Origin of the sequence: Bacteroides sp. B1-V-101, assembly GCF_023656585.1 — a bacterium.
In the GTDB taxonomy this organism is placed as follows: domain Bacteria; phylum Bacteroidota; class Bacteroidia; order Bacteroidales; family Bacteroidaceae; genus Bacteroides; species Bacteroides thetaiotaomicron.
The window spans coordinates 57,672-101,742 of sequence record NZ_JAMOKH010000020.1 but is presented as its reverse complement, the minus strand read 5'-3'; the positions used below and the strand labels follow the sequence as shown (position 1 = coordinate 101,742).

The following is a 44,071-nucleotide window of genomic DNA, read 5'->3' as shown; positions in this document are numbered from 1 at the left end:
CGCTGTTGACGAGACAGGATTTCAATGAATTCTTCTTTACTCATTTTTTGCATAGTCTTTTTTCTGGCAAAGATCGAGACTTAAAGATACAAAGACAACGGGTACTTTATCGGGGGCTTACATAATTTTGGGAATCGTCCTCATTTAGATATGTGGTATGTAAAGCAACAAGTAGATAAGTATTGGAATACAATAGAGTACTTTATAAATGAAACGAATAATTAAACAAATGAACTATGGAAAATGAGAATTATGCAACTAGAGAATTTCCTCTAAAAATAGAAACAATGTGTGTTCGTAATCCCTTTGACGCTCACAATCCAATATATCACCCTTATCATAACACTAGTAATTTTGTATCAGTAGAGGAATTTTATGAGAGATATAAAAAAGATAATCCTTCTTATGAGCTAACTAAAGATTATAGTAGTAGGAAATATGCAGAGTATACAGATGAAATGGTTTTTAAATCTGCAATACATATATTAAGAGAGGAAAATAATGGCAAACCATTTAATTTTTTGCAAGAGATTGAAGAGATTTTATTTTCATTTAATCTTTGGGATGATTGGGATGTACTTGATTGCCCTAGAAAGATATATTATGGAATCATTAAAGATAAAGAAATATTTAGACAATTGCTCAATAAATACTATTGGAAGCCTACGCTAGTGATAAATGCTAATCCAAGATATAAGTAAGAAATGACAAAGGCAAGTAAACTTAAGAAATATCTAATCACACATTGGGAAATATGGGATATGAAATCTCACTATCAACCCCCACAAGTTGATTTGTCAGAATTAAATATGTTCTCATATTATTTGCAAATACTTGCTAATCGAAGTGAGAGAGGAATATATTCTATTAATCTGTACAACTCATTAGAGGAAATAGAAGAGGATATATATGGAGTGTGTGTATTCAAGCATCAACAATGGAGAAGCAAAGATTTCAAAGAAATATACAATAGCTTAAACAAGCAAGAGTTTTTAAGGAAAATAAATGCATTGATAAAAGAGTATGGAAATAAATAGGGAACAAACTTTATCAATATTTTGTGAATTGGTAGATAGATTGCGTAGTAAACGAGAGTTTGAAATAATAGAAGCAACATATAGTAGATTACGCAAACATGGTTTTATATCTTCCGTCGAAGATTTTATAGACGGAAAACTTGTTGAAGGTAGTATAGAAGAGGCTCTTTTATTTAGATTTCATCTTGCATTTATGAAGAGTAGAACCGTAGATAATCTTCCAGTGCCCGATGATGTGAAAGATACTCCTTGTATTTTAGAGGAGCTAAGTAAACTATTTTAAATGAACCAATAAGACTAAAAGATTGGTATGATAAAATGAGTTATGGAAATAATAAATAGGACTGATGAATTTTGGATGGAGTTTTTTGACCCAACTGATGCCTACGAGGATTTATATGTTGATGAAAAAATGATTATCAAAGGAATATTTGATAATATGGGAATACATCATAAATACGTATTCAAATTTGAGTCTTTAGAGGAAATTTATCCGTATATACATGGTCGTATTTATGCATATAAAAATTTGAAAGAGGTAGATTTCAAGAGTATATTTTATGAGAAATACAACACAGATTCATTTTTGCAATATATCAACAGTTACATACAAAATTATGGAAATCTTTATTTGATAAAGGGAGATACATATTCTATCAAATTAGATACAAATGAAGAATAAAATTATCAAGATTGTTAAATGGTATCTAATAATACATTTAGCTATATCGAGTATGCTTCTAATAGACTACGCTTTCTTTGTTAAAGAATCTACCAAAATTACATGGGAAGGTAGAGGTTATACTGTAACTAAGATGATATTATTAGGACCATTAAATATATTATACTTTAAATAGAATGAATTATTGGTGAATATTAAGCAAAACAGCATTTGAAGAAATTCATTTGCTGTTTTTTATTGTTCTATTAATTATTACAACACATCTTTTACAACAAGGCTTGTTAGAGAATATATATAATAAAATCTGATTAATTAATTTGTTTTTTGTACATTTGAACACAAAAATACATCATACTAATAGTAAGCTTCAAGTCAACATGAAAAAGATTATTTTTATAATGTTATTAGGATTAGTCTGTAATACAATTAATGCCCAAATTGTAACTAAACAAGAATTAGAAGAATATACTAATATAGGGGATATGTCTTGGTCAGCTAAAGCTAAGGAGCTATCCAATGAATATAAGTTGAATGAATTGGGTGAACTATCATTATCGGTTATAAAAGAGTATAAAGGTCAGTCCAAATCTCAATTATATCGCAAAATTATAGATTGGGTCATATCTATGTCTTCTGATGCAAAGTCAGCTATACAAGTTTCAAATGAGGAAGAAGGAACAATCATAGCACGTTGTTATTTGCCTAATATTGCCAAACGGACTATGGGAGATAACTCATATAGAGTAAGCATTCGACCACTTATTAAATTTGATTTTAAAGAAGAACGTATTCGAATGACATATACCTTACAGAATTATGAGGTATTGAAGATAAATGACGATAGTGGATATGTCATAATGTTTGGTGGTGGTTTTGGGGTAACAGGTAATGGCGTTACTAAAGATACCCAAATATGGGCACTTTCTGATTGCTTTCCATTTGCAGAAAACAGACAACATCCTAAAGTGACCTCATCACGAGCTTTTGTTTATTCACTATCATGTTATAAAATCCTTGTAGACAAAATTGATACAGTTCTAAAGAAGCCATTGCAAACAAGTGATGATGATTGGTAATTACCCTATAAATGTAACTTTGACATTTTGAATTAAATATCTCTTTGGTATGGTGGAAACTAACATGGTTATCACCATTTGAAGAAATTCATTTGCTATTTTTATTTTTACAGAAATTCAATACTAATACATCAATCAGTATTAATATGGTCACTAATAAGTTGGCTATTATTACAGTTATATTTTATACTATAATAATAGATATACTAGTTCTAGTATTAATAGGATTAGTATAATAATGTTGGGTATTAATATGGAGGGCTTTTTCTTAAAAAGCTATACTATCATAGCTTTTTTTACATAGAGTGTTCAAATTTTGTTGGAATTTGTTTGTGTTATTATAATAATATACTACATTTGTGGCGGAATTTGTAGATAGCACTATCTTCTGAATAGCCAGTAATAGTGCTGGCATAATTAAAATTATAATAATTATGGAATTAACAAATTCAACAAATGTATTGGAAGCATTAGTGTCTAACAACCGTAGTGAACTGGGCAAAACTTTTGGTGTCGGTATGTTTGTTTCAGAAACAGATACTCCCGAGCAAGTTAAAGCTAAATGTAAGAGCTTTGTCGCAAGATTTGAGACTTATATAGCTAACTTGAATGTAATCATTAATTCGGGGGATGAACTTGCTTCTGAAATGAGAAAAGCTAGGGTTAAACGTCTATATTCAGCTCTTGATGAGAATGAAAAAGAAGATATAAAGGCACTATTGAACTAATGCATTAAATTTAGGCTAGCTTCGGCTAGCCTTTTTTATTCCAATTATACTATGGGTAGACCTATTATTAAATTTTCAAAACGGTATGGTAAAGTATTAGGTAGTATTAATCCAGACAATCACTATCCTTTATATATGTTTATGTATATCATTATAATGTATGCTTTAGAGAATAATTCGGCTTTTAATGCTTTATCAAAACATAAATTATCTGCTATACACTTTATTAGGATGCAGGTAGATTGCTGTTTGGAAGTTTATGCTTGTCTCTTATATAGAGATAAAGAACGTTTCTTTAAATATTTCATGGACGGCAAACCTACTAATAAACTTTGTATAGGTAAACAATATCTTACTGCCGGCTATCTTTGCGGAGAATTAAATAAGAGATATTCCGGAATATCAGAAATATACAAAGAGGGCTGCAAGTGGGTTCATCCTAGTAAAGTTATGTTTAGATTTACAGCTCCTCAATATGACCAGACTAAGTCTGATATGTTTTTTATAGGTTATAAAGATAAGCACTATTATGACGATGAAGAACAATTAAGGGATATATATAAAGATATGTTATTAGTAAATCAAATACTATATGAATTACTAAAGGAGTTAGTGGCACCTTATAAAATGGCACATAGTAAAGAACTAAAAATAGGGAAGTTTTTTAAGTCGAAGAAGAAAATGAGATTTCAGTTTTATGAATAGTGAGATAGAATCTACTATGTTTTTATAAGCGGTATTATTATAATAAAGCTGATTATCAGAAATGGTAATTAGCTATTTTATTGTAAATTAATATTAAAACGCGATATGGTAGTATTATGTGTAAGTGAAAATAGGACCGGCAGCATGCGAACAGTACTTCCCCTTTGCTGGTAGGTGCGCAGGGGACACGCAAGTCTACCTTTTGCCGGGATCTGATACCGCCGGGACTTCGCGGATATTATACGGATAGTATTGATTTCAGCCGGAAGCGGGATGCGGAAATGTATCTGAATCGCTTTGCGCTGATCAATATTGACGAGTTCGATCAGATTACTTTGACGCAGCAGGGCTTTTTGAAGCATATTCTGCAAAAGCCGGTAGTCAATCTTCGTAAATCGTACAGTAATTCGGTGCAGGAGTTGCGGCGTTATGCTTCGTTTATCGCGACCAGCAATCAGAAGGATTTGCTGACTGATCCGTCCGGTAGCCGTCGTTTTATGTGCGTTGAGGTGACGGGTACGATTGATACGGCACGCCCGATTGACTATGAGCAGTTGTATGCACAGGCTATGTACGAGATTTGTCATGGCGAGCGGTATTGGTTTGACGATAAGGATGAGGCTATCCTGGCACAGGGGAATCGGGAGTTTGAACAGACTCCGCCGGCTATTCAGTTATTCTATCGTTATTTCAAGGTTGCAGGGGATGATAAGGAAGGAGAATACTTATCTCCGGTAGAAATATTGGATTATCTGCAAAAAAGAACGACCATTACGCTGTCTTCCGGCAAGGCGCATCACTTTGGACGGCTGCTTCAGAAAGAGGGGATTCCTTGCAAACATACGAATAAAGGGACTGTGTATCTGGTGGTTAAGATATAAAAGAGGAAAAAGTAAAAGTGACAATAGAAAGCTTTATTATTTCTATTGTCACTCTATTGTCACTGTCTATTGTCACTCTTATTACTTTGATAATCAATTGTTTAAGTTGTAAAAGTGACAAGTGACAATAAGAATGGCAAAATAATCTTTATAGTTCTTGATTGTACTTCGCAAACATGAATTTGTGTTTATCGCATATATTTTTAATTTGTCAACTTCTTTGTCGACACAATTATATTTGAAAAGTTTGCCATATTGCTTTTATATATGGTTATTCTTGTTTCAAGAAAAACCGGAATAAATTGTATTATCTACACTCTTTCTTATTTAAAAAACGCGTTCAGAGCATGTATTTTCGTTCAAAAGGCGGTATTTTCCATGTTTATGTACGATTCTTCATTGCTATTTCTTATATAAGTCGTTAAGTTTGCAACAGTTTTTCACAGGTATTATGATAAAGTGCCCGAAGAAAAACAGAATCTAACTTTTGTTTAATTAAAAAATAGATAAAATAGATTTATATTGTTACTTAACAGATTTTAATATTATGAGAAATGTGATGAATCGTAAGCGGCATTGGCTGCTATTATTGCTCCTCTCACCTTTTTTTCTCTCTTGTGAGGACAAGATGGATGAGCATTATGAAAAACCCGAATGGCTGAAAGGTACAGCTTGGGAAGTTCTTTCTAATGAATATGGAGGTAAGTTCTCCATGTTTCTAGAAGCGGCAGAGTTATCAGGCTTTAAGCCTATTCTTGATGGTAAGAGTGTCGCAACTGTCATGGCTCCGGACAATGATGCGTTTGCTGCTTATCTGGAAGAACACGGTTATGTTTCAGTGAAGGATATACCGACAGATGATTTGAAGAAACTGATTGGTTATCATTTAATCTACTACTCTTATAGCAAGAGTGATCTTGAAAACTTCCGCCCGGAAGACAGTGCAACAAGCAAAGACGATGATGACGATGATGAATTGGGAGTTTTACAACCGGGAATGTATTACAAGTTTCGTACACACAGCACCAGTCCTATTACAAAGGAAGTGGATCCATCAACAAACAATACTGTAACCGTCTATCATTTAGAGCGGTTCTTGCCTGTATTCTCTCACCACATCTTTGCCTCTAAAGGTATAGATGCCAAGAAGAATTATGAATTTTTCTATCCTAACTCTACGTGGACGGGAGATAACGGGTTCAATGTGTCGAATGCAAGTGTTAAAGAATACCAAATCATAACCAATAACGGCTATATATATAATGTAGACAGGGTGTTGGAACCATTGGAAACTATTTATGATGTTTTAAAGAAAAAATCAGATTATTCCGATTTCCTCGACTTTTATAGCCAGTACAGTACTTATGCCTATGATAAGGACTTGTCTGCCGATTATGGAAAAGCAGTAGGAGTAGATAGTCTTTTTCTGCATGCACATTCACCAAACGGGCTTCCGAATATCGCGTTGGAATGGCCGACACCTAACTTCCGTCTTTATCCGGAATTAGCTTCTATCTCCTATAGTATCTTTGCACCGTCCAACCAGGCACTCAACACTTTCTTCAATAGATATTGGAAAGCTGGAGGATATTCTTCTTTAACTGATTTGGACCCGTTGATTACTAAGATATTGCTTTATCAATCAGTATATGGAGGTTCTATCGTTTTCCCTGACGAAATTAGCGGAATTACCAACTCTTTGGGTTCGCATTATGATTTCCAGTTGAGCGATGTGAAAGATAAGAGTATCTGTGTGAACGGTAGTTTTTATGGATTAAGCAATTTCCCGATGCCTGAAATATTCAGTACCGTGATGGGACCGTCTTTCCTTAAAAGAGATTACCTGCTTTCGTTGTATGCTATCTTTCAGAGTAATCAGATGGCTGCGTACACTACCACTGCTACAAACTATACGATGTTGATCACTAAAAATAGCGGATATGAAATCAGCGACATGCGTCTGATGTCTGATGGAGTCGGTAATACACTGGCAACATCCGGAGAAGATGGTGATGTGGCTGTTTCAACTTCGGACCTGAAAAGAATCGTCAGTGGTGGAACTGTAGTAGGAGATGTTAACTTTAATACGCCTTGGGCTGTTTATGCTACTCAGGATGGTGGAACATATTGGTTTGTGAAAGATGGGAAAATGACAACGAACTATGTGTTTAACAGTGTATTAGGTCAAGATCCGCAAACTGTTATTCCTACACTTTTCACCGAAGTAAAAGAGGTGACCAATGATGCCGGAGGATCTTGGACAAACGGTAAAGTATATGAATATGAAAGTGACTTCGGTGTATTCGGAAAATTGGATGGATTGGAATATACAAGCCTGAGGACAATGTTGACCTCTATTGGAGAAACGAAATATCCGAATTTTGTATTCGCCTATTTAATGAGACAAGCCGAACTGTTTGCTACTATAGACGGTGTACTTGCTTGGGATTACAGATTGGCAGGACGTCTTATCGGGTTCATTCCGACAAATGAAGCATTAAAAGAGGCTTTGGATAATGATCGTATTCCGGGAGTGAAAGGTACGATAGATTTAAGTCTGCCATCACCAACTCTTCAAGGAGAGATTACAAATCAATACTTATTACGAGAATATCTGCTCAATTATTTCTTTACGCCTACCAATGCTCCGGTTGCATCAGGCTGTCCGTATCTCGGATCACCTGATTGGCTATCGGGAGAATATCGTAACAGCAATAATATTCCTGTGAAGTATACTGATAACGGCGCTTTCATCACCTTGCAGTTGCAGAACCAGACCACCGGTCAGTACGGAAATGCATGTAAGATAGTATCATACGAGAATTTCCCATTTGCTTTTATGGACGGTGCTTTCCACCTGATAGACGCTGTTTTTAATTAACTGAATATCTAATTAATCATGAATCAGACAAATAAAGTCTTTTATACATTGGTAGCCATTTTTCTGTCCTGTTCTATAGAAATGGCAGGGCAGGTACAGAAGGTTATATCCGGTACGGTTACCGAATTGTTTGGAAAAACTGCTGAACCATTGGTTGGTGTAAATGTCAATCTAGTAAACAACCAGAACCGTTCGTTGGGTGGTGGTATCACAAACCTGAACGGGCAATATAATGTGAAAATCCCAGAGGGAGAGAAAGATCTGACAATTGTTTATTCCTATATCGGAATGAAAACAAAGCGTATAAAGTATACAGGGCAAACTCTGCTCAATGTGACTCTGGAGTCAGAATCAATGGCGGTGGATGAAGTAGTAGTTTCGGCCCGTCGGTTAAATAGAAATGATTTGGGTATTTCGGATAAAGAAATGGTTTCGGCTACTCAGAAAGTTGATATGGAAAAGTTGATTGCCGCTGCACCTGTTGTATCTATAGAGGAAGCGCTGCAAGGACAATTGGGTGGTGTGGATATTGTATTGGGTGGAGACCCCGGTAGCCGTAGTGCTATCAGAATCCGTGGTACAAGTACGTTAAATGCATCTTCCGATCCGTTGATTGTTATTGATGGTGTGCCTTATCCGACTGAAATCAGTGATGATTTCAATTTCAGCACAGCTACGGAAGAAGATTTGGGTGCTCTTTTAAATATCTCACCTAATGATATTGCTTCAGTTGAAGTATTAAAAGATGCATCAGCTACTGCTATTTGGGGTACTCAGGGTGCCAATGGCGTATTGGTTATTAAGACAAAACAAGGTACGGTTGGTAAAACTCGTTTCTCATTCTCCTCCAAATGGACAATGAAGGAAGATCCGAGTACTATCCCGATGTTGAATGGTAAGGAATATACTTCTCTTATGCAGGAATCTATCTGGAATTCTGCCAAATACATCGGTCTGAATAATCCGGGAAATAAATACCTCAATATGTTGTCTGATGCTCCTGCAATCGGTGACAATCCGGACTGGAGATACTATGATGAGTATAACCAAAATACCAATTGGTTGGATTATGTGCGCCAAAAGGCGTTGGTTTCAGATAACAGTTTTTCAATGAATGGTGGTGGTGAAAAAGCAACTTATCGTTTTTCATTGGGATATATGAGTGATATAGGTACTACCATTGGTACGTCTATGAACCGTTTGAATACTTCAATGGTTATTAACTACCAATTTTCTAATAAGTTAAAATTCGGTGCTGACTTTTCTTATTCGCAGACCAATACGGATGCGAACTGGACAAACACTATTCGCTCGGAAGCATTGAGTAAAATGCCGAACAAATCGCCATTTACCGTAAATGACTTGACAGGTGCATTGACTGATGAATACTTTACTTACCACGATCCTAATTTTGAAGGTTCGTTTAATGGAAAAAGTAATTATAATCCTGTTGCTATGGCACATGAAGCTATCAACAGAACTGTGCAGCGTGAAGGTAAGATAACATTCCGTGCCGATTATGAGATTTTACCGGGATTTTATTATAAAGGTTGGGCTTCTATCAATATGCGTGCAATTAAAACACGTCGCTTTCTGCCACAAGTTGTAACAGGAGTGGAACAAGTCAACAAATATGCCAATCAGAGTGCGGACGCTTATTCCGATCAATTGGCTTTGCAGACAGAGAATAAGTTGATGTATATCAAGAACTGGAATGACAAACATAATATTATTGCGAATGTATTGGTTCGTACCGGTCAGTATATCAATTCAGGCTATAATAGCGAAGTATACGGTAATGCTTCTTCCGATCTCTCCGATCCGGTAGTCGGAACTACTATTAGTGACATGAATTCAAGCGAATCGGAAACACGTAATGTATCTTTTGTAGGGGTATTGAACTATACATTGCTGAATCGTTATGTGGTACACGGATCTCTTAATGCTGAAGGTAACTCTGCTATGGGACGTAATGAAAGAATGGGTTATTTCCCTGCTGTAGGTCTTGCATGGAACTTCCAGAACGAGCCTTTTATGGAAAAAGCAAGAGATAAATGGCTGGACGAAGCGAAATTCCGTTTCAGTATCGGGCAGAGTGGACGTGCTCCCAGCGGTGCTTCTGTTTATCTGGGCGCCTACGTGAAAGGAACAGACTATATGAACATGTCGGCTACAAAGCAGGCTCGTATGCAGTTGGATAATTTGAAATGGGAAACCTCTACCGAATATAATTATGGTCTGGATGCTTCCGTATTAAAAGGTCGTTTAAGATTTACATTCGATTATTATTATAAGACGGTGAAAGATTTGCTGCAAAAGAACTACAAACTACCTTCAACCACTAGTTTCGGATCGATTAGTTATTTTAATTCAGGTAAAATGGAGAACAAAGGTTGGGAGTTCCGTACAGATGTCGTAATCTTTGAGAATAAAGACTGGCGTATCAACGGTTATGTGAACTTTAGCCGCAACGAAAATAAGATTACTGAGCTACCTGCTAATATGGTACAGGAGAATTATTCACCAAAGAATGGGGCATATGCTGCCCGTGCGGAAGTTGGACGCCCTATCGGTTCGTTCTATGGATACCGTTACAAGGGAGTATATCAAAACACCGATGCAACATATGCACGTGATGCTGAAGGAAATGTAATGAATGATGCAAAAGGTAGACCAATCGTAATGAAAAATCTGACAGCTACCTGTCAGCCGGGAGATGCGATGTACGAAGATATCAATCATGACGGTGTTATCAATCAATATGATATTGTCTATTTGGGTAATGCCAATCCGACATTGACTGGTGGTGCGGGATTGACTGTCAAGTATAAACAATTTTCTATCAATACTTTCTTCCACGGACGTTTCGGACAGTCAGTCGTGAATACGGCTCGTATGAATAATGAGTCCATGCACGGTAACGCCAATCAGAGTACGGCTGTGTTGAGAAGATGGAAGAACGAAGGTGATATTACAGATATACCGCGTGCATTGTATGGCGAAGGATTCAACTATTTAGGTTCTGATCGTTTTGTGGAAGATACTTCCTTCCTTCGTTTGAAACAGTTGACACTGAATTATGCATTTCCGAAAAGCATTTGCAATAAATTGGGTATCACTTCACTGACATGTTTCGTTACAGGATACAACCTGTTTACTTGGTCTTCTTACACCGGTCAGGATCCGGAAGTAAACCTACCGTCGAGACCGACAGACCTGGCTACGGACGGTGCAACGACACCTGTGTCCAGACGATATACTTTTGGTTTTAACTTAAGTTTCTAATACGATAACAAAATGAAGAAATTATTAATATACATAGCAATGGCCGGAGCAACTTTGCTGACTTCCAGTTGTAATGATTGGCTAGACGTACTGCCTAAGAACGAACAGGTATCTCCGGAATACTGGAAAACAAAAGAGCAGGTGGAAGAGGTACTAGCACAAGGATATCAAAACATGCGTCTGACGGTTCCTACATTAATTTATTGGGGCGAACTTCGCGGGGCATCCATTTATGCTTATTCAGGTAAATCGAAACAGGAATTACAGAATTTTCAGTTGAATTCTTCATCCGGCGAATGCAAATGGGGAGGTTTCTATTCTATATTGAATGTGGCGAACTCCATAATTAAATATGCACCGGAAGTAAAGAGGCAGGATGAAACATATCATGAGGCAGTAATGAATTCAAATATGGCGGAAGCATATTTTATGCGCGCTTGGACATACTTTACGCTGGTACGTAACTTTAAAGAAGTGCCGTTGATTCTGGAACCCTATATGACAGACGAGTATGCTGTCGATATACCCAAATCTTCGGAAGAGACGATTATCGCACAAATCAAGCTGGATATCGAGAATGCACTTTCCACAGGAGCAGCTAAAGAAATGTATGATGATGAAGACTGGACCGGCATGAGTAAAGGACGCGTCACTGTATGGGCACTGTATGCATTGATGGCAGACGTGTGTTTGTGGAGCGAAGATTACGATGGTTGTGTAAGATATGCAGATATGCTGATTAATTCAACTTCCGCTTTCCGTCCGGCATTTGTGGAAGACCCCGAACAATGGTACAATATCTTCTTCCCGGGCAACAGCAACGGTTCTATATTTGAACTAAACTTTGATCAGTCACGCAATCAATCTCCTGACGATGATGCTACAGCGAGTACATATCCTTCGCCATCTAACGTTTATCCTTGGACACAATCGACAGTTGCCAGTCTTCAATTCTCGAACGCAATGTGTAAGCGTTTGTTTGACGAACAAACTGATCAATGGGTGACTTCCAACACTGTTCGTGGCTATGGCAATACGTTTGTTCTTTCTTCGGGAACCGTTATTGGTAACTCCAATACAGAAGGCTATCTTCCCTTTAAGTTCAGAATCGGCGGAAAGGATGGATTGTCTACGACTCGTTCTTATAAAGATGCCAACTGGATTCTCTATCGCATGGCAGATGTATTGCTGATGAAAGCTGAGGCATTGATCTGGAAAGGCGGCGAAGCAAATTTCGCACAAGCTTTGGAACTTATCAATAAAATACGTACCCGTGCCAACGTCACTACATTAAGTGTTCAGACGAATGCTGTATCACAAGAAAATATGCTCGGATACTTGTTGCAGGAACGTGATCTTGAATTTGCTGCGGAAGGAAAACGCTGGTATGATCTTTTACGCTTCGGCAGGTCACAGAACTTTAAATATAAAGATCAGTTTATCAATATGATCATTGAGAACAATTCTACGGTTAGCGCCAGTTGGATACGTTCGGTACTGAAGAATACCGATGCTTGGTATTTGCCTATTAGTCAGGGTGAGATCGACAGTAACCCGAATTTAATACAGAATCCTTATTATGATGTAACTGCAAATTAATATATACTATGAAGAATATTGTAAGATTTTGCTTAATGATTTTGTGCATCACTTGTTATTCCTGTGATGATCCGTACAAGGATACGGTATTTAAAGTATATGATGTACAACCTGCGGCAACCTATCTCCAGAACCGTCCTGACGATTTCTCCGAATGGGTGAAAGTGTTGAAATATGGAGATTTGTTCAACGCTGTAAATCGTGCAGAGGATGCTTTCACTGTGTTGGCACCTACTAACGATGCAGTTCTCCGCTTTTATGAAAAGAAGGGAGTCACTTCTATCGAAGATTTGGGATATGAATATGCCCGCACTCTTGTTACATATCATGTCATCAATGACTCCATTGATCGGGAGGATTTTGTGAAAAGCGGTGAACTGCCTGGCAGAACACTTTCGGGAGATGCATTGAAAGTATCTTTCGGTAACGAAGGTGGCGATAAATCTGTTTACATTAACAAAGAAGCTCATGTTAGCGAATTAGCTATACGCACAGCCAATGGGCGTATATATGTGCTTGATGATGTGTTGAGTCCGGCAGTAGAGACTATCTACGCACGTCTTTCAGACAAGGGTAATTATAAGATATTCTGTGAAGCGTTGGAGAAAACAGCATGGAGCGATTCGCTGAGTGTTGTGAATTCCGTACTCGAAGGTCCGTTAGGCATGAGAGTAGAATTGCGTAAATATTTCACAGTATTTGCCGTATCCGATGCTGTATTTGCACAGGAAGGTATCACCAGCTTTAGTGCTTTGGCTGCCAAGGTTGGAGCATTGACCGACGATTATGAACTTCCCAATAATGAGTTGAACAGGTTTATAGCTTACCATATAATGGATGGAGAACATACTCTTGAATCTCTTCGCACATTCTCCAAACCTTTTGACAGAGAAACATGGGAATATAGAAAGATGTTGAATACCAGAGCTACAAACGACTTGATCTTGATTTCTGAAAACGGATTAAATAATGGAGTTAAATTCATAGAGGAACAAGCTGACGAGATTGTGAAAAACGGATATATCCAACCAATTGACGGATATCTGCCAGTGAAAACCGATTTTGAACCAATACCTGTTATTTTTGATTTCTGTGATTATCCCGAAGTATCTTCATACATTGCTGCTAAAGGAAAAGGACAACTTTATCAGCAGGTTTCACGTGACGATGATGATACGTACACTGCATTAACGAAATTCATCGGCAGACAAGAGATCGTTCCACAAGTTTCATCCTACAAAATAGAAATGGGACCTAGCGGTACGTTGGCAAGCGACTGGAGTTATTTGTCATATTGCACCAAAGGTGCTAACACTTCGGGCAACTGGACTAAGTTGATGAACAATGATGCCTTGGTGGTCAATATAGGATACAACGGTACATTAGATTTGACTATTCCTCCCATTTTAGCCGGAAAGTATAGAATTACTTTGTATTACGCATACGATCCGTCTATGAAGTTTATCGGTGAAAGAGGAGAAGGGAGTCAAGCTGGTTTGACCAATTTTAGATTAGATTCTAAACGACTGGCAGGTGGTGATAACAAACGTATTTACGATGGAAAGACGGGAGATGTACAAGATTGTTTCAATACACCGTTAACATCCAATTTGAGCGGAGAGGAAACTGCGTTTGAATTTACAACGACTGCTTCTCACACATTGAATGTAGTTGTGGTAGATCCTGCAGCCAGCTCGCATAATAAATTCCGTATGTATTTTGATTATATATTGTTTGAACCTGTAATAGAATAACAACCATGAAGAAAATTAGATATATCATAGCATCAGCTTTGGTTTCGATTGGACTCTGCGCCTGTACGGATACTTGGGATTCGCATTATTCCAAGTGGGAAACGGTGATTGACAACACGGAGATTCAAGCGGTGGATGAGCCGGCAGCCGACTTTTTAAAGACTGCTCAGGATTATAGTAAAATGTATGAACTGTTTGATAAAACAGGCGTGATTAAAACTTGGCAGGAGAAAAACCTGATGTATACTATTATGGTGGTGGGTAATGAATCTACCGCTAATGCCAACCAACCTGTTACAAAAGCAGAAGGTAGCGAAGGACAAGCAACCGCTGAAGAGATATTTAAGGCGGAAGCACACATTACTGATGCTCTTCTTTCACCCAGTAATCTGGAAGATGGACAGCGTCTGTTGATGTGGAACGGTAAGTATGTGACTGTAAGAATCTACGATGAGCCTGTGGATGGCATGGAACCGGGAATTTATTTCAATGGTTCGAAGGTGAAAAAGGTGATTAAAACTAACAATGCCTACATTTATGATTTGGAAGATTATATCAATACTCCTAAGGCATTAATGGAATATCTGAAAGATTTGCCGGATGAAGAATACTCTATTTTTAAGGAAATGGTATTGAGCCGTACACAAAGAGTATTTGATAAAGCTGCAAGTACACCTATAGGAATTGATAAAACAGGAAATACGGTATATGACTCTGTATTCACAGAAAAGAGTCAGTATTTTGCAGATAAGAAGTTAGATCTTTATTCAGAGAACATTACCGCTACATTGCTGGTACCATCTAATGACTTGATAGAAAATGCGTTGAAAGAAGCAAAAGAGAAGTTGAAATCGTGGAATATGGAACGTGAAGACTCTATTTTGAACAACTGGATATTCCAGACAGCTTTCTTTAGTAAAAAGTATGTAAAACAAGACTTTATTTATAATGAGAGTGATCCGGCTTCAACGCAGGACTTCTATTCTGTTTTTGATCAACAATGGCGTACAACAGTTAATAAGGTAGATCTTGATAATCCGGTAGAGTTGAGTAACGGCGTTGCTTACAAGATAACTTCATTGAAAATACCGACCAACAAGATATTGATTTGGAGAATCAAGGAACGTTTTGAGACGTTTGACCAATTGACGGATGAAGATAAAAAGTACTATTATCCCGGATATAATTACATCAGTACTTATCTGAAAGATATCGGCGAGAATGTGCAAATGAATCGTGTAAAACAATATGTAGGTGCCAATCAGCCCAAACCGTGGCTACCGGCTGTTTATTGTAAATCTATGATGTTGTGGGTTGTGGATACCGACAGACCAGGTATTTTTAAGTTCAAATGCTATCGACTGGTTGAAGACAAGGCTTCTACTACAGGCTTTACGGCTGTGCCTTATAAAATACCTGCCGGACCATACAATTTCTATATGGGATTCAACGGCTCTCGTTCGCAAGTAAATGCAACCTTTTATTTGAATGGCAAGAAGATTCCTAAATGTGAAAGCGGCCCTATTCCATCCTCTACCATGAAAGGTTCCAATCATGACCGTAGTGGCGGTGGATATAGCGAACTTTACAAAGATAGCAGGTACGACCGTGACGGATCTACGGATCTTGGGGTTGTCATATTTGACAAAACGGAAGAACTTGAAGTAACGATTGAATTTACGAAAGGTGCAAAAAGTGACATGGAACCCACCACTTGGTGTTTCCGTCCAACAGTAGATTTGTATTAACCTTGATAAACAGGATATGAAAAAGATAAAAAGAATACTTAGTATTTCTGCGCTACTCGTATGTGGGGTGGCAAATACATGGGGACAAGGAGGCCAGAAACTAACAGGTAAGATTTTGTCAGCGACAAATCAGCCGGTTGAAGGCGCCATTGTCACAGTACTGGATACGATGAATGTAACTACAAACAAAGAAGGTGCATTCCAGTTTGAAGTGAAGGATCTTTCTAAAGCTGGCGAGATTTCTGTATGGGCTCCGGGGTATTTCTCCGTGAAACAGCTAATCAGAGAACGTTCGAATATTGTGATTACTTTGATTCCGGAAAATCAATATAAATATAATGAAACTATGATTCTCCCCTTCCGTCGGGAAGGGGAAATGCAGTTGGAAGACTATACGGCTGCTACTAATATCGCTAAGAAAGATTTTATGCCGGGAACTACGAAGATTGATCGCGCATTGACAGGACAAGTTGCCGGTTTACAAGTGAAACGCAGTAGTGGTATGCCGGGAGAAGGCAGTTATTATAACTTGCGAGGGATCCGCACATTGACTGGTGATAACGCTCCTTTGATTGTGATAAACGGTGTGCCCCACATGCCCGATAAAACACCTTCGGCACTGATTGATGGCTTTACACGCGATATCTTCCAGTTTTATCATTTGCAGGATATACAGAATATCACTATATTGAAAGGTGCTGAGGCGGCCATGTATGGTTCTATGGGCTCCAATGGTGTAATCTTGATCGAAACAGACGGTACGGCATCCAATGACTTGGAGACGCGAGTAAGCTATTATGGATCATACGGAATCAACTGGAATGATAAGCGGATGCCGGTGATGGGACTGGATGACTACAAACAGTATCTGGCAGATATGGGAATGACTATTTCTAAGGACCCGCAGAACTTTTATAACAATTTTCCTTTCATGCAGAATCCGAACGATCCACGTTACAACTATCTGTATAACAATAATACAGATTGGCAGGATTTGATTTACAAGAACACCGCTTCCACCGATCATCTTTTCAGAGTAGAAGGTGGTGATAATATTGCTAAGTACGACCTATCATTAGGGTATTACCGCGAGAATGGCCTGATGGATAACACAAGTATGGAACGTTTTCATACATTATTGAATGCTAATGTATTGGTCAATAAACAACTGAATATTTTTGCAACGGTAGGTTTGGCTTATATGAACGGACATTATCAGATGCAGGGCATGGATATTACGACGAATCCTATATTGGCAGCTTACGCAAGATCTCCTTTCCTGAGTCCATATGAAAAAGACCGCGAGGGAAATACGTTAAAGACTTACGCATCGCATTTCTATGGACGGAGCAAGAGCCGAGATTACAGTGTCAGCAATCCTTTAGCTATCGTTAACACGTTGGATTCTCGCAATCGCCAATATGATCTGAATATGAAAGCCGGTATCGCATACAACCCTTTCCGTGAACTGACACTGACCGGAACAGTAGGTCTGTATTATAATTACGATAACGAACATCTCTTTATCCCCGGAGCAAGCGAAGCCACTATAGTGCCGCTAAGCGATAAATATGGTTTGCGAAATAATGCGGTAAGCGACGGAGTAGCTGTAACAACAAACTTTTTCGCCAACTTGAATGCAAGTTATAAGAAAACATTCAATTATGTTCATCAGTTGAATGCAATAGCCGGATGGCAGTTGATGACTACTAAAAACGAATATGATGCAGGAGAAGGGCGCAACACTGGCAATGACTTTTACCAGACATTAGGCAGCACGATTGACGGAAGACGCTTCTTGGGTTATATCAATAGCTGGAACTGGACAAACTTTTACGGACACGCCGACTATACTTACAATAATATGGTACAGGCATCTGTGAATATAGCTGTTGATGCAGCTTCTTCTACCGGTACGGATGTAGCTCGTTTCTATACATATCCGTCAGTAGGAGTAACCTTGCTGGGAAAAGGATGGAAACCGCTTCTTGATGCTACATGGCTCAATAAGTTGAATGTACGTGCCGAATACGGACTGACAGGTAACTCACGCTTCTCTTCACAGATGGGTGGATACTATTATTCTACAGTGCCTTACATGCAGTTGTCAACCATCGTTCGTTCTAATATTCCGAACGTATCATTGAAACCGGAGAAGAATGCTTCTTTGAATCTCGGATTGGATTTGTCTGTATTAAACAATCGCCTGAACGTATCTTTTGATTATTACAACAATCAAATCAGCGATATGATCTCAGCCATGCCTCTTTCATCCGTTTATGGATCGGTTCCTTATTATGCGAATGTAGGTAAGTTGGAGAATACAGGTATAGAGTTGTCAGTGCAGGCTTCATTGGTGCGCACTCGTAATTTCGAGTGGATCGTAGGTGGAAACATCACTCGCTCCAGAGATAAGATCAAGTCATTGGGTGGTGAAGAACAAATTGTGTTGAGTTACGATAATGGTGTGCAGATGGTCAACCGTGTGGGAGAATCTCCTTACCAATTCTACGGTTATCAGGCTGACGGAGTATATTCCACACAAGCTGAAGCTGACGCTGCAAATCTCAGTAACCGTACCGGACGTCGTTATAATGCCGGAGATGTACGTTTTGTAGATCAGAATGGCGATAACCGTATTGACGATAAAGACCGTATTCTTCTTGGCAGTGCTGCTCCCTCGTACTTTGGAGGTTTCTATACACAATTGAAATATAAAGGATTTGCTCTTTCTGCAGAGTTCTCATATTCAAAAGACAACATCGCATACAATGCTGTCAGACAACAATTGGAGGCTGTGTCTACTACCAACAACCAAAGTATTGCAGCCGTAAACCGTTGGACAGTAGAAGGACAGAAGACCGATATGCCGAAGGCAACATGGAAAGATCCTGTGGGCAACAGCTATTTCTCTTCTCGCTGGATGGAAGATGCATCTTACCTGAGAATGAAGAATGTGACATTAAGCTATACTTTCTCTAAAACACTTTGGAATTTCTTCCGTTCGGGAACAATATATGTGACAGGCGAGAACCTGTTGACCTTCACCGATTATTTGGGAATGGACCCTGAATTCTCTTATTCTTATGCTGAGAATATGCAAGGTTTTGATAATGCAAAGCTAATGCAACCCAAAACAGTGAAAATGGGCGTTAATTTAAAATTCTAATGAAAATGAAAAAGTTTAAGATAGAAATAATACTTATGGGGGTGTTGGCGATGATATTCGCTTCGTGTAGTGACTTCTTTGAGCCAAACAATGATACGACCTTGAATGGTGACAGATATATCAAGGAAGGCAGCGAGCTTTATTCCGGTTTTCTGGGTATCATCACAAAGATACAAGCTATCGGAGACAAAGCTATTTATCTGACCGATATGCGTGGAGAGCTGTTGGAACCTACCGAAAATACACCGGCAGACCTTTACAGCATCTATAATTATGATGATGATTTGAGCGGTAACACATACGCTGACCCTGCTAAGTATTATGATGTAATTATTGCTTGCAATGATTATTTGCAGAAAGCAAAAGAATACAGGGATACACATGTTACTACCGTAGATGACGATGATTATAGAGGTCTGATTAGTAGTACGGTGAGATTGAAAACATGGACTTATCTCATGTTGGCAAAGATATATGGACAAGCTATATGGTTCGACGATCCGATGCAAAGCATGAAAGATATCGTCAGCCAGACTCCTAAGAACCTGAGTGAGCTTGTCGATGAATGCGACAAACTGTTGAATACAGGCTTTGATGGAATAAACGGTACATACAATATGTCATGGAATGAGTGGCTTGATCCAGCTAACGGAGCTACTTCCACAAACGATGAATATAAAAGATGGAATATGATGGTTCCCGGATACTTCGTATTACAGGCAGAAATCGCACTTTGGAAAGGGGATTATCAGAAAGCGGCTACAACGATTCTTGGAGAAATGAGCAGAACTTTTGCGTTGGCTGAGTATCAAGGAAATGTTGCTAATATCAAGTATATGCGTTCGGGAAGTTACGGTAGCAATTACGGTCAGCAATATGATTCTGAGATGCCGGTGTTGACAGCAGCTGAATCTGTTATTATGTATGATTACAAATACAATCAGCAGAATTCGTTATTGAATCATTTCGACCGTAGCGGAAGCTATATGATGCGTGCTTCTGTGCCAGGATCAAAACGTTTTGAAGATATTACTTTCAATCCGTCTGCCGATGCAACGGCTATTAAAACATCTGATGCGCGTTTCAGAGCCATTCAGGAAATCGAAAAAGATGTGGAATATGCGATACGCAAATACCGTGGATTTAGAAAGAGCGGACATTCTGTTGCTCATGACGATACATATATAATGATTTATCACACTTCTGATCTTTATTTCATGGCGATTGAAGCGCTGAATAATATGGGACGTTTTGAGCCGGTATCCGTCTTGATGAATACTGGTGTGGATCCCTTCTACGGAGCCGGTGTAGTATTGGGCGAACAATGGCAAGGACTGAATTGCAACTGGGGATTGTGGACAACACTTTATGCGGGATTCCGCCGCACGTATGCCGATAACGGTGTTCGCGGTATTTTAGGACTTGGCAAGCGCGATATGTGGCAGACCCCGGAAGACATCAAAGAGGAGATTGTAGCAGAACAAAAATTAGACGGTTTGAGTGACGAGGACAAGATCAAAAAGCATAATGATATTGAATTGGTGAAAGAAGCCTTCTTGGAATTCCCTTGTGAAGGAAAAACTTATCCGCTTATGATTCGTGTGGCAAAACGTTGGAATGACTATTCATTCATAGCAGATTTTGTCGGGCAGAAATATGAATCCGATCAGGCTAAACAAGCAGAAGTAAAAGCCAAGATTATGAATGGTGCTTATTTCGTACCTTGGGACTTGCAAGGTAAGTCTTCTTCTCATTAAATAGCATGTTTTTCAATCAAAAAAAGATAATTATGAAAGATATAACAAAAATAACGTACTTACTTTTGGGACTGATGTTATCAGTCCCTCTAGCCGCACAAAAGACATATTATATGGATCCTGAGGGAAGTGATTCTAATCCGGGAACTTCAGATAAACCTTTTGCCACTTTAGTAAAAGTGCAGGAAGTGGTAGTTGCGGGAGATGTAGTTTATATCAATCCGGGAACATATGTGGTTCCCGCCAATCAAGTGCCGATGACAACTACCAATAGCGGACTTTATCATTGTGTATTTCATATGAATAAAAGTGGTGAAGCAGGTAAACCTATTTCTTATTTGGCTAATCCGAATAAACAGGGGAGGCCCATTTTTGATCTTTCGCAGGTAAAACCGAAAGATCAGCGTATTACGGTGTTTTATGTTACAGGTTCCAATCTTTATCTAAAGGGATTTGATGTCATCGGTACGCAAGTGACTATTACCGGTCATACGCAATCAGAGTGTTTCCGTATTGTAAAAGGAGCCAATAATAACAAATTTGAAGATTTGAGAACGCATGATGGTATGGCAATTGGTTTCTATTTGCTTGGAGGAAGCAATAATCACATCTTGAACTGTGATGCTTACAACAATTATGATTCGGTTTCCGAAGGTGGTAAGGGGGGCAATGTTGATGGTTTTGGCGGTCACATTAACTCATCTTCAGTTGGCGAAGGCAAAGGCACGGGAAATGTGTTTGAAGGATGTCGCGCATGGTACAATAGTGATGATGGTTTCGATTTGATCAATTGCTTCGAGGCTGTGAAGATAATTAATTGTTGGTCTTTCTTGAATGGGTATAAACCCGGAACCAAAGAAGTTGCTGGTGACGGTACCGGTTTTAAAGCCGGAGGCTATGGAATGGCTGCCGACAAACTGCCTGCCATACCCAGTGTGATCCCTCAACATGAGGTACGGAATAGTTTGGCTTATTACAATAGATTGAGAGGATTTTATGCCAATCATCATTTAGGTGGAATTATATTTGAGAGCAATACGGCTGTCAATAGCGGAGAAAACTATAATATGACAAACCGTGAGTCACCTCTGGCGCTTCCTCCGACTGATGTCAACGGATATGATCATATGGTTAAGAACAACTTATCATTGGTTACAAGATCGGGTAGTAAGCATATTGTAATGGTGAACAGGGCGAAGAGCGAAGTATCCAACAATTCGTTTGATGGTAGCGAGGAAGTGATAGAAACCGATTTTATTAGTTTGGAAGAAGCGGAATTGATGAGAGACCGCAAGCCTAACGGAGATTTGCCTGATGTTAATTTCGGAAAGCTGACTACTGATGCGGAATTACGTTTTTGGGGAATGGGATGTTTTGCTACAGGTGAACCTACTGATCTTGATTTTGGTTGGTTGAAGAAGCCGACAATTGTTGTAGTTGGAAGTAAAGCCAGTGTAGTGGGACCCGAAGCTGCATCGTTCACGAAGATGTATGTGATTGTAGATGGCGAAGAAACGACGGAGTTTGATAAGAACTCAATAGACTTGTCTGATTTTAGCGGCGTGCTTGAAGTGAAGGCAGTCATTGAAGATGCAAACGGAAACATTACAAAATCTATTGCGCTTAAATTTAAAAGATAAAACGGATAAACTTAGAATAATATGAAACAGTTTATTAATATTTATATAATATCTTTTGTCTTGATATTATCTCAACTCAGCCTCTTTTCGTCTTGCAAAGACGAAGATACGGTTGCTGAACTGAAGCTTGATCGTACAGCTATTCAAATCAAAGAAGGAAGTGAAGGTATACTAAAGATTGAAAGCGGAAGCGGTGGATACCAGTTTTCTTTTTCTGAAGAAGGTTATGCTACCGCCAAGTATCGTGAAAATCTGATATACATTCAGGGAGTGAAATACGGCAAAGTCGTCTTGAATGTAACAGATTTGGAAGGACACAGCGTATCACTTGATGTAGTGGTTGTATCAAGTGTATTGAGCACCGATAATCAGCGTTTTGTATGGGGAAACATGATTGAATTAAATAAAGCCAATAATTGGAGTTTGTTCACCGACGTCAATAGTGTTGCTATTACCAACGTAATGGAAGGAAGACAATATGTGTTATCCTGCGACGGTGATTTGTCGGTTGGTGTGAAGTCGAATGCCACGTTAGAGATCTTGAGTAGTAAAACCGGAGCTGAACCGGAGATCGTTCAACTGGCTGGAATGGAAGTGTTGCAAATAAAAGATGGCCTTTGTTCCATAGTCTTTAGTACGGCAGACCGTATGGGTGAGCTTGTGTTTCAAAAATAGATATATACGCTGAAGATAAATGAATCGATCTGATATCAAGTTAGGCTTGGTTATCAGATCGTTTTTTTTGTATTTGTCACTTTTAATACAATCAATGATATTGCTGTTTGCTGGAAGAAGACCGTTTGTTGAACAAATATCCATTTAAATGAATGATATTCTATTTATCATTCGGGTGGTATTTTCTAATTTTGTGATGTGAAACCATTGAGAATGTTCCTTATAATGGAACTCCTTATCCTAAATTAGCATATGAAAAGCATATCTATTTTTTTGTTCTTGCTTATTACTTTGGCATCGAACGCCCAAGATAATAAAACCTCCGGACTCAACGCCCGCCAGTTTCATAAATACTGGAAAGTAGAGTCCGAATCTCCGGATTATAAAGTAACCTTTCGTGGTGATACCGCTGAAATTCTTTCTCCCAAAGGCTTAACTCTTTGGCGAAAAGAAAAGATGAGTGGCAAGGTAACCATTGAGTACGATGCGTGTGTCGTTGTTGAGGCAGAAGGCGATCGCTTGAGTGACTTGAATTGTTTTTGGATGGCTTCGGACCCTCAATACCCCGATAATATCTGGAAACGTGAGAAATGGCGTAATGGCATCTTTCTGAACTGTTATTCCCTGCAACTTTACTATATGGGATACGGTGGGAATCATAATTCTACTACACGTTTTCGCCGTTATGACGGCAACGAAGCGGCTGTTACAAATGCAAAAGCCCGTCCCGCAATCTTGAAAGAATATACAGATGCCGACCATTTGTTGGAGGCAAACAAGTGGTATCATATCAAGATAACGAATGAAAATAATAGGGTTAGTTATTATATAAATGGAGTGCGATTGGTGGATTTCCGCGATGCCGAACCCCTTACGGAAGGTTGGTTCGGCTTTCGTACCACCTTGTCCCGAACTCGTATCGCCAATTTTCATTATGAATGTTCGTCGCAGGAAACTTCTGAAATACCATTACACTGGATCGGTAATACTCCGCAGCAAAACAAAGCGGTAAGTCTGGGAGTTCCCTTCAATGAAGGAGAATTATACCCGGAGCACACTTTGCAGCTGATGACCGATAAAGGTGAAATGCTTCCGACAGATACTTGGGCATTGGCCTACTGGCCCGATGGTTCTGTGAAATGGAAAGGGATAGCCGGAGTTATTCCGAAAAATACGGAGAAACTGCTACTCAAAAAGACCGGAAAAAAGTCAAAAGAAAAAGCATCTTCAAGGACTGCCGATGATCGTAGCAATAAATTATCCCTATCTGTTGTTGAAACACCTCAAAGTATCCGCATAGAGACAGGAATTATTTCCGCTTACATCCCTCGTCAGGGAGATTTTCTGATCGACAGTCTATTCCGTGAAGGAGTGAAGGTCGGTGAAAAAGCACGCCTTGTATGTAACACTCAAAGCGAACCGGTACTTGAAAATACTTCTCAAATCGCTTTTACCAACTATACCGGAACATTGACATCGGCCACAGTAGAACGTACCGGTAAGGTGCGGACACTCGTCAAACTGGAAGGCACCCACAGAAGTGAAACCGGACGGGAGTGGCTTCCGTTCGTAGTCCGTCTCTACTTCTACGCCGGAAGTGAGCAGATCAAGATCGTACATAGCTTTGTGTACGACGGAGATCAAAATAAGGATTTTATTCGTTCCTTGGGCATTCGTATGGATGCTCCTATGCGTGAAGCCCTTTATAACCGTCATGTCGCTTTCTCCTGTGCCGATGGAGGCGTTTGGAGTGAACCGGTACAACCGCTGGCAGGACGGCGTAAACTGACACTCGGCAAAGAGGATACACTTTCTCTGCAACAGCAACAAATGGATGGCAAACGCATCCCGCCTTACGAGGCTTTTGACGGGAAGAATCGTGACCTTCTTGATAACTGGGCTTCATGGAACGATTATCGCTTGTCTCAACTCTCTGCTGATGCTTTCTCCATTCGCAAACGTGCCAATGACAATAATCCTTGGATAGGAACTTTCTCCGGCACCCGTAGCGGAGGCTATGCTTTTGTCGGTGATATTACGGGAGGTTTGGGACTCTGCCTGCATGATTTTTGGCAGTCATATCCTTCATCCCTCGAAATATCGGGTGCCAAAACTTCATCTGCAACGATCACGGCATGGTTATGGAGCCCCGAAGGAGAACCGATGGACTTACGTCACTACGATAATGTCGCTCATGATCTGAATGCCAGCTACGAAGATGTTCAGGAGGGAATGAGTACTCCTTATGGCATTGCCCGCACCACTACACTCACACTTATTCCACAGAAAGGGTATGCAGGAAAAGAAGCTTTTGCCGATGTTGCTGAATCACTCTCAGAACCGGGAATATTGCTGCCCACGCCGGACTATCTTCATGCACAGCAGGCTTTCGGCGTATGGAGCCTTCCGGACCGGAGTACTTCTTTTCGTGCGCGGGTAGAAGATCGCCTGGATGCATATATTGATTTTTATCGTAAAGCCATAGAGCAGAATAAATGGTATGGCTTTTGGAATTATGGAGATGTGATGCATGCTTATGACCCGGTCCGTCATATTTGGCGTTATGATATAGGTGGATTTGCCTGGGACAATACGGAACTGGCTTCTAATATGTGGTTGTGGTACAACTTCCTGCGTACAGGTCGTGAAGATATCTGGCGTATGGCAGAAGCTATGACCCGTCATACAGCCGAAGTGGACGTTTACCATATCGGACCGAACGCGGGATTAGGCAGCCGACATAATGTCAGCCATTGGGGATGCGGTGCCAAAGAAGCCCGGATCAGTCAGGCTGCATGGAACCGTTTCTATTATTATCTCACTACCGATGAACGTTGCGGTGACTTGATGACTGAAGTAAAGGATGCCGATCAGAAACTATATGAATTAGACCCTATGCGGCTGGCACAGCCTCGCAGTGAATATCCCTGTACGGCGCCTGCCCGACTGCGTATCGGTCCGGACTGGCTGGCGTATGCCGGAAACTGGATGACGGAGTGGGAGCGTACAGGCAACACTGTTTACCGGGATAAGATCGTAGCCGGAATGAAAAGTATAGCAGCCCTGCCCAACCGTATCTTTACGGGACCCAAAGCGCTGGGTTTCGATCCGGCAACGGGAATCATCACCAGTGAATGTGATCCCAAGCTGGAATCTTCGAATCATTTAATGACTATTATGGGTGGTTTTGAGGTAATGAACGAAATGATACGTATGATTGACCTTCCCGAATGGAAAGACGCGTGGCTGGACCATGCGGCACGTTATAAGCAAAAGGCGTGGGAATTGAATCATAGCCGTTTCCGAATTTCCCGTCTGATGGCATACGCTGCTTACCACAAGCGGGATGCACTAATGGCAAAAGAAGCATGGGAGGATTTATTCACCCGACTGGAACATACACCTGCGCCTCCTTTCCGGATCACTAAACTGTTTCCACCCGAAGTTCCGGCCCCTTTGGATGAATGCGTCAGCATCAGTACAAATGATGCGGCACTTTGGAGCCTTGATGCTATCTATATGCAAGAGGTCATTCCGATGGATGAATAATAGTTAGAAGAAAGCGGTTAATGCATTGTCAGTGAAATGCATTAACCGCTTTATGAATATATCAGATGAGTCTGTCTCTTATTTCAAGTACTGTTTCAACGGGCAATCAGCCATTTTCAGTCCATCTGCGATGCTTTTGGCATTCATGTGCGCTCCTTTCAAAGAAGTATGCGTATGGTCATTGTTATAATAATCTACCGCTTTCTTGATACCTTTCTTTTCGAGCTTGTCAGCACTTATTTTATTCAGGTCGATAAAATAGGCTCCGGTAGCTTCGGCAGCTTCGCGTGTCCATTTGCCGAAGGAGGCAGTGTTGCGTTCTATCTTTCCGTCTTTCCATTTATTGCGTGGGGTATGGCTTAAAACGATAGGTATCGCACCCTTTTCCTGAACGTCCATGATAAACTTCCTGAGATACCAGCCGAAAGTATAAATGACTTGATATTTACCTGTTTTCTCCATTAAAAAGACTTTGCTTTCTTCTCCGGAGCCGGGCAATTCGGCACGGGCTTTTCCGGTATTTATCTCTCCAGCGTCATTGTGTCCGAACTGGATAAGAACAAAGTCTCCCGGTTGGAGTGCATGATATACTTTATCCCAGCGACCTTCGTCAAGGAATGTACGGGCGCTGCGTCCTGCCATAGCACAATTCTCAACAGATATCTTATTCAGATCAAACTCATCTGCTATCACGCTGCCCCATCCCCACATACCGTTTTTATCGTTATCTTTATTTTTAACCGTACTGTCACCGATGGTAAACAATACCGGGCGTCCTTCTTTGCGGCTCGAACCGGTAGCCTCATCCTTTTCAACAGGTTTCAGATACTTTGCCAATTCCAGCCCTTCGCAGGCGCGTATTCCGTCAGCGGCAGATTCGGCATTCACTTTGGCACCAAAAGCGCTGGTATGAATGCGGTCGATATAGAACATATATTTCACTTTATTCTTGCCGAATTTCTCAAACTTGCGGGCGCTGATATCATTCAAATCAATGAAAGGAACATTCTGTTCTTCCGCTACTTGCTTTGCCCACAAACCGAATGTTTTGTTGACACGGGTAATGATGGTGCTGTCTTTGTCTGCCCATGCATTGCGGGGAGTCAGGGAGAATAAAATCGGGTGTGCTCCTTTGGCTTTTACATCGTTGATGAAACGGCGCATATATTCGCCGTATGTGTATACGGTCTCTTGTGCTCCGGTTTCTTTGATTGTCACATTCAGACTGTCCTTGCCGATTCCCGGAATGGAGGCGCGGGCACGTCCGCTGTCATAGGGGCCGTTATCATTGTGTCCCAGTTCGATGATTACCCAGTCTCCGGCTTGCACGCCTTTGATTACATCCGGCCAGAGGCGGTTGTAGAAGGTGCGGCTGCTAGTTCCTCCCAAAGCATGATTCTCAACGGTGATTCGGTTGGAGTCGAAATAATCTCCTGCGTAATATCCCCAGCCCCATTGGCCGTTGTTGCCGTTTCCTAAAGTACCGGTGCGCATGGTAGAGTTGCCGATCAGGAATAAGACCGGATTGTTACCTTTACGGCTTGCTCCGGCAACGGGGCGTGCCGTGCGTGCTTTATTCAGACTGTCCAGTGTGTTGTCTACCACCTGATTCACATCTTTCATTGGAGAAGCAATGTTGTTTTGTGCCTGCATCTGCAAGCTGCATATGATGGCTGTGAGCCAGCATAAGCAGTGAAATACCTTGTTTTTCATTTACCTGATAAATAATGCTCTTATTTTAACTTGTAAACTTCTGTACCTGCTAATAGGAAACATCCTACACCATAATCTTCAAAATCGGGAACACTTTTGTAAGTTACCGGCTGCCCGTCTTTCGGTTCTTTGCCTGTTCCTTGTACATAGCCCAAGAAACCATTCGGATGAACTGCCTCTTTTACCATTGCATTCCATGCTTTCAGTGCAACAGGGAGATATTCTTTACGGTCGAGTAATCCGTTGCGGATTCCCCATGCCATTCCGTATACAAACAAGGCTGTGCCCGAAGTTTCTTTACCTCCGAAATTGCTTTCATCGTGGAGGCTTACGTTCCAGAAGCCGTCTGTACGCTGACATTGCTTCAAGGCTTTGCTCATGGTCAGGAAGTCATTGATATAGTCCTGACGATGTGTTTCGTCAGCGGGGATTTCATCCAATACACGCACAAGGGCTGCATATACCCAACCGTTTCCTCTGGACCAGTAGCAGTTCTTGCCGTTCGGCTCTTTGTAAGGAGGATCAAAATCCTGATCGCGCCACCATAATCCTTCTTTGGCATTGTACATACCGGCTTCTCCTTCTGTGTTGCGGGTATAGGAATACAGATCCCACATTTTGTCATAGTACTTTTGTTCGCCGGTCATCTTGCCAAACTTGGCATAAATCGGCATTGCCATTTGTATAGCGTCAATCCAGTCCCAATCATTTACTTGCGGAGTATTTACGACCATATCGATGCTGGCTTTTATATTCCGGATCATGTTAGGGTCGGAGGGACACATATTATATAGGTCAATGTAAACTTGTCCGCAGCATTGGTCATCCGCATTGCGGGTCGTGTTTCCATTACGCATTCCCCATTTGTGGAAATTCGCCCAATCGTATGTATAGCTATAATAATCTTCGCGCGGGTAAATGCTATATAAAGCTATCAGCCCTTCATAATATACTCCGCGAGTCCAGATATTGCTGGGGCGAACTCTGCCAAAAAACGAGGGTAGGGTATAATCGGCATACTTTTTCATAAAGTAGTCGTTTACTTTTATGATGGTTGCCAAAGTCTCCTTTTGTTCGGGCAACTCTTGCGCACCGGCTGAACCGGCAGACATGCTACTCAGGAGAGTTGCTGTAATAAATGAGAGGAGTAATTTCTTCATGGTATAAAAACTGTTTATAAATAAAATTAGCTACTATAATTGATTTCACGGGCAAAGATAGGGGAATCTTTTTTCCTCTTCAATGGAATATTGTCCACAAGTATTTAAATTTGTCCATAATGCCTTCGGAAAGGGAGTGCGATGGTTAAAAAGGCAATTTATACATAGATTTGTACGATATTCTATTTTATGGGTAGACCATATCGCTTACTTTTGCACGACGTTATTCTAAATATGATAAGAACACTTTGATTAATGATAAAACTATGAAATGTACAAGCATCTTTTTTAGTTTGTTGGTAATAGCGACTTTTGTAGTTGCCCAGCCAAACTATGATTTTACTAAACTGAAACGAGAACATTTAGGACGTGGCGTAATTGCCATTCGTGAGAATCCGTCAACCGTAGTCGTTTCTTGGCGCTATCTTTCTTCTGATCCGATGGACGAATCCTTTGATATATACCGGGATGGTAAAAAGGTGAATAAACATCCGCTGAAAAATGCAACTTTCTTCCAGGATTCTTATCAGGGAACAGAACCTGCACTCTATACGGTAAAAGCTATAAAAGGTAAAACAGAAAGCAATTATCAACTGCCGGCAGATGCTCCGACAGGATATTTAAATATTCCTTTGGTACGCCCCGAGGGAGGTACTACTCCGTCCGGACAAGCATACACTTATGCTCCGAATGATGCCAGTATCGGTGATGTAGACGGGGATGGTGAATATGAGATTATTTTGAAATGGGATCCGTCCAATGCACATGATAACGCTCATGACGGTTATACGGGACCGGTGATTTTTGACTGTTATAAGTTGAACGGGCAGCAGTTGTGGCGTATCAATATGGGACGCAATGTACGCGCCGGTGCACATTATACACAGTTTATGGTCTTCGATCTGGACGGTGACGGCCGTGCGGAAGTGGTAATGAAGACCGGAGACGGAACAGTGGACGGAACGGGAAAGGTGATCGGTGATGCGAATGCGGATTATCGGAATGAGCGAGGACGTATCTTGACAGGCCCGGAGTATCTGACCATCTTTAACGGACTGACCGGAGAAGCAATGCAAACGATTGATTATGTGCCCGAACGTGGCAATCTGATGGACTGGGGCGACGGACGTGCCAATCGTAGCGACCGTTATCTGGCTTGTATTGCGTATTTGGATGGAGTACATCCGAGTGTGGTGATGTGCCGTGGATATTATACACGTACTGTATTGGCTGCCTATGACTGGGATGGTAAGAATTTGAAGAACCGCTGGGTATTCGACAGTAATAATCCCGGTTGCAGAGCTTATGCCGGACAAGGAAACCATAATCTTCGTGTAGGTGATGTAGATGGTGACGGCTGCGATGAGATTGTATATGGACAATGTACGATCAATAACGATGGAACCGGACTTTATTCTACCCGCATGGGGCATGGTGATGCTATGCATCTGACTCACTTTGATCCTTCCCGTCCGGGATTGCAGGTTTGGAGTTGCCACGAGAACAGAAGAGATGGCTCAACTTTCCGGGATGCAGCTACGGGAGAAATTATTTTCCAGATAAAGAGTAATACTGATGTAGGTCGTTGTATGGCTGCTGATATTGATCCTAATCATCCCGGAGTTGAAATGTGGTCTTTAGATTCTAAAGGTGTCAGAAATGTGAAAGGGGAAGTGATTGCTTCCAGAGTCAGAGGATTGTCTACGAATATGGCTGTCTGGTGGGATGGTGATCTCTTGCGTGAGTTGCTGGATCGTAATGTAGTCAGTAAATATAATTGGGAGAAAGGACTTTGTGAACGTATCGCTGTTTTTGAAGGTGCTCTTTCTAATAACGGAACAAAGTCAACTCCTTGTCTGCAAGGAGATATTGTAGGAGACTGGCGAGAAGAAGTATTGTTACGTACAGCCGATAATACAGCTTTGAGGCTTTATGTCTCTACCATTCCTACGGACTACCGTTTCCATACTTTCCTGGAAGATCCGGTTTACCGTATCAGTATTGCGACTCAAAATGTGGCTTATAATCAGCCTACTCAGCCCGGATTCTATTTTGGTCCGGAGTTGCGTGGCACTATATTCAGAGGATGTAAAATACCTAAAAAGTAAATTATGAATTATCGTATGATGACCGTTGCTGCGTTATTGGTAGCACTACCTGCCTGTGCGCAGAAAAAGAAAGCAGTAATCAATGATTCAAATACCCCCTTGCATTTACTGCAGCCTGCTTATCAGGGTACTTATGGTGATTTGACCCCCGAACAGGTTAAAAAAGACATCGATCGTGTTTTTGCGTATATAGATAAGGAGACACCGGCTCGTGTAGTGGATAAGAATACCGGTAAGGTGATTACGGATTATACTGCAATGGGGGATGAGGCGCAGCTGGAACGCGGGGCTTTTCGTCTGGCAAGTTATGAATGGGGTGTCACTTATTCCGCTCTGATAGCGGCTGCCGAAACAACAGGTGATAAGCGTTATACTGACTATGTTCAGAATCGTTTCCGCTTTTTGGCGGAAGTCGCTCCGCATTTCAAACGTGTCTATGAAGAAAAAGGGAAGACTGATTCGCAATTGTTGCAAATCCTGACTCCTCATGCGTTGGATGATGCGGGAGCCGTATGTACTGCCATGATTAAATTACGGTTGAAAGACGAGTCTCTTCCGGTTGACGGATTAATTCAGAATTACTTTGATTTTATCATCAACAAAGAATATCGTCTGGCAGACGGAACGTTTGCCCGTAATCGTCCTCAGCGGAATACTCTTTGGCTGGATGATATGTTTATGGGCATTCCGGCGGTAGCGCAGATGAGTCGTTATGATAAGGAAGCGAAGAATAAATATCTGGCAGAAGCCGTGAAGCAATTCCTGCAATTTGCAGACCGTATGTTTATCCCCGAAAAGGGATTGTACAGACACGGATGGGTGGAAAGCAGTACGGATCATCCGGCTTTTTGCTGGGCACGTGCCAATGGATGGGCGCTGCTGACAGCTTGTGAACTGCTCGATGTATTGCCGGAAGATTATCCCCAACGTCCGAAGGTGATGGATTATTTCCGTGCTCATGTGCGTGGAGTGACGGCGTTGCAAAGTGGAGAAGGACTTTGGCACCAGTTGCTCGACCGTAATGATTCTTATCTGGAAACTTCTGCAACTGCTATCTATGTATATTGTCTGGCACACGCCATTAATAAAGGTTGGATTGATGCGATAGCGTATGGTCCTGTTGCCCAGTTGGGATGGCATGCCGTCGCCGGAAAGATAAATGAAGAAGGACAGGTGGAAGGCACTTGCGTAGGCACCGGTATGGCTTTCGATCCGGCTTTCTATTATTATCGTCCGGTCAATGTATATGCGGCGCATGGATACGGACCGGTGCTTTGGGCAGGTGCGGAAATGATTCGTTTGCTCAACACCCAGCATCCTCAGATGAATGACAGTGCCGTGCAATATTATCAGGAAAAGCAGAAGACGACAGCTCCTATCTTTGCGGTAGATAGTGAATAAATAAAAGATTAACTTTAAAATATAGGAACCATGAAACGAGAAGCATTCAAAATGTATCTGAAACCGGGCTATGAAGCAGAATACGAAAAAAGGCATGCCGCTATCTGGCCTGAATTAAAAGCACTGCTTTCAAAAAATGGGGTGTCGGATTATTCTATATATTGGGATAAAGAAACCAATATTCTATTTGCTTTCCAGAAAACAGAAGGAGAAGGAGGTTCGCAGGACTTGGGCAACACAGAGATTGTACAGAAATGGTGGGATTATATGGCAGATATCATGGAAGTGAATCCGGACAATTCACCGGTTTCAATACCATTGCCGGAAGTCTTTCATATGGACTAGAACCCTTAGACAGAATTGATATCAGGGGGATGTTTGATTAAAAAACAAGCATCCTCCTGATACTATTTATGGATTGTTTCTTTATTATTTCAACTATCTTGACTATTTTTGTCTGGCATTTATCATTAATCTTAGAATCTATATGACACAGAGGCGCATATTACTTTTCACATTGTTCATGACTCTTGTTTTCAATGCGGCTTACGGCGGCATTGAACTCCGTTCCAAACAAATGAGAACAAGTGACGGACTTCCGAATAACTCAGTTCGGTACCTGTATCAGGATAGCAAAGGCTTCTTGTGGTTGGCTACCCTAAATGGGTTAAGCCGCTATGATGGCAACTCTTTTCTGACTTTCCGTCCGGAAATCGGTGATAAAGTCTCTTTGGCTGATAATCGGATTTATGACCTTACCGAAGACAAAAATGGTTTTTTATGGATCTCTACAACTCCGGAATTGTTCAGTTGTTATGACTTGCAACGTGCCTGTTTTGTAGACTATACGGGGACTGGTGCGCTGGAAAAGAATTATTCGTCTATATTTGTTGCTGCTAATGGGGATGTATGGCTCAGACATTCCGGCAATGGTTGTCTCAGAATGGTCCATCAGAAAGACAGACAGATGGTGTCTACGGAATTTAAGACGGAGCGTGGAAATCTTCCGGATAACCGGGTACAGTTTGTAAATGAAGATGCCGGCGGACGAATCTGGATCGGGACACAGCGTGGCTTAGTTTCCGTATCCGATGGACAGTATAAGGTAGAAGACAGATTACTCCATTTTACTTCTTCTCTGGCATTCAAGAATGATATGTATTTTCTGACAGTGGACGGAGACATCTACTGCTATCAGACTACAAAGCAAAAACTGACAAAAGTCGGTTCGCTTTCTGCTGTTGCGGGTAAGACGTCACCTACGGGAAACTTCCTGTTGAACGATAAATGGGTCATCCTTACCAATACCGGGGTTTTTAACTATGATTTCAATACACGCAAGATCAGTGTGGACTCTGGTCTGAACATCAGAAATGGTGAAGTGATTTGTGATAATCATGGTGACTTCTGGATATATAATCATACGGGATGTGTCACTTATATTTTGGCCAAGAATGGAGCAAGAAAAGAATTTCAGTTGATACCTGAAGATAAACTGGGATACATTGATTATGAACGTTATCATATTGTCCATGATTCCCGGGGAATCATTTGGATTTCTACTTATGGTAACGGATTGTTTGCCTATGACACGACAGAGGATAAGTTAGAACATTTTCTGGCTAATATAAATGATCAGAGTCATATAAGTTCGGATTTTCTGTTATATGTGATGGAGGATCGTGCCGGAGGTATTTGGGTAAGTTCAGAGTATTCCGGTTTATCCCGTATTTCAGTTCTGAATGAAGGAACCTCGCGTATTTATCCCGAATCCCGTGAATTATTTGACCGCTCGAATACGATTCGTATGTTGACTAAAATGCCGGATGGGGATATTTGGGTCGGAACACGTAAAGGCGGATTATATACGTTTGACTCGAATCTTCATTCCAAAATGTCCAATCAGTATTTCCATTCCAATATTTATGCGATAGCAGAAGATAATCAAGGCGAAATGTGGGTGGGAACCCGTGGAAATGGATTGAAGATCGGAGATTCATGGTATCGCAATGAAGTCTCGGATCCGGCTTCGTTATCAGAAAATAATGTCTTTTCTCTTTTTCGTGACCGGAAAGACCGTATGTGGATAGGTACCTTTGGCGGTGGGCTTGAACTGGCAGAACCGACGACTGATGGCAAGTATAAATTCCGTCATTTTTTACAGCAGAAGTTTGGTCTGCGTATGGTGCGAGTAATAGAAGAAGACGATAATGGAATGATCTGGGTGGGCACCAGTGAGGGTGTGTGCATCTTTCATCCGGATTCATTGATAGCTGACAGTGACGATTATCATCTGTTCAATTATACAAACGGTACATTTTGCAGCAATGAAATCAGATGTATCTACCGTGATACGAAAGGACGTATGTGGGTGGGGACATCTGGCTCCGGCTTGAATCTTTGTGAGCCGGAAGATAATTACCGTTCATTGAAATATGAACATTACGGAACCTCTGAAGGATTGGTTAATGATGTGATTCAATCAATTTTGGGGGACAATAACGGAAACTTATGGGTAGCTACGGAATATGGTATTTCTAAGTTTAACCCGACTAATCATTCTTTTGAAAATTATTTCTTTTCTTCCTATACTTTGGGTAATGTTTATAGTGAGAATAGTGCTTGTGTGGGAGTAGACGGAAAATTGCTTTTCGGTACAAATTACGGTCTGCTTGTCATTGATCCTGATAAAATTCAGGATAGCGAAACTTTTTCTCCGGTGGTCTTTACAGATTTGCATGTGAATGGTACCCAGATAAATCCTACTATGGAGGATTCTCCATTGAAACAATCGCTTGCTTATTCGGATGAAATTACTTTGAAGTATTTTCAGAATTCATTCTTGATAGATTTCTCTACTTTTGACTATTCGGACAGCGGACGTACAAAGTATATGTACTGGCTGGAAAACTATGATAAGGGATGGAGCACACCTTCTCCGTTGAATTTTGCTTCTTTTAAATATTTGAACCCAGGTACATATGTACTTCATGTGAAGTCATGTAATGGAGCAGGTGTTTGGAATGAAAGTGAAACAACCTTGAAGATTGTCATTGTGCCTCCTTTCTGGAAGACGAACTGGGCTATGTTGGGATATGTGCTGTTGCTGATTGTAACTTTATATTTTACTTTCCGTATTGTGCGTAACTTTAACAGTCTGCGTAATCGTATTAATGTGGAAAAACAGTTGACAGAATATAAGCTGGTTTTCTTTACTAATATTTCCCATGAATTTCGTACTCCGTTAACTTTGATTCAAGGAGCGTTGGAAAAGATTCAACGGGTTGCTGATATTCCCCGTGATCTGATACACCCGCTCAAAACGATGGATAAAAGTACTCAGCGAATGTTGAGGCTGATCAATCAGTTATTGGAGTTCCGCAAGATGCAGAATAATAAGTTGGCGCTCTCTTTGGAAGAAACGGATGTGATTGCTTTCCTTTATGAAATCTTCCTGAGTTTCGGTGATGTAGCGGAGCAAAAGAATATGAATTTCCGTTTTATTCCGTCTATACCGTCTTACAAGATGTTTCTTGATAAGGGTAATCTGGATAAAGTGACTTATAACCTGTTGTCTAACGCTTTTAAATATACCCCTTCGAACGGTACGATTATACTTTCTGTTACGGTAGATGAAGTGAAGAAGACATTGCAGATTCAAGTAGCTGATACAGGTGTTGGTATTCCAAAAGAGAAGCAAAATGAGTTGTTCAAGAGATTTATGCAGAGTAGTTTTTCCGGTGATAGTATCGGAGTTGGTTTGCATCTGAGTTATGAATTGGTACAGGTGCATAAAGGTACGATTGAATATAAAGACAATGACGGCGGAGGTTCTGTCTTTACCGTTTGTATCCCGACGGACAAAAGTGTTTATTCGGAGAAAGATTTCCTTATTCCCGGTAATGTCTTGTTGAAAGAGGCAGGTGGGCAGGCACATCATTTACTGGAACTTTCGGAAGAACTACCGGAACCGGAGAAAATAGCAGAACCTTTGAATAAGCGTAAAGTATTGATTATAGAAGATGATAATGATATCCGTGAATTTTTGAAAGAAGAAGTAGGAGTTTATTTTGAAGTTGAAGTAGCTGCTGACGGAACTTCCGGATTTGAGAAGGCTCGTACCTATGATGCTGATTTGATTATTTGTGACGTACTGATGCCCGGAATGACCGGATTTGAAGTGACAAAGAAATTGAAATCTGATTTTGCGACAAGTCATATCCCGATTATCTTGCTGACAGCATTGAATTCTCCGGAAAAACATCTGGAAGGAATTGAAGCCGGTGCTGATGCCTATATTGCGAAGCCGTTCAGTATAAAACTTCTGTTGGCACGCGTATTCCGCTTGATAGAACAGCGTGATAAGTTGCGGGAGAAATTCTCCAGTGAGCCGGGAATTGTTCGTGCTGCCGTATGCTCTACTGACCGTGATAAGGAATTTGCCGACCGATTGGCTGTTGTACTGGAACAGAATCTTTCTCGTCCGGAATTCTCTATTGATGAGTTTGCTCAATTGATGAAATTAGGACGAACGGTATTTTATAGAAAACTGCGCGGAGTGACGGGGTATTCTCCCAATGAATATTTGCGGGTTGTACGAATGAAAAAAGCGGCTGAGTTGTTATTGTCTGGTGAGAATCTGACTGTTGCGGAAGTTGCATACAAGGTTGGCATCAGCGATCCGTTCTATTTTAGCAAGTGCTTTAAGACTCAGTTTGGGGTAGCGCCGTCCGTATATCAACGCGGTGAAATGAAAGAACAGGGAGAAAATGAGACGGCAGAAGCCTGAGTAACCAAGCTATTCTAAATGGTAGTTTAAATCTTCTCTGTAGTGCCCGATGTGAATGATCGACCTTGTATTTGTGTACAATAGTCTATGGTCGAATAGTAAAAGTACCCTTATTTTTGCAGGAGAATATTACTATAAAATTAAAGGATCATTGATCATGAGAACACTCTTTTTTATCTTGTTTTTTGTATTAGGCTTTTGTTATATTCAGGCGAGAGGGCAGAAGCCTGCACATGTTATAATAACAGCTGGTCAGTCAAACACGGATGGACGAGTACCTAACAATCGTTTACCGGATTATATAAAGGCAATGGCTGTGGATAGTACGTATACTGCGGGAGCCTACAAATATTGCCATATTGCCCATAATCGTACAGATGGTATGTTTGTTCCATTTTGGCCATTGAGTCATCCTAAAAGTAAGCCTTATACGTGGGGATATGATGCGATTGCTTATTATTGGTTGGAACAGTTGTTTCAGGAAGATTTTTATGTTATCAAGTGGGCTATCGGTGGCACTGCCATAGCTGCTCCTGTTACTACTCCTTTTCGGGGAACTTACTGGTCTGCCGACCCGAAATGGTTGGCAGAGAATACAGCTACCAGTGAGAAAGGAAAATCTTTATTACTTTCTTTGATTGCCAATATTGATGCGAGTATTGATCAGACACTTTCCAAACTAAAGCAAGGTTATCAGATTGATGCTTTCGTTTGGCATCAGGGAGAAAGTGATTATGAGCACGGAAAAGAATATTATCAGAATCTGAAAGGAGTAGTTTCCTATGTGCGTAACCACCTGACAGAGAAAACCGGAAAAGATTACTCTGAACTTCCATTTATATTTGGTACCGTATCCAGGAAAAACAAACGGTATAATAGTGATGTTGAGGAAGGAATGCGTCGCTATGCAAAAGAAGATAAGAACGCTTATCTGATTGATATGTCGGAAGCGGAACTAATGGGAGATAAACTTCATTTTAATCAGGTTTCTGCCGAGTATATGGGTAAACAGGTATATGAACAAATTAAAAAGACTCTTTCGGATGATCCTCATGTATATGTCGCCAAATATAAAGGAGACAGAGCTTGTGCTATCAGTTATACATTTGATGATGGGTTGGCGGAACATTCAACTGTAGCTGCCCCTGAGTTGGAGAAACGTGGTTTTAGAGGTACTTTCTGGGTATGCGGCTATTATACGGAACAAGGTGCATCTGCAAAGGTACCTCGAATGACTTGGGATGAGTTGCGTGAAATGTCAAAGAAAGGACATGAGGTTTCCAGCCATAGCTGGGCACATAAGAATGCCAAACGATTGACTATAGAGCAAGTTAAATCGGAGATAGAAAAGAATGATAGTGCTATTTATGCTAATATTGGCATTGTACCTCGTACCTATTGTTACCCATATAATTATAAGACAGAAGAAATAGTCAGTATGGCTTCTAAAGGCAGGGCCGCTACACGTACTAAACAAATTTCAATCGGAGGAAAGTCAACTCCCGAACGGTTTGACAAATGGTTGAAGGATTTGATGAAAGCGGAAGATTGGGGAGTAGGTATGACGCACGGCATTAATTATGGATATGATGCTTTCAAATCGCCTTCTTTATTTTGGGAACATTTGGATAAAGTGAAAAGTATGGAAAATCAGATTTGGGTAGGTACCTTCTGTGAAGTGGCATCTTATATCAAAGAAAGGGAGGAGATACAATTGAAAGTCTCTAATAAAAAGAATGGTATGACAATTACTCCCAAGTTAAAATTAGATAGAAAACTATTTGCTGAGCCATTGACGATGGTGATTCAAGGGGAAACTATGAATGGAATTCTGGTGAAGCAAGGCAGGAAAGAATTACCTGTGTATATAAATGGGAATAAAGTTATGTTTGACTTTAATCCTTATGGAGGAACTATTAAAATTCATTTTAATTAGGGGTGTGTACGAATAAAGTTTAACCTGATAATAAAATCAATAAAATAATGAAAACAAATTATCTATGTGGCCTCTTCCTTTTATGTGTGCTAGTATGGGGAAGATCGGAAGCACACGCTGAGAAACCGCTGAAGACTCTGGATCTGTATCTTTGCATTGGACAGTCGAATATGGCAGGGAGAGGGAAATTATCACCGGAAGTGATGGATACTCTACAAAATGTATACCTGCTGAATGCAGATGATCAGTTCGAACCCGCAGTGAATCCCTTGAACCGCTATTCTACGATAGGAAAAGGACTTAGCTGGCAACAAGTAGGACCTGCATATGGATTTGCCAAGACGATGGCTACTAAAAAACATCCGGTAGGCTTAATCGTCAATGCACGGGGAGGATCTTCGATTCGTTCATGGGTTAAGAATGCCAAACAGTCCGGCGGATATTATGATGAAGCAATACGACGTGCAAAAGAAGCAATGAAGTATGGTACATTGAAAGCAATTATCTGGCATCAGGGAGAAGCCGATTGTCATCATCCGGAAGCATATAAAGAGAAGATTATTCAGCTGATGACAGACTTACGTAATGACCTGGGAATGCCTGATTTACCAGTTGTCGTAGGACAAATAGCACAATGGAACTGGACAAAGAAACCTTATATTCCCGAAGGTACAAAACCCTTTAATGACATGATAAAAGAGATCTCCACTTTTTTGCCCCATAGTGCTTGTGTGTCTTCCGAAGGACTTACTCCGTTGAAGGATGAAACGGATCCTCATTTTGATGCAGCAAGCCAGATTACTTTAGGCAAACGCTATGCTAAAGAAGTTAAGAAACTAATAAAGAAATAGCTGGTCGTTTCAGACTACACTCATTTCTGTTTAAACATATACATAGGAAATATTTATCCATTGTTATTGTCACTTGTCACTTTTCTGATTTAAGTGTTTTATAATAAAGAAGATAGGGGTGACAATAGAGGGTGATAATAAGGTGACAATAGAATGTATCTTTCATTCTTATTGTCACCTCTCCTTGATGAATCTTTTATTTAAAGTCTTGATTATCAGATGATAGATAGTCAGCTTGAGGGTTTTGCCTGCATGTGTTAAAAACATCATTTTGGGCGTCAATGTACGCTGTTTACACCTTAATGTTTCCAAGGTATGCTGCTTACATTAAGAACAAAGCCCGGTAACCTTAATATGCAAGCAAGGTTTGATTAATCTGTTAAGTCGGTTTTATGTCTTCGTTCCATGTTCATGAACCGTTCGGCTCACGTACGTAAACCCAATGGCTCATGTACGTAGACTGATGGGACCACGTACATGAAACAATCTATTGTTACTGACCGGATACATTAATCTAGCCTGCATAATAGCTTACTGAACGGTTCATTGACGGTTGTTTCTCCGTACTAATCTTTTGTTCCTATGGGGCAATATGGTTTTTGTGACACCTTCTTTTACATATCTCCTTTATGGTGGGAGAAAATGTTTTATTCTATTTGATTGCTTCCAGAAACTCTATTTCAATAATTCTCAGATTAGCATTATTCTTGTTCGCTTTTGCTTCGAGTTCCATATCATTTGCTGCTTTTGCCGCAACTTCAGTGATCTGTCCGAAAGCATCCTGATCGCTGGTATTACCTTTCAGACGGATGGTAATTTGTTTGGAACGTACCGGCTTTTCCACATTAAGATGAACATACCCCAGGCTTTTATTCGTATCTCCACTCCAGATCATAGTATTGCCGGCAAACACTTCCAAAGGATAACTGCGTGAACGCCATCCATTCAATTTGATACAGATATCGTCTATTGCAGCTTCTTTTTCGAGCGTATATGTAATCCATGCGGTGCTGAGTTTTCCGTCATTCATCCATTCGCTTCTTTCATTATCGTCGAAGCTTTGGTTTACAGTCTCATTGTTGGCTCCGGCTTTGGCGGATACAATTCGTATATCCCGTTTCGTATCCTTGTAAGATGGGGTAAGGGGAGTCTTACCTTTATCCAGATTACCTTTCAGAGTCATCTGAGGTAAATATGTACTCAATCCGTTGCTAACTTTGACGGGAAGGGTTTCTAATGTAATTGTAGCGCTGGGGAGCCCTTCTGCTTTAGCGGTCAGAGTGATCTTGCCGGCTTGGGTAGTGCTACGGATAAGAGCACGGTTAATACCACATTCCACAGGGAGACTGGTATTAAGAATATAATTGTCTTTTCCTTGTGCGATGCCTCCGCGCCATTCGGCATTCCCTTTCAGGTCGAATTGAATGGTACGGTTGTCAAGCGGACAGCGTTTCCCATCCTTATCTACCACTTCTACCTGTATTAATGCCAGGTCAGCTCCGTCCGCATGGAATCCTTCCGGATTTTGTATCGTTGTCAGTTTCAGTCCGGCAGGTTCACCAACCGTGCTTACAGCATAGCGGCTTATTTCCTTACCGGCCTTGTTGTAGCTGACTGCTTCCAGTTTACCGGCTTTAAAAGCCACATTGTCAAAGGTGAACAGGAAATTGTATTCGCGTTTGCCTTTTCCTAGTGACTGACCGTTCAGGAACAGTTCTACTTCTTCACCTGTAGAAACGACATAGACCGGTTTTACTGTATTTGCGGGATAGTTCCAATGACCGATGATATAGGTATTGTCTTCTTCCGTATCTACCCATCCGTTCCACATGACCTGATGTGCAAAGAAAGCATCTTTTTCGATGCGCATAGGGTCCGTTACTCCACTTCTTCGATAGTTTTCTTCACCACGGTGGTGTGTGTTGGTATCTGAGAAAATGATTTTGGCCCCTCCGGAACTGACTCTGCGACCTGTTCCTGGACGCTCGCGCCAATAATCATACCAACAGCGGATCATTGCTATCGCCAGCATGTCCTGATTGTGATTGTAGTCTGTTGCAGGTTGGTTACGATGTAACGGTCCGTCTCCTTCTTTGTGGAAAGGATAGCTGTATTCATCCCAATATTTTCTCAAACCTTCGTCACGACAATATTCTGTAGCCCACATCGGATGATGCACGCTCTTGTTGATATAAAGCATTTCTCCGCCATATTCAGCTTCACGAATGTCCAGCATTTCACGAGAACCAATAGCACGTCCGCCGAAAGGATCGTATTGGTCGCGGATAGCTTTCATTTCTATCATATGCTCTCTGCTGATACCTTTGTTTCCACATTCGTAAAATAAGATACTTGGATTATTACGGTTGTAGATGATTGCATCGCGCATCAGTTCTGTGCGTTGGTCCCATTGGCGTCCTGTACGGTCCTTTTCGGAGTCTCCTGCCGGCATTGCCTGAATCAGACCTACGCGGTCGCAGGATTCCACGTCTTGTTTCCATGGGGTAACATGCATCCAGCGTACCAGATTACCATTGCCTTTTACTACCAGGCCATTGGAGTAGTCACTAAGCCATGCCGGAACGGACAGGCCTACCGCCGGCCATTCATTACTGGTGCGCTGTGCATATCCTTTCATCTGGATCACACGATCATTCAACCAGATTTTGCCTTCTGCAAATCGTGTTTTGCGGAAACCTGTACGAGTACTTACTTCATCAAAGACTTGATTCTTATTGTCTTTTAGAATCGTCTGGACAGTATAAAGATACCCATATCCCCAACTCCAGAAATGGAGATTATTTACTTTGGAAGCAGCTTTCACTACCCTTGTTTCGCCACCTTGTAAGGTTACTTTCTCACCTTCGAAGCTTTTCACCTGTTTGCCGTCAGCATCCAGCAAGACCACCTGGTAGCTAAATTGGCGTGGTTCACGACTGTCGTTTTT

Annotated in this window: 26 protein-coding genes and 1 pseudogene (1 of these 27 running past the window's edge); 24 read left to right on the top strand and 3 right to left on the bottom strand. The window is 40.8% G+C overall.

The features are described from left to right. Positions 1-236: 236 nt before the first annotated feature. The 18 genes and pseudogenes from NBH01_RS15750 (at position 237) to NBH01_RS15665 (ending at position 27,166) form a co-directional block, all read left to right on the top strand. The gene (locus NBH01_RS15750; protein ID WP_002559018.1) at positions 237-701 is read left to right on the top strand and encodes a hypothetical protein; all 465 of its coding nucleotides are present in this window, start codon (positions 237-239) and stop codon (positions 699-701) included. Between the two features lie 60 nt (positions 702-761). Next, a complete protein-coding gene (locus tag NBH01_RS15745; RefSeq protein WP_250700186.1) occupies positions 762-1,037 on the top strand; it encodes a hypothetical protein in 276 nt (91 codons plus the stop codon). After that, on the top strand, positions 1,024-1,320 hold the full coding sequence (locus NBH01_RS15740; protein WP_002559020.1) for a hypothetical protein: 297 nt from the start codon (positions 1,024-1,026) through the stop codon (positions 1,318-1,320). The genes NBH01_RS15745 and NBH01_RS15740 overlap by 14 nt, the downstream gene beginning before the upstream one ends. A 42-nt stretch (positions 1,321-1,362) precedes the next feature. Then, positions 1,363-1,719, top strand: coding sequence for a hypothetical protein (locus NBH01_RS15735; protein WP_002559021.1), 357 nt, complete (start codon positions 1,363-1,365; stop codon positions 1,717-1,719). A 377-nt stretch (positions 1,720-2,096) separates the two neighbouring features. After that, positions 2,097-2,795, top strand: coding sequence for a DUF4468 domain-containing protein (locus NBH01_RS15730; RefSeq protein ID WP_229037622.1), 699 nt, complete (start codon positions 2,097-2,099; stop codon positions 2,793-2,795). Positions 2,796-3,229: 434 nt separating this feature from the next. Next, positions 3,230-3,523, top strand: coding sequence for a hypothetical protein (locus NBH01_RS15725; RefSeq protein WP_004321934.1), 294 nt, complete (start codon positions 3,230-3,232; stop codon positions 3,521-3,523). Positions 3,524-3,574: 51 nt separating this feature from the next. After that, entirely contained in the window at positions 3,575-4,228 is a 654-nt protein-coding gene (locus tag NBH01_RS15720) for a hypothetical protein (RefSeq protein ID WP_004321931.1), read from the top strand. Positions 4,229-4,362: 134 nt separating this feature from the next. Then, positions 4,363-5,109 (top strand): annotated as a pseudogene (locus tag NBH01_RS15715) (DUF3874 domain-containing protein); the annotation flags it as partial. Between the two features lie 547 nt (positions 5,110-5,656). Beyond that, positions 5,657-7,990, top strand: coding sequence for a fasciclin domain-containing protein (locus NBH01_RS15710; RefSeq protein WP_225679249.1), 2,334 nt, complete (start codon positions 5,657-5,659; stop codon positions 7,988-7,990). A gap of 18 nt (positions 7,991-8,008) precedes the next feature. Beyond that, positions 8,009-11,275: a SusC/RagA family TonB-linked outer membrane protein gene (locus tag NBH01_RS15705; protein WP_118214533.1), complete on the top strand. Its 3,267-nt coding sequence runs from the start codon at positions 8,009-8,011 to the stop codon at positions 11,273-11,275. A gap of 12 nt (positions 11,276-11,287) precedes the next feature. Beyond that, positions 11,288-12,874 (top strand): RagB/SusD family nutrient uptake outer membrane protein, encoded by a 1,587-nt coding sequence (locus NBH01_RS15700; RefSeq protein ID WP_032840505.1) that lies wholly within the window; start codon positions 11,288-11,290, stop codon positions 12,872-12,874. Positions 12,875-12,882: 8 nt separating this feature from the next. Next, on the top strand, positions 12,883-14,628 hold the full coding sequence (locus NBH01_RS15695) for a DUF5108 domain-containing protein (RefSeq protein WP_011109149.1): 1,746 nt from the start codon (positions 12,883-12,885) through the stop codon (positions 14,626-14,628). A gap of 5 nt (positions 14,629-14,633) precedes the next feature. Continuing rightward, the gene (locus tag NBH01_RS15690; RefSeq protein WP_008764384.1) at positions 14,634-16,376 is read left to right on the top strand and encodes a hypothetical protein; all 1,743 of its coding nucleotides are present in this window, start codon (positions 14,634-14,636) and stop codon (positions 16,374-16,376) included. Between the two features lie 16 nt (positions 16,377-16,392). Beyond that, positions 16,393-19,545 (top strand): SusC/RagA family TonB-linked outer membrane protein, encoded by a 3,153-nt coding sequence (locus NBH01_RS15685; RefSeq protein ID WP_008764385.1) that lies wholly within the window; start codon positions 16,393-16,395, stop codon positions 19,543-19,545. A 5-nt stretch (positions 19,546-19,550) separates the two neighbouring features. Continuing rightward, a complete protein-coding gene (locus NBH01_RS15680; RefSeq protein WP_008764386.1) occupies positions 19,551-21,302 on the top strand; it encodes a hypothetical protein in 1,752 nt (583 codons plus the stop codon). A gap of 32 nt (positions 21,303-21,334) precedes the next feature. Next, positions 21,335-22,942, top strand: coding sequence for a rhamnogalacturonan lyase (locus tag NBH01_RS15675; protein WP_008764387.1), 1,608 nt, complete (start codon positions 21,335-21,337; stop codon positions 22,940-22,942). A 21-nt stretch (positions 22,943-22,963) separates the two neighbouring features. After that, a complete protein-coding gene (locus NBH01_RS15670) occupies positions 22,964-23,617 on the top strand; it encodes a hypothetical protein (protein ID WP_008764388.1) in 654 nt (217 codons plus the stop codon). A 252-nt stretch (positions 23,618-23,869) separates the two neighbouring features. Then, entirely contained in the window at positions 23,870-27,166 is a 3,297-nt protein-coding gene (locus NBH01_RS15665; RefSeq protein ID WP_117981122.1) for an exo-rhamnogalacturonan lyase family protein, read from the top strand. A gap of 78 nt (positions 27,167-27,244) precedes the next feature. Here NBH01_RS15665 and NBH01_RS15660 read toward each other — a convergent pair whose 3' ends face one another. Both NBH01_RS15660 and NBH01_RS15655 read right to left on the bottom strand, forming a co-directional pair. Continuing rightward, on the bottom strand, positions 27,245-28,879 hold the full coding sequence (locus NBH01_RS15660) for a rhamnogalacturonan acetylesterase (RefSeq protein ID WP_225679251.1): 1,635 nt from the start codon (positions 28,877-28,879) through the stop codon (positions 27,245-27,247). 20 nt (positions 28,880-28,899) lie between these two features. Continuing rightward, the gene (locus tag NBH01_RS15655) at positions 28,900-30,039 is read right to left on the bottom strand and encodes a glycoside hydrolase family 88/105 protein (protein ID WP_143919756.1); all 1,140 of its coding nucleotides are present in this window, start codon (positions 30,037-30,039) and stop codon (positions 28,900-28,902) included. A 266-nt stretch (positions 30,040-30,305) separates the two neighbouring features. On the opposite strand from NBH01_RS15655, the gene NBH01_RS15650 reads away from it, so the two are divergent. From NBH01_RS15650 to NBH01_RS15625, 6 genes are all read left to right on the top strand, one after another. After that, positions 30,306-32,147 carry a rhamnogalacturonan lyase gene (locus tag NBH01_RS15650; RefSeq protein ID WP_008764392.1) on the top strand — a complete coding sequence of 614 codons (1,842 nt, stop codon included), beginning with the start codon at positions 30,306-30,308 and terminating at the stop codon, positions 32,145-32,147. Between the two features lie 3 nt (positions 32,148-32,150). Next, entirely contained in the window at positions 32,151-33,548 is a 1,398-nt protein-coding gene (locus tag NBH01_RS15645; RefSeq protein ID WP_008759850.1) for a glycoside hydrolase family 88/105 protein, read from the top strand. A 30-nt stretch (positions 33,549-33,578) separates the two neighbouring features. Continuing rightward, complete coding sequence (rhaM, locus tag NBH01_RS15640; protein WP_008759851.1) at positions 33,579-33,893, top strand: L-rhamnose mutarotase; 315 nt, start codon at positions 33,579-33,581, stop codon at positions 33,891-33,893. Between the two features lie 142 nt (positions 33,894-34,035). Then, entirely contained in the window at positions 34,036-38,337 is a 4,302-nt protein-coding gene (locus tag NBH01_RS15635; protein WP_072066199.1) for a hybrid sensor histidine kinase/response regulator transcription factor, read from the top strand. Positions 38,338-38,494: 157 nt separating this feature from the next. Then, positions 38,495-40,273 carry a polysaccharide deacetylase family protein gene (locus NBH01_RS15630; protein WP_117577004.1) on the top strand — a complete coding sequence of 593 codons (1,779 nt, stop codon included), beginning with the start codon at positions 38,495-38,497 and terminating at the stop codon, positions 40,271-40,273. A 44-nt stretch (positions 40,274-40,317) separates the two neighbouring features. Continuing rightward, the gene (locus NBH01_RS15625; RefSeq protein WP_370448178.1) at positions 40,318-41,124 is read left to right on the top strand and encodes a sialate O-acetylesterase; all 807 of its coding nucleotides are present in this window, start codon (positions 40,318-40,320) and stop codon (positions 41,122-41,124) included. Between the two features lie 652 nt (positions 41,125-41,776). On the opposite strand, the gene NBH01_RS15620 is transcribed toward NBH01_RS15625, so the two are convergent. Further along, positions 41,777-44,071, bottom strand: partial view of a glycoside hydrolase family 2 protein gene (locus NBH01_RS15620; protein ID WP_118307292.1) — the 3' portion only. It continues 675 nt past the right edge of the window; only the last 2,295 of its 2,970 coding nucleotides appear in the window; its start codon lies off the right edge, out of view — the gene reads right to left on this strand; the stop codon is at positions 41,777-41,779.

Excerpts from the sequence above, each read along its gene's own strand:
- NBH01_RS15680 (WP_008764386.1), top strand. The coding sequence starts at position 19,551 with ATGAAAAAGTTTAAGATAGAAATAATACTTATGGGGGTGTTGGCGATG.
- NBH01_RS15695 (WP_011109149.1), top strand. The coding sequence starts at position 12,883 with ATGAAGAATATTGTAAGATTTTGCTTAATGATTTTGTGCATCACTTGT.
- NBH01_RS15725 (WP_004321934.1), top strand. The coding sequence starts at position 3,230 with ATGGAATTAACAAATTCAACAAATGTATTGGAAGCATTAGTGTCTAAC.
- NBH01_RS15655 (WP_143919756.1), bottom strand. The coding sequence starts at position 30,039 with ATGAAGAAATTACTCCTCTCATTTATTACAGCAACTCTCCTGAGTAGC.
- NBH01_RS15650 (WP_008764392.1), top strand. The coding sequence starts at position 30,306 with ATGAAATGTACAAGCATCTTTTTTAGTTTGTTGGTAATAGCGACTTTT.
- NBH01_RS15745 (WP_250700186.1), top strand. The coding sequence starts at position 762 with ATGAAATCTCACTATCAACCCCCACAAGTTGATTTGTCAGAATTAAAT.
- NBH01_RS15700 (WP_032840505.1), top strand. The coding sequence starts at position 11,288 with ATGAAGAAATTATTAATATACATAGCAATGGCCGGAGCAACTTTGCTG.
- NBH01_RS15690 (WP_008764384.1), top strand. The coding sequence starts at position 14,634 with ATGAAGAAAATTAGATATATCATAGCATCAGCTTTGGTTTCGATTGGA.
- NBH01_RS15665 (WP_117981122.1), top strand. The coding sequence starts at position 23,870 with ATGAAAAGCATATCTATTTTTTTGTTCTTGCTTATTACTTTGGCATCG.
- NBH01_RS15670 (WP_008764388.1), top strand. The coding sequence starts at position 22,964 with ATGAAACAGTTTATTAATATTTATATAATATCTTTTGTCTTGATATTA.
- NBH01_RS15710 (WP_225679249.1), top strand. The coding sequence starts at position 5,657 with ATGAGAAATGTGATGAATCGTAAGCGGCATTGGCTGCTATTATTGCTC.
- NBH01_RS15660 (WP_225679251.1), bottom strand. The coding sequence starts at position 28,879 with ATGAAAAACAAGGTATTTCACTGCTTATGCTGGCTCACAGCCATCATA.
- NBH01_RS15675 (WP_008764387.1), top strand. The coding sequence starts at position 21,335 with ATGAAAGATATAACAAAAATAACGTACTTACTTTTGGGACTGATGTTA.
- NBH01_RS15635 (WP_072066199.1), top strand. The coding sequence starts at position 34,036 with ATGACACAGAGGCGCATATTACTTTTCACATTGTTCATGACTCTTGTT.
- NBH01_RS15740 (WP_002559020.1), top strand. The coding sequence starts at position 1,024 with ATGGAAATAAATAGGGAACAAACTTTATCAATATTTTGTGAATTGGTA.
- NBH01_RS15735 (WP_002559021.1), top strand. The coding sequence starts at position 1,363 with ATGGAAATAATAAATAGGACTGATGAATTTTGGATGGAGTTTTTTGAC.
- NBH01_RS15630 (WP_117577004.1), top strand. The coding sequence starts at position 38,495 with ATGAGAACACTCTTTTTTATCTTGTTTTTTGTATTAGGCTTTTGTTAT.
- NBH01_RS15645 (WP_008759850.1), top strand. The coding sequence starts at position 32,151 with ATGAATTATCGTATGATGACCGTTGCTGCGTTATTGGTAGCACTACCT.
- NBH01_RS15705 (WP_118214533.1), top strand. The coding sequence starts at position 8,009 with ATGAATCAGACAAATAAAGTCTTTTATACATTGGTAGCCATTTTTCTG.
- NBH01_RS15720 (WP_004321931.1), top strand. The coding sequence starts at position 3,575 with ATGGGTAGACCTATTATTAAATTTTCAAAACGGTATGGTAAAGTATTA.
- NBH01_RS15730 (WP_229037622.1), top strand. The coding sequence starts at position 2,097 with ATGAAAAAGATTATTTTTATAATGTTATTAGGATTAGTCTGTAATACA.
- NBH01_RS15685 (WP_008764385.1), top strand. The coding sequence starts at position 16,393 with ATGAAAAAGATAAAAAGAATACTTAGTATTTCTGCGCTACTCGTATGT.
- NBH01_RS15750 (WP_002559018.1), top strand. The coding sequence starts at position 237 with ATGGAAAATGAGAATTATGCAACTAGAGAATTTCCTCTAAAAATAGAA.
- rhaM (WP_008759851.1), top strand. The coding sequence starts at position 33,579 with ATGAAACGAGAAGCATTCAAAATGTATCTGAAACCGGGCTATGAAGCA.